This window comes from Muricoccus vinaceus, from assembly GCF_042433125.1.
Taxonomy (GTDB): Bacteria; Pseudomonadota; Alphaproteobacteria; order Acetobacterales; family Acetobacteraceae; genus Roseomonas; species Roseomonas vinacea.
Genome location: NZ_JBHLVZ010000069.1, coordinates 113952 through 171622 on the forward strand (window position 1 = coordinate 113952; position 57671 = coordinate 171622).

Sequence of the window (57671 nt, forward strand, 5' to 3'; positions counted from 1 at the left end):
ACCTCTGGCATGCGTGGGGACCGCGGCTGCGAAGCTGTAGAGCACAGCAACGATCGACGGCTTCAACGGCGGCCCCACCTAAAGGAGGGGTGCGACTACGAATTCGAGAGCGCCTGCCGCCGACGGGGATCAAGCGGCGCTGACATCCGCCGCGTCCTCTCGAAGCAACCACGCGCGGTGAGACTGGCGAACGTGTGTTGACCTCCGAATGCACGCGGCAGCTCGCCGTGGTCTTTCAGAGGGGATAAAGATCCCCGATGGGGTGCATGCCATCCACTCCGCGCCCCACTGATCGATCGCCAAGCGTATGGCAGCATACCCAGCCCAGCGTCGACGGGCATCAGGATCTGCACGGTGCTTGACCACAGGCCACGAAGCGAGAGCCTGTTCACGTTCGCTGTAGCAAGCGAGCCTACCCTGCTGCAGGGATCTCTCCACGCCCAGAGAAGGCTTGGTGGCTGGCAGGCAGGCCGTCTTTTGCTTGATTGACGGCTTGACGTACCCGCAACATACCCTTTGTCGTCTCTCTTTCGAAAGCTGCAATCGCACGGCCACAATGTGGGTGCAGTTCCGGTCCTTGGAGTTTACATGATCCCGCTGACTCAGCCCACTGCTCCAGTCGGTTCGGCTACATTCCATGGACATTCAGACCGAATCCGCGCGAGCGCCAAGATGCAGTCTGCGGTGTCAGACATCACGACGCATCTCTTCCCTGCAATGCGAGATACGCAGTGGTGGGACGAAGGCCAACAGAGTCGCTGTCTTTGGTCAGCAGCGGCAGCCGCTGAATATCTCCGTCGCCGCCGTGTTCGCGCCAAGGCTGTCGTCGGCGCATTCGTAATCACGCTGATGAATGCTGCAGGAGATTCGCAGTGGGGAGAGGGCAGCCTCGGCGTTGGCCTGCCTGATACGAGTACAGGACATCCAGGCCTACACTCACTCGTCGAAATCGCTGACAGAAGCGGTCCATGGCTACTGGATGTAAATATTTGGCAAGGGCACCGGCCTCGCTTCTCAGGTTTGCCAGATGCAGTTGCTGTCAGCCATGATTTCGATCAGCCCCTCCTTTCTTGCCCTGAGTTCAGGATTGTCGGGGTGTTGTCGCGCGACAGTGACCGTCATCGTGTGAACCTCCTCGTCGCCCGCGACCGTCAGGAGACCTGGGCGGGAAACGACGACGATACAGAACCTAGGCGCGCGAGAGTTGCCGCTGACAGGATTGAGGCACGTGTCCGAGCTGCGGTGCAGGCTCAGTCCGGAGGGTAGGCTGATAGCCCGCAACTCGGATGCGACCTTCCTTGAATGGGAAGGCCACGAAGACAATGCGGCCCGCCTCGCGCTCCTCCACATAGGTCGCATCCAGCCATGGACAGGGCCAGTCGCCCTCACTGGGGCGGTCGAGGAAGTCCTGCAGCCGCCTGTCGATCTCGGCACAGAGGCGGGAGACCTGGCTTTTGCTGGCGCGCTCCAACCCCATCACCTGGATCAAGCCCTCGACGGAGCGCGTTGAATGCCGTGCACGTAGGCTACCCCCATCACCGCCACACACCGCTTTCTCCGCCGTTCGGCAGGGCTCCATAAACGCCGGGAAATAGCTCCCGCGCCGGAGCCTCGGAATTCGCAGCTCAAGTGTCAGGGGCCGGATCTACCAGTTCCGCTCGCTCGCGGTACCCGTTCCGCTGCACCAGCCGATCCAGGCCGCGCTCACGAGGTGCCGCCCGGGTAAGGCCGTCAACCTCTGGGTCTAGAACGCGCGGCGGCAAAGCCGATCACCTCCCGTAGGAAGGTCGCGTCCAAGCCTTTCCCCAGGAGTTCGCGAAGGGCAGTCTCGTCATTGGTCATCGTGAGGTCCGAGCTTCGGGTTGTCGGTCTCCAGCAACCAAACCCTTCCGAAAGCCACCGCGATGACCTCCCTCACTCAGGTAGCCGCCTCCTACACCACCGCTTGGGACACGCTCCTGTCCAGACGCTCATGAGGCCGCAGTGAGGTCGTAATACAGTAGGTCTTCATCCAGCGACCAAGGTCACCTCCGGCGCGTAGTCAGCCGGTTGCCGGGGCCGGTCTTCAGAGCTCAATTTTCCAGTAAGCCAGGACATCTCGGACCTGGGCTCGGGGGTAGTGTGGACCGGCGTGTTCGAGGTCGTGCCGGATCCTTGCTATCCGCCGCGCGGCGTCGCTCCGTATGTCGCTGTTCAGGAGAACCACGCCCGGTGGCAGCTTCCCGTCGCCCGGAGCACGCGGCCAGCTCACGGGATAGGCGTCCCAGTCGCCCCAGCGGTCGATGGTGGCGACTGTCTCCACGAGACCCTCGTGGTCGCAGTGCCATCCGTAGAGCGCCCGCGCACAGATCCTCAGCATTGCCTTTACCTCGGGAACGGCGTCCGTGAACGCCTTCAGGGGCGTCGGCAAAAGGACCATGTTGCCGACGCAGGAGAAGAACCGGCGGTCCTGCACCACCAGATTCGCCTCTTGGAACAAGGGGTCGTCGACACCCCAGATGTGGCAGCAGGACCAATTCGGCCGGTCGTCAGATCGCAGGCCCAGCGCGTGCGTCAGGGCCTTGTTGGCATGCAGGTTCCCCTCCTGCTTGTGCTCGCCCTTGTTGAGTTGCGGCGTGGTCCAGTTCTCCTTGTAGAAGAATGCCTTCCGCGCGTGCTCCGGATACCACGTTGGCAGCAGGCGGAAGGTCGCCGGATCCACCCAGCGTGCCGTGCGCTCGATGAGGCTCATAACCTCGCCCAGTTCCATCTCCACCCGGAGAGCATCTAACCCGTCCGGCAACGTCGCCCTCGCCAAGTCTGCCTCTTCACAGCTTTCCCGGGTTGTCAGGTGGCTGGTGCGCGGCCGCAAGCCGTTTTCTTGCCCGGGCGGCCGTCGTCGAGCACCAGTACGAGAAATGCCGCCTGCGGGAGGAAATCCCGAGGGCGGCATGGCTCATACCAATCGCCTTGGTAGATGACTAATTTTGCCCCAAAGCGGCTGTTTGCTGAAGGGGAGTCTAGGTGCAACCTGTGGCGATGCAGTTCGATCCCCGGCCAGCCACCCCCAACGACCTTCATGCAGTGGAAGAGATCGTCCGGCACGCCTATTCCCCTTACGTGAGTCGCATCGGACGGGAGCCGGGGCCGATGCTAGACGACTATGCCGCTCTAATCGCGGCGGGCCGTCTCCATGTCGTCGAACGGAATGGCACCGTGCAGGGCCTGGTCGTGCTTATCCCGCAGCACGGCGCGATGCTGCTGGACAATGTGGCTGTCGCTCCCGCTGCCCAAGGAACGGGGCTTGGCCGCACGCTGCTGCGATATGCCGAGCGGGCTACTAGGGATGCGGGATACGACCGCATCGAACTCTACACCAACGAGGCAATGACGGAGAACATCGCCCTGTATGCCCGTACCGGCTATTCGGAAACGCGTCGGGTTGAGGAAAAGGGATTGAAGCGGGTGTACATGGTTAAGATCCTGCCCTGATCATTGTAAGCGCCACCAGCGCGCTAGCTGGCAGTGTGACTATGCTGCCGCCACGGGCCTGCCTACACGCGAGAGGCCGGGTCCACCCGAAGTGGTCATCCACCAAGGCGCTTGGTATCAGTCGCCATCCTCGTCCAATGAATCGTTCGCGGGGCAGCGACCCCGAGAAACCAGCCTGCAAGTCGGCGGCAGTAGCGCCGAGATGCTGGGCGACACCCTCCAGGACCACGGCCGAAACCGAGACGTAAAGGGTAGCGGTCCAGGTCAGGGCGTAGTGTACGCCGAGGGCCAGGGTCCAGTCAGCGTGCCAAGCGGATACCAGCTTGGTCAGGCATCCCGCGCCCGCGGCGCCGAGGATGTGCCCTCGCCAAGGCGGCGCTGCAGCAGGACGATATCGAGCCAGCGCCCGTGCTTATAGCCCACCGCCTCCAGCGTACCGATGCGGCGGAAGCCCTGCCGCTCGTGAACGCGGATTGATGGAATGTTGGCACTATCGCCGACCACCGCAATCATCTGCCGGAACCCTCGTGCCTCGCAGGCTCCGATCAGGGCGGTCAGCAGGTGGGAGCCCAAACCGCGTCCGGTGGCATCGGAGCGCAGGTAGATCGAGTCCTCCACCGTGTTGCTGTAGGCTGCGCGCGGGCGGTAAGCGCCAGCGTAGGCGTAACCCAGTACCACTCCATCGTCTTCCACCACGACGTAAGGAAAGCCACCCTCCAGAAGGGCGGTTCGGCGGCGCGTCATCTCCACAACGTCAGGCACTCTGGTTTCAAAGGAAGCGGAGCCGTGACGGACATGATGGGCGTAAATCGCGGTGATGGCAGTCATATCAGCCTCGGAGGCAGGCCGGATACCGGTAAGGGTAGAACCAGGGGTCAGCGTCGCGCTCATTCACAATCCGCTCTGGAGGAGCCGGAACCAGCTCCGGCGCCCCGAGAATGCTGCTTCAGAGATCTCCCGGAGCAAAGAAAGTTTTCCAGATACGGCGCATTCGAATAATTTATGCTTATGGACACACCGACGCTTCGCCAGCTCCGGACCTTCTTGGCTGCCGTGGAGCGGGGCAGCATTACTGAAGCGGCACGGTCACTACATTTGACCCAACCCGCGGCCAGCCAGCAGCTCCGTGAGCTAGAGCGCATCCTCGGCGCTCGCCTGCTGGACCGGGCAGAAGGGCGGGTCATGGCAACTGCGGCAGGAAATGCCATCCTTGCCCCCGCTCGGCGGGCTCAAGCGGCGGTCGAGGAGCTCGTTTTCGCGGCGGCAGCTTTCCGCTCAGGCGAGACCGGCAGGGTGCGGCTCGGCACCGGCGCCACCGCCTGTATCCACCTGCTGCCGCCGGTGTTAGCGGCTGCCAAGGCGCGGATGCCAGGCCTGGAGATCCTGGTGGCAATCGGCAACACGCCGGAAGTCTTGCGCCGAGTTGAGGAGGGCGACCTGGACGCGGGCTTCGTGACCATGCCACGCACACTAAGCCGAGCCTTGACCACAGCGACACGGCAGCGCGACGGGCTGGCGGCGCTGGTGCCCGCAGGCACTCCTGGCGAGGGCGCCCTTACGCCCACACAGCTCGCTGCGCTACCGCTGATTCTCTACGAAAGCGGCGGTGATACGCGAGGCGTTGTCGATGCTTGGTTCCGCAAGGCCGGGTTGGCTCCCAGGCCGATCATGGAGCTGGGCAGCGTCGAGGCTATCAAAGTACTGGTTGGCAGTGGATTGGGCGCCTCGGTGTTGCCCTGCCTCGCCCTGGGTAGCAGTACGCCCGGTACGGAGCGGCGACCATTGCGGCCCGAGACGTCTCGCGAGCTCGGCCTCGTGCTGCGCAATGAGAAGGTGCGCGACCGAGGGCTGCGGGTTCTGACGGAAGCCTTGGAAGCTGTTGGCTAACCGGCTTACCTAGACGGCGGTTTCAATGACACCATCCATCTGCCGCAAGGCTCTGCGTGTGCGTTGGGCGCCGCGGCCAGGGCGGTGGCGTCGCCTCATGGCTTCGAACACTGTATCCTTCAGGAAATCAGGTGTTGGTCTTCTTCCTCTGTGACCTATCGCTACGTCTACGACGCTCAATCCGAAAAATCCTGTGGGAGCCAGGCGATGACCTCTCGAACCATTAAAGGTTGTTGCCCCCTCGACTGTCAGGATAGCTGCTCCTGGGTTGCCCAGGTTGAGAATGGCCGTGTCGTGCGGATGGCGGGTGCGCCAGACCACCCCATCACGCGCGGTGTCTTATGCGCCAAGGTCCGGGATTACGAGACACGCCTGGATGCACCCGACCGGTTGCTCCATCCCTTGCTACGTACTGGCCCCAAAGGCAGTGGACTGTTCCAGCGCATCAGCTGGGATGAAGCGCTGTCGCGCATTGCAGAGCGGTATAGCGCAATCATCGCTCATCATGGCGCTGAGGCATTGCTGCCGGTGAACTTCGCCGGTTCACTCGGTGTCGTTCAGCGGCGCGCCCTTATGAGGCTTTTCCACGCGCTTGGCGCGTCACGCTTCCACGGCAGCATCTGCGGACAGTCCGGCAACGCACTTGCGGCGGAAGGCCACGCCCTCGGCTTTGACCCCGAAGAGGTGGCCGACAGCCACCTGGTGTTGCTCTGGGGAACCAACCTGTTGACCACTGCCCCGCACAGTTGGCACTTCATTAAAGCGGCGCGCGAGCGGCATGGCGCTCGCGTGATCTGCATTGATCCACGACGTACCCGCACTGCTGCGGCGTCGGACGAACACCTTTCAATCCGGCCGGGGTCTGATGCTGTGCTGGCGGCTGGCCTCGCCCATGTAGCCCTCCAGGAGGGTTTGGCGGACCTCGACTATGCCAAGGCAGCTGCGAGCGACTTCGATGCCTTTTGTGAACAGGTTGCGCCCTGGACGCCAGAGCGCGTCTCACAGTTGTGTGGGATTGGGCCGAACACGGTGGTCCGGCTCGCTCGCGAACTTACAGAGGCGCGTCCGGCTGTTATCCGGGCAGGTATTGCGCCTCAGCAAACGCAGGATGGGGAAACCTTCGTGCGGCTACTCTCGGCGCTTGCCATCCTGGGCGGGCACCCGACGCGACGCGGGGGAGGGCTGATGATCGAAACGGGTCCCGATTTCCATGAGGCTCGTGCAGCCCGCCCTGATCTGATGCCAAGCCCTACTCGCAGCTTCGACATGGCGCGGCTTGGGGAAACCCTGACCAACGATGCGCTCTCGCCGCCTATCAAGGGCCTGATGATATGGGGCACAAACCCCGTCGTCACCCAGCCTGACACCGGGCGCGTACGCCAGGGCCTCAATCGGGAGGATCTGTTTACGGTTGTCATTGAGCACGTCCCGACCGACACGATGGCATTCGCCGACATTGTCCTGCCGTCCACCATGCAGCTTGAGCATTTCGATGTGCAGGGCGCCTGGGGTCACCACTACATCTCCGTCAACCATCCCGCTGTCACACCTCGAGGCGAGGCGAAGTCACACGGAGAGATACTGCGCCTCCTCGCCAGGAGAATGGGACTTACGGAGCCTGCGCTGCAGGAGAGTGACGAAGCCATTGCTGCGGCGGCGCTCCCTGAGCGGGTAGAACTCGAGGCTCTGAAGGAAAGGGGGTGGATCAAGTGCTCCCCCCTGCGCTCCATGCTTTCTCCTAGAGTGAGCCTGCGCACGAGCGGTGGCGTGCCTCTCCCAGCGGCGGCTCCTTCTCCCGGACACCTTCAGCTTTTGACACCCAAGGGCCATTTCTTTTTGAACACAACCTTCGCAGACATGCGGAGACATCAACAATCGGCCGGACGTCCCACTCTGGAGATGAGCCGTGAGGATGCGGCGCTCCGAGGCTTGGGCGACGGGAGCATGGTTGAAGTACGCAACGATAGGGGATCCGTCTATGCCCATCTCACGGTGGTGGACGGGATGCACCACGGCGTCGTCGCGCTACCAGGCAAGTGGTGGAACATGGCTATGGCTGGTCCTAGGAGCGCCGTAAACGACCTGACTGTTCCCGCTTGGTCTCCTGCTGGGCAGCCAGCCTACAATGAGACCTTCGTGGAGATTCTCTGGAGTTGCCCCCATCAAACCGGACACGGGGCTGGTTGAGACTGGGCACGGATGAACTCACGAGGTGAGCGCATCCGCAAGCCTTTGTGGGGGTGGCTCTCGTTGTAATCCTCGATCCAGCCCAGGAGCTGCTGGAGGACGGTGGCGGCATCGGGCCTGGGATGAATGCGTGCGTAGTCCCGAACCGCGGTGGGGCTACGCCAACTGTAACTTCAGCGATTTTTCTGAACGGAGTGGAACTGTCGACGCATCGACGCCCGCGGCGTCTGGTGCCCAGCAAGGTGGCTTTGGATTGAGCTATCTCCCGGGTGGGATTTCCGAGAGAGTGCGCATCGGCCGTTGATGGGGCATCCGCGGCGGCGGGGGCATCCTCATCACAAGGCGAGGCCTGCAACATCCGAAGTTGTCAGGCGATGCCGCGAGCCTCCAACCAGGACTTTGCCCAATCGCCAAAGGTATCAAGTCTGCTCAGGGCATCCCGAGCCGTATCCTGCATCGTGAGCTTGACGCCATACTGCATCTCATCCTTGGTCGAGAGCAGGTTCTGCAGGTCCTTGAAGCGTGCGTCCGGCAGGTCACGTCCAAGGACGCTGCGTAGGAGTGCTGGCGCGGTCGAGTGGTCTTTCTGGTTGATCTTGCCTTCTGCCTTGATGGTAATGGCGTCTGTGTAGGCGATCACGGCGAGTATCGCGTTGCTCACCACAGGGCTTCGATCCAGGGACGCTTCCTCCAAGGACTGTAGGAGCACATGCGCGGCATGACGGTAGGCTTTTGCCTTCCTCAGCCTGCCACTTGCCTCTGATGCTGGGATGCCGGATCGCGCGTTCTTATCGCTCCGCGTCATGCTTTGCCTTGTCCATTCTACGGGCAAGGCTCTCCAGTTCGGACGGGGTGTCACCCACCACCACCTTTGCCTGGTCCCGGGCACTCTTCCATATGGAGTGCCCATCGCGGATCAGGGCACGCAACTCGTTCACCGTCAGAGCGACCACAGACGGCTTCAAGCCCGTCAGAGATGGCTCTTCAGAAAGCTTCTCGCGGAAGGCGGCTGCCGCACCCTCGTGGCTCTCCCTGTTACGAGCGGCGGAGATAAAGAGGATGTCGAGATCGCTGTCCGGGCGGTCCTCGTGCCGCGCGGCGCTTCCGAATAGCCACACGGCTCTAGGCTTTAAGCCGAGCGCGGCCCGGTTCACGCCATCGATTACCTTGTCTCGGTAGCGACTCTCATCATGGAAGAGGACGTCAAGCATGTGGGCAAGAGGATGTGGTCGGTTCAACGTCAGAAGCCTCGCTCGGCCGCTGCCGTCCTCTTGGACGATCCCCTGCGCAATCAGGTCATCCAACACACGCAGCACAGTTGGCTTCGTGAGAAACGATTCGCGACTGATCCGCCCGGTGGAAATCTGTCCCCCATGCCGGGCGAGAACCCGAAGGATGCGCACGGCCGCCATGCTCGCGAACAGCGTGTCGAGCGGCTGATCGAGGTATGACGCGGCAGCGCTTCGTTGGACCATGTCTGGATGGTAAAGCCAATTATATTTATGTAAAGTCAATTTTACGAAGCGGTGGGGCAGACTGCTCCGTTGCTCGACGTGGCGACGGAGCATGTCTTTCAGCGTCCAATCAGGACCTCACCCTGATTAACTCGAAGCGGTGAATGCCTTTGTGGCCGAGGTGAAAGCCACGACGGGGCTGACGGCCAGCTTGGTGCTAGGGGGCGAGGCGGCAGAGGGCATGATGCCCAAACCTGTAGTGGAGGTCGTCGGAGACCGGGTGACGGAAATCCGATGTCCGATGAGAGGTCGCCCCTACCAGGGAACAGCGAGATCAATCGCGTCTGGTCCGAGGTGCCAGGATCCAGCTGTCCGGCGCCTTGTCCTGATCGTGACCGGTTCAGGCTCTCCCCGGGCGCGACGACGTGCTCGCCACTCTGCCTTGATGATGGAACTGTACATCATCTCCATCCTCGCTGCGGCCGAGGGGCGCTCCGCGTAATCCTCGACGACCTTCTCCCGCCCGGTGATTAGATCTGCCAACCGCACCCGCCAGGCCTCCTCGTCCTCGCAGTGGGCATCATGCCAGTCTCGACGTGCCACAGCGGCCAGGAAGGCTCGCTCCCGCGCCTCTCGGCCCAGGATGCGCCGGACGAGATCCCGCTCCGCTCGACAGGCGTTCTGGTAGGCTGCAATGAGGAGCTTGCTGGCGTCCGCCTGCACAGGCTTCACCGCTTCCATCGTGGCGCTCCGGCGCAGGAGGCGGACGGCCTGTTCCTGGTATCTCAGGACAGCCATCCGTTCTGCAGCCAAGCGCTCCCTGACCGCCCTGTTGACCCCCTTTGCTACGGAGTAGGGTGTCACAGGCATACCATATGAGGAGGGAGCAGTCCTACCGGAGGGGCGGATAAGACCGTCGTCCGAGTCCTCGCTGGCCTCTATCGCCGCCATGTCGAGCGACTTCCAGCGGCGATGCACTGTTGAATGGGAGAGGCCGGAGCGCTCCGCGACAGCCTTCTGTGTGAGCTTGATCCCCTCACGCAGCATCGCGCCAATTGCCGTCGTGATCGCATTGTCGACCTTGGCTGTCCGCCGGGTATTGGACCTGATGGCACCGGCCCGCTGCTTCTCCGTCGTCGATAGCTCTCTCCAGGCATCCAGCGCCTCGCCACCCTTGTCCGCTGCTTCGCCCGTCATGACGCCGTGGTCGACGTTCCTTCCCCCGGTCCAGGCGCGGACACCCGGTCTCCCGTCCAGCGGCCCCAGCCAGCGGGAGTTCATCCATGTGGTGATCGACAACGAGATTGCCTCAATAGCCTGCCGGTCGGCCGGGCTATTCATGGCGATCGCGGTCCGCTCCACGATCTGCAGGATGCGACCTGCGTCACCTGTACAGGCGCGCCGGACAGTCCTGGCCGCGCGGTGGAACAGCCGCGTCCCGCGTGGCTGCTCTCCCTCCTCACCGATTGCAGCCAGGGTGACATGACGGCCGCCCGTGCCTGCCTGCCCGATCCTCGGTCCAAGAAGCGTGACCCTCCTATCCGTGGCGATGTCGAGGAGGGGGAGCAGGAGATCCTTCCCGGACACAGTCTCAAGGCCCATGACTTGGGTGTGGTAGGTCGTGCCGGTCGCTGCTTCCTGATAGGCCATCCAGCCAGTGGGATCTCCGCACGGCAGATCCGGGTCGGCGGCCACCACCTCCGGCGCAGTGTGCCAGGGATTTTTCTGCAGGGCGTTCCCGAACCGGCTGCATGCGCCAAACGCGAGAGTCAGACCTCGCGAGATGCCCTTGCGGAATCGGAGCTGCTTCCCGCACTTCTTCCAGATCGGACGCTCGAACAGCCAGACGATGTGGACGGTGCCCTTCCATGGCGACTGGACCGTCATCAGGGGCATAGGCAGCCCTTTGTTGGCGACCAGGTCCAGGAGAGTGGCCCGCCAGTCCGCGTGGTCGACATCAGCGGTGATCACATTCAGCCAGTGCTTACCGTTAAATGACATCCAGCGATGGGAAAGGGCCTCAGCAAGGGGCAGGAGGCGGGAGAACTCGTGCTCGCTCTCTCCCTTTATCGAGCTGGAGGCCCGCACCTGGTGAGGGAGCTTGGGCAGCAGGAGGAGGGCAAGGTCCCGGAGATGCGGTGCGGCGGCATTGGCGAAGTCCAGGGCGGCGTGCAATTCGTCCTCGCGGCCAATCCACCAGGAGGCAGTCCATTCGGGCAAACCGAATGCTGCGGCGTGCTCCGGCGGCATCAGGGTTACCACCGTTTGCCGCCGACGCACCAACGTAGCTCCCGTACCCGGGGCTTTGCCGTCCTCGCACAGGACTGGAACCTGATGAACACGGGCGTCTGCCGTTGTCCCAAGATCCGGTGTCTCTGCCGCTATGACATCCTCGACCAACAGGGCCATCGACTTCCCGCCTGCGTGTGAATCATGACGCTTGGAAGGCCGTCAGCCACGAAGACGAAGCATCCCAATGTTCCATGATTCGTGGCGGCTTGGCGAACCGCAACAGAAATCGACATGGCTCTATGAATTAGAGCTCGCGTTCCCGGTATCTCGGTATGAAGCATCGGGGTGCGGCCTGACGTTGCTCATGGTCGCGGTAGAGAAGTCGACCTCGCAACTGGCAGTCGCCAGATGGTCGAGGGCTAAACGCCAACGGCAACCGAACTACACGGAGGACATCTGGGGCACGCGGCGTCCTACCATCTTGGCCTGCCCAGCGCAGGCCGCCCTGACCAGATGAAGACGTCATGAGCCAGACCAAGCCTGCGCTTGCGGACCTGACTCGCACCACGCGGCCCACCGGCTTGATGGGCACGACTCCTGCCGCACGCGATCTGCAAGAAGATCGTGTCCGTTCAGTGTCCCAGCGGCTACACCGCCGTTGCTGCCGCCTTCCGCGCCACCCCTGTCTTCTGCGGCTTGACCATCTCAGCCGCCGCGATGACGTCACAGGCCGCAAGCAGCCGGATCGCATAGCTTCGGGACGCGTCCTCCAGGAATGGCATCCGGACCACGAACGTCCAGGCAGCCACCACGCCCGCCATGGCGATCGCTACCGCCGTCGCGGTCCAGAACCGGGTCTCGTCCCCGCCGAGGTTTACGGCGGCGAGCCACAGGTGGGCCGCGAGGACCACGAGGGCGACGAGGATGCCGACTGGCTTCAGCCCGAGCAGGTTACGGCGGAAGCCGTAGTCGATCAGCTCATCCTTCACGAGCGGGTATGCCTTCTCGCCCCGGGTTGCCTCAAGCAGCCAATCGACGGCCGCGCGGTAGTGACTGTCCGCATCGCGCGGTGCCGCCCTCTCCTCGTCCGGAGTGGGGATCCGGAAGCTACGAGCAGCCAGGAAGGTGTGATAGCGAGCCTTCGTCGCGGCGCTGAGCGACGGGTCACGATGGCGGAGGAAGACCTCGGTCAGGCGAGCGCCGTAGCTGGCGACAAGGTCGCGCTCGACGACCCGTCCGCGGTATCGGGCGACCTTGGCCATCAGGAAGGTGAGGCCACATCCTGCCAAGAGGGACACCAGGCCTGACAGAGCCGTCCAGACCCGGGGCTGCCAAACCGCAAGGGTCACCAGGGCGGGCAGGAGGGCAAGCAGTGCTGGTTTCAGGCGAGCCTGCCGCTCATACCGATCGAGGCCAAGTTCGCGCAGTAGGTTCTCCATCAGCGCTCTCCGATATCGGTTGCATGGATCAGTGCGGGGATATCCGCCTCGGGCGGAGTGCATAGCAGCGCCCTGAAGCGGCTCGGCGTCCGGATCAGCAGTACCGACGGCATGAGCCGCGCTACGGCTATCGCCTGCGCGGTCGCGCGATCAAGAGATGATGGACCGGATTCCACGAGGTGGTTGTGCCAAGTGCCGAGGCAGTAAAGGGTGCCGCCGGACCGTTCTTGAAGAGCTTCCAACGCTCCGCGAAGTCCTGACGTGCCGAGGACAAATTCTGCCGCCGATCGGATGCTGTCCTCCGACGCGGGCAGGACATCCACAACGTGGAAGGTGGAGGTCGCCTCGGAATAGCGGCCCACGAGGACGCCTCCTGCTTCGACGCCCGGCCAGCGCCGGATCTCCACGTCGATCAGGGCGGACACCCTCGCGGAGATCCGGATGTCGTGTGGATCGGCTTCGCACGCCTCGGCATGGACGACGGTGGCCGGAGCGACAGAGCGTGTGGTCCAGGCGAGACCTAATCCGTCCTCGGCAACCTTGCCCAGCAGCACACGTCCCCCATCCAGCGGCATGCCGTCCCGGCCGAGGCGCGAGATCGCCTCCCACATTGGGGCAGCGAAGGCCGAAAGCCGCGCATCCGACATCAGCATGGTCGTCGACCCACACCCCATGCCGACCGGCACGCGGGCGAGATCCGCCGAAGCGAGGAAGGCGTCTGCGAGCACCTTGTCCTCCATCGCCGCAGCGTAGGCCTCGGTGACGAGGTCTGCAGTATTCGGGTTCCGGTCTGGCCCCTCCACGGAGACGAGGCCGACCCGGCCACCACCGTAGAGCGTCGTCTCGATGACACGCGGCAGGTCAGCCCCTCCGCGAGAGGCGAGGAACTCGCGCACCGGCAAGGATGCGGTCGCGTTCACCAGCGCGAAGTCACGGCGGAGAGCGGTTGGCCTGATCGTGCCATCCCGGATAGCGGAGACGATGCTTCGCGGGACAGCCTCTGCGGGCTGCGCGAAGGCGGACAGCGTAGCAGCCAGTGCGTCAGCCTTGCCTTCAGGAAGGGGGATCGCCCAGCGCTGCGGGACGAGGCCATGGCGTGCCATGTTGTGGGGATGGAGGAAACCTGGATCGACAACCCGGCCGGGGCTATGGCCGCTCCTGGCGGCGTGGATCGCGATCTTCGAGCCGAGGCTGCCACAGCCGACCAGGGTCCAGGGTGGCAAGCTCCGATCGTCCTCGCCGGACATCCGGCGCAGGAGAGCGGGCGAGACAACGTGGCGATGTGCGGCCGGGCGGACGGCGGTGTCGGGTCCGTCCGGCAGGGCCAGTGGCACCCCGATGCGGACGATGTAGGGGACAAGCTCAAGGTCGCTGCTTTCCCCGGTAATGTGGAAGGGGCGCCGCACGCCGAGGATGACGACGAGCGGGCGACGCACGCTACTCCTCCAGCCCTGTGCACAATGGCCGAACCAAGAGAAGGCGTCGTCCAGCGGCATGCGACAGCCGTACTCCTCGGCGCGTTTGAGCAAGTCGGTCCAGGTCGAGACGGTCTCCGGCTGATACCGGGCGGCGATGACGGGCCTGCCTGCCGCGTCGCAGCCCGGCCAGACGAATAGAGCGAGGGACTGGCCGTGGCGCACGGGATCGGCCCCTGCCTCTTCCGACACCTTTTGAGGGAAGGTCTTGCGGCTGAACTGAACCCGTTCGTTTGCAACTGCGCCCCGGTAGGCGACATCCTCAGCCGATGGCGCTCCGGAGACGAGATAGTCGAATTCAAGCCATGCATGACCGGGCTTCCGCCCAACCATAGCGCGCAGCGCCGCGGCATCCGCGACGATGATGTCGGAGAGCGCGTCCCGGCGAACCGGCTCCCAGCCCTGGACTGGATCGATCAACCGTCCGGTGGCGGCCCTCTCCAGCCAGTCCAGGGTCTGGTTCAGGATCTCTCCAAAGCCACGCGCCGCCAGCAGGTCGCCCAGCAGCCCGTCATAGACGCAGGGCTGCGGGCGTTCGCCTGGGTATCCCGGCTGAACGTGGGCGAGAGAGCGGTCGAAATCCTCCCGAAGCTCGATTCGAGGTGGGCGGAAGGGGTAGTCGGGCGGAAAGGTGAACCTGACGGGCTCGACGGCCAGGACGCCGTTCGGGCTACACCCCACAGCGATCCAGGCGATCGGCAGGCCGGGGCGGAACCGGATGTCCACGACGACACTGCTTCCCGCGTCCATGCAGGGCATGTCCACCCCCTCCACCCCGTCATGTGCCCGGGCGGTCAGAAGGGCGCGGGCGACGGCGGGCGGCAGGGGCCGACCTCCAGCGGGCGGGCTGACCATCGGCCTACCCGTGCCCGAGGGGCTCCCGCCCAATCGCGCCGCCGCCCGTCACGATGGAGGCGGACATCCGCCGCCGGACAGGCCGCAGGCCGTCCCGCGTCACCTCGAACTCCATCACACCAGGGCTCCGCTCTGACGGCTCCTCGCCGACGCAGCGGAAGGTGCCGCCGACCGGTCGAAGGATCGCCTGGTACTCCCGCTTGGCCCGGATGCACGGGGGGTCGTTCGCATCGTCCTTTACCGGGCGGGAACTCGCCACGATCACGGCACCGGCGCGCGCCTGCCCCAGAGCGCTCCGCGCATCGGCGCTGACCTTCGCGTCCTCGCCTTTGCGGCTCCAGCTGTCCCAGGAAAGCGAGTGCCAGGAGCAGTGGTGTGGGGCCTGGAGCAGGTCATAGGCGAGCCAGTCCGCACGATGGGCATGCCGCTGCCAGAGGCTTTCCCAGACAAGGACCTCGGCATCACCGCCGGTCAGGAAGCGGGCACGATCCGGAATGCCGTCACCCGACAGCGAGATGCCGAGGATGGTGCTGGACCGGTTATGGGCGCGCATGTCCTCCAGGGTCTCGTCGTCCGACTTCGGATGCGGGGCGAGCAGCCGGATGTTGAAGGAGGAATCGTACCCTCCATTGATCCGGGAGAAGACCTCGTCGACCTTGATCAGGATGGCTCCGAGGTCGTCGGTCTTACCACCCTCGTCCTCTCCAAGTAGAAGAACCCGGTTCCGATCCCCGGCGTAGCCGTTGTCGCGCCAGAAGCGGACCCGACGGCGCGCCTCCCGGCAGAAGGCCACGCCGTCGGCGCAGATGGAGAAGTGCCTCGACGCGCGCCGGAACACCATCGGCGACGACCAGATCTCGTGGATCAGGATCTTGTCTGACCCCTTCGGGTAGTCGCCAGGCGGCCCGAGGTGGAAGTGCTTCTCGAGCCCCTGACAATGGTCGGCGTGCGGGTGGGTCAACAGGAAGGCCGTGACGTAGGGACGGCCTTCGACATCCCGGGGAAGGCGATCCTTCAGGAGGCGGATGACGTCCGGAGCAGGTGCATCTGGATCGTCGGCCGCTCCGGTGACACGGACGTCGATGAGCAGGTTCGCTCCGCTCTCGAACTTCACAAGGGTCATGTCGCCGTTCTCGACCGGGAAGAAATTAACCTTGGCCGCCATCACAGGCTCCTTGACCCGGCCACTGCGAAAACGTCACGATGACGCGTCCGCCATGCTGGGGATGGCGATAACGTAGTGAGGTCGGTATGGGATTCGCAACAGAAAAGATGGCGGAATCGACATGAGCGATCATACGCCTTCGCCAGATGTCTTCCAGGAGAGGCTGAGGTCGGCTCGGGTCCTTCGCAAGCTAAGCCAGGGTGAACTAGCAACCAGGGCCGGGCTCCCACCTGCATCGATCTCCCACTTCGAGAACGGGGGGCGGAAGCCGTCCTTCGCAAACCTTCGGCGGCTTGCAGGGGTGCTGGAGGTAACGACCGACTACCTCCTGGGTCGGGTAGACAACCCAGAAATGGGACGCGCCGCCGACCCGCTGTACCGGAACTTCGAGCGCCTGAATGATGCCGACCGGCAGCTGGCGGACGACTTCATGAACATGCTGGCGTCTAGAAGACGCGGCGAGCCTGGAGGTCCGCAATGACGCGGCCGAAGGTGGACAGCGATGCCTTCCGTGCGAAAGCGGAACTCCTCCTGAAGAACCTGGGCCGCCACAAGCTACCGGTGGACCCGTTCGCGATCGCCCAGGACGAGGGCATTGTCGTGGAGGCCAAGCCAGATACGGTGGGTGGGGTATCCGGGATGCTCATCAAGTCGGGAGACGACTTCGGCATCCTTTACGCGACCCACATCCGGAGCCAGGGATTCCAGCGGTTCAGCGTTGCCCACGAGCTAGGCCACTACTTTCTCGAAGGACATCCGGAAGCCCTCTTCGCGGGCGACGGCACCCACGTCTCGCGGGCTGGGTTCGCTACCCGGGATCGGTATGAGCTGGAGGCAGACTTCTTTGCCTCCGGCCTGCTGATGCCTGACGGACCGTTCCGCGCGGCCATGCGACGTGTGGGGGACGGACTGGAGGCGATTGAGGAACTGGCGGAGGTCTGCGGCACCTCGCTCACGGCAACTGCGATCCGCTTTGCCCAAACCGTAAGGGAGCCCGCTGCGGTGATCGTCAGCACAGGGCAGCGGGTGGAATACGCCTTCCTGTCGGACACCATGCGGGAGTTCGCCGGGGTTAGCTGGCCAAGGAAGGGTGATGTTCTACCCGAGGACAGCCTGACTGCCCGGTTCAACACCGACCAAGGGGGAGTCGAGGCACGGCGCCGGGACGCGGCTGAGATCGGACTGCGGGTCTGGTTCGGGGCGCGGCGGGCAGTGGACGCGACGGAGGAGGTGGTCGGTCTCGGCGAGTACGGACGGACGTTGACCGTCATTACAACCGACACCTCCGCGGAGGATGAGGACGAGGAGGCAGAGTTGGAGGAGCGTTGGACTCCTCGCTTTTCAAGGTAACCTGACCTGCTGCTGCAATCCCAAGGGCTGGCGCTCGCGGCGGCCGTCAGCCTGGGCGCGGTGATCGGCCCGGTGCAAGTTGGCGGGCGCGTGCTCGAGATGACCTGCTAGCTGCTGGAATGGGTCGGGCCGTCCGGGACTCTGCTCTTCCTGTTCGGGGCAGCCCTACTGCACGTCTCGCTCGTGCTCCCCCTAGTCCAGACAGTATTTAGAAAGCGACCTGAACGGCACGATCCAGCCCTCGTGATGGAGGGCCCTTTCAAGGAAAACTGACGCCGTTCTTGCGGCGCCACTATTTCTTCTGATCGACGTAGAGGTTGTTCAACGCCTTCAAGTCGGCCTCCTCGACCGCGCTCAGGATGGTCTCCTGCCCATCGTGCAGTTCCTGCATGAGCTTGGACAGCAGAGCACTAGAGCTTTTCCACCTTACACGAACGCGTAGCCTGAGTTGGCGAGGTAGTTCCTGCACTCGGCTGGGGTGAAGTTTCCGAGCAGTCGGCCGATGGTGGTCCAGAGCGCCTCTCGGGTTCGGGCGGCAGCCTTTCGGAGCAGCGCCTTCAGCTTGGCAAAGACCTGCTCGATTGGGTTCAGGTCGGGGGAGTAGGGCGGCAGGTAGAGCAAGCTGGCACCGGTGGCGCGGATCGCCTCACGCACACCGGCGACCTTGTGAGCGGCGAGGTTATCGAGAACCACGACGTCGCCCTTGGAGAGACTGGGGGCGAGGAACTGTCCGACATAGGCGAGGAACGCCTCACCGGTCATCGGGCCGTCCAGCACAAGCGGTGCGACAAGGCCGGTGCTGCGCAGGCCCGCGATAAAGGTGGTGATGCGCCAGTGGCCATGCGGCGCGGCATCAACCAAGCGCTCGCCCCGTGGTCCCCAGCCGTAGCGGCGGATCATGTTCGTGGCCGCGCCGGTCTCATCGAGAAAGACGAAGCGCTCAGGGTCCATGTAGCGCTGCCAGACACGCCAGTGGTGTCGATGGGCCGCTACGTCGGGCCGGTCCTGCTCGGCCGCCCTCAGGCTCTTTTTTTATGCGACTGATCGAGCCGCTTCAGCATGGTCCAGATTGTCATCAGCGAGACCGGCGCCACGCCGCGCTCGATCAGGGCTGCCCGGATCTCGGCCAAGGTGATCCCCTTCCGGCTGGCCGTCAGCTCCCGCAGGAACTCTTCCTGCCCGGCCAGCAACGGCTTGCGGTAGCCGCCGATCTTGGCCGGGGCCGTGCTGCCGGTCTGGCGCAGCCTCCGCACCAGCTTGATCGCCGCCGACGCGCTGACGGCGAAGCGGGCCGCCGCCTCTCGCGCCGAGGCGCCCTCCTCGACAGCCCGAACCAGGCGCTTGCGCAGGTCCTGTGACAGAGGTGCCGTCATCACCAGCCTCGCTGCTTCATCAACAGCGTCGAATCAGAACCCACGAGTCCGTGCAAGCCTGAAGTGCTCTAGATGCTCGAGCCAAATCGGTGCAGGTCGAGCACGAGAGAGACAGATTTCCATACGGGTGATAGGCAACACGGAGCCCTCTCGGCGCGGTGAAAAGCGTGATGCTGCCCCTGCTTCATGCAGCATCCCGCCACCTGAATGCCCGCTTCCAAAGGCATGTAGCCGACGTTGATGTGAGCTCCGAAGCGAGCTTGCTCGAAGATAAGAGCCACCCGAGCTATCAGGCTTGGTGGCGTGGACCGCAGCTTAGTAGCCTCGAGGCCTGATTCCGAAGGCAAACGGACATAGGATGTGCTCACCAAAAGAATGCACTGAGCAACCAGTCAATTTCCTCATCCTCATAACCTGTGGATTGAAGCCGAAGCAGTATGTCGCCGCCAGACCAACCGCTCTTGCGCATCTCGTAGACCGAAAGGCCTCCATCCGGCGGCTCATAACGGTCGCCCATCAAAATCTGCAGGTAAGCTTCACGCGCTCCCAGCGATCTCAGATGATCGGCAGCAGGGCGACTAAACAACGCGCGCCATACTTCCTCGCTCACAACACAGTCTCCACACCAAGCGTGGCCCAAGCTCTCAGGTGAATTCAAGCATCGCGGCCGGTGGCCGAGAGTGGGATAGGGATTTCGCTGACGCGGTAGAAGCGGCCTTCCGTCAGAACCCATCCCAAACTGGATGCGTCGACGACCAATTCGGTTGTCGTAATCGGGCCATCGGGCAGCCTCGGATGCCCTCTGCCCCAACCGGCCAAGCACAGCGCAGAACGAACAACGTACCGTGGCCCTGACAGCAGAGGTGCTAGAGCAAGCTCCTCATGTGTTGGACCCTGTCCATTCGCAATGCGTCGAACGTTCTCGGCAAGAGCACCGCTTCGTTCAGCGGCGGAAACCATCCGCGTACGTTGTGCCGCACTGATCGTACCAGCCACACGGAATGGCATAGACTTCATCCTTCATAATTCAGGGCCTAATCGGTCTACCGGACCGACCGGTCGAGCTAGGTCGTCACTGCTGCACCAGGTTACTCCGCAGGTGGACCTAGCGCCGATCTTCGCGGCCAAATATGCCGAGAGACCTCTACTGGTTTCGTCGGCGTGCCATCTGGAACAGGAGAGCCGCGTTGAGTTCGGCGATCTGCAACGAGATCCTCTGGCCTGACGAAGAATACTTGCCGCCCGCTGACGCGGTAATCGGCTATCATCCGCATAATCAGCGCGGTCTTTGTACAGCGCATGCGGTGCACCGCTTCATCAAGCTGCTCACCGACGTATTCGGGGACATCTGCTCGTACTCGGGCTGACCACTGCACCGGGTTTCCATCCGCCGGGACACGGATATCGGGAGCAATAGGGCTCCGCCTTGAGTGCTGCTGTTCTGGGTGGCCGAGCAGCAGACTGCGATAAAACTTGGGCCGGTTAGGCCCGAGTGAGCCGCTCATCAGAGGAGACCTTCTGATCGACCACATTGGAGACGGTCATTTTGTGGGTATGGGCGGCAGGGTAGGAGGTGACGTCTGGTGCAAACAGGACGACCGCCGCCATACCTGGTCTCCTCACTGGGCTGGTGGAGCCTTGTTGCAAACTGCCAGAGCGCTGTGGAGGCATGCATCACCATCAATGCGCTCTCCTCTTCCGAACCTGCTCCAAGTACGCGCCGAGATGTGCTGTGATAAAATGGCCGACTTCCTCCGGATCGCGCCGGGGCGTAGGCAGGCCCAGGTGCCGTGACATCTTGCACGCAGAGATCCATTCTCCAGCCTGATGGCGTTCCGGGCCAGTGAGAAGGGTTGCCTCGCTGATAACGAGATCGGAGAGAATCAGGAGTGAATACGCAACACGGGACTCTTCGGTCGGCAACTGTTCAATTACGATGTGACGTCCAAGCGTGTACCGGCGCCCCGAAGCTGTTCGGGCGGAGTGGTTCTGCTCGTCCAAGTACACAACCGGTGAACTCCTGGTCCAGGACAGACCCCCCGTCCCCCAGTGATGCAGGCAATACCCAAACAGAACCACCGTATTTTCATCAAGGCGGGCAAGGGCCCATGGGTCCATCTCAGCGTGCCAACGATCATGACATGACATGGGGATCCATCCGACTGGGCAGAAAGCACAGCTCGCTGTGAGACAGACGAAGCAGGAAAGCGAGGTGCCCTGCCTTCTGTGACTCTACGATGGAACTTTGACCTCCCAATCGGCCTCGGCATGCACGCTGGTAGGTCTCGACCGGATTTGGGACTGCTTCCAACAATGGCTTGCTGCGGGTCGACATCAAGCCTCTCACACTTCTGCGCCTGATCCCGGATTAACCTGACAGGTTTCTCTCAGCCTTGCTTGAACGCGTGTGGCTACCGCTTCCGCGAAAACGGCATGACGTGTCGCTGCTGCGGCAGCCCGCTCCCTAGGTCTGACAACTTGGTTGGCGGCATTACTAGCTTCGCGAACTTCGGTGCCCAAGGGGTTGAGGATACCTACTCGGCGATGGAGATCGAACACGGCGAACGCGGGGAGCGATCCAGTACCGGCGACAAAGAGATCCGAGACCCAGCGACGCATCAGCGGCGCGTGCATTGCCAAAACCAAGTGACCGCTCAGTGCCTCTGCGAGTTCCCTGGCGACAACTTCAGGCGAGAGGCCTCCGCCGGGCCTGCGATGGGCGTCAGCGCTGTTGCCCTCAATGAAGGTTCCTGAACCGGTCGGAGCCGCCCACTCCGCTCTCGGGGCAACGAGCCACGAGAGCGTCGGTCGACCATCAAGATAAGCCACGGCGACTTCCTGAGCATACGATGGTTCACCGATGAGGGAGCCGCCATCAAGTTCCAGGACCGCAGTAGAGCCATTTTGGGGGACACCACTCACTGCTTCCCAGCAAGCCCCTGGTGCCCGAGCGGCCGAAGCCAAGCGGCCCCGTTTTGGTACGACGCCCTCTTCGTGTCGCGGCATGTATGAGGCTCCCAATTCGAGTCGCGAGACGACGTTAGCTGACCATTATCGCATTATCAACCGGCGCACCGGTGTTAAAAACCGGCCGACCGGTTGTGTGTGTTGACAGGATTGCGTGTCGTTTAGTGCTCGGTTCTTTTAAGGAATCGAGACTAGATCAACCGCGCCGAGGGGGGCGGTGCATATGCTCCACTCGCCTCGCATTCTCGTGGCCGCACGTGTTCTTGCGGGGTTGAGTCAGCAGCAACTTGCTGAGGCAGCGGGGGTCGCACTCAGTGTCCTTCAAGCCATCGAGCAAGGACGCTCCGACCCCAAAAATTCTACGCTTATTGCGATCCAAGATGCCCTGATCGGATATGGCGTCCGGCTGACAATGGGTGCCGATGGGAGCGTAGGCGTGAACTTGCTGGAGGAGATCTCCAGGGGCGAACGGAGGGGCACGGCTCAGCATTTTACGAATGCGGAGTCTCCGGGCGAGAATCCTCGACCAACCGACGACGCGAGACCGGCGGCGAAATCAGGGACAAAGGGCAAGGCCCGCGAAACAAAGTAGACCGACGAAACGGAACTTCAGGGAAGGCGGCTCTCAAGGCGAGTTGGGTTCTTTTGCCTGTCTAATTAGAGAAGCTCGGCTCCAGGAGTGGACCCAGATCACAGTAGGTCTCGTCTAGCGGGATAGCCGCCCACGTGCAGGGAGCTTTGACCGCTCAACGCTTGCTGAAGAAGCTCGCTAAGGGAACGCTGCACATCGTCCAACCTTTCCCGTCACCCTTCCCTGTTCTGGCGTTCCGCAGCGGATGGCCTGGTGGACGATGGTGCACACGGCCGGACAGAGATGACGGTGTCAAATGCTCCGCGGCGGCTGATCTGTGCTTACGCAGCAACGTGTCGGGGATAGTTGCGGCGACGAGAGATCCTTCTCTCGTGGACCATGCTGACCGGCCTAACCTATCGGTAGCGCACGACCGATAGCCGGACGTGAGGGTGGTTTCCAACGGGTGGTGAGCATGGCGTTGATCGACCCAGCTGAGGAAGGGGTACTCGACAACAGGGAGGAGGCACTACTCTCGACGCTTCCAGAGATAGAGGCCCAGATCATCCGCCGCCTGGCAGGAATAGCGCGGGCCCGAGGTCACGTAAGCCACGTCGAGATTGCTGCCGCCTTTCCGCAAGACCGCCTTCTGTCGGACACCCTTGAATATGCGCTCCCCATCCTGTCCTTGATGGGCATCGAGGTCGCGGAGGACGCTGAGACGGAAGTAGAAGAGGATGCCCCCTGTGAAGTGGCGGTGGCCGTAGCCGAAAATGACGACGCAGGCCTTGGGAACCTCGAGGCTGTCGGAAGTACGGCCGATCCGGTTCGAATGTACCTCCAGGATGTGAGTCCCGTCATGCTGTTAAGCCGTGAGGGCGAGATCGCGATCGCTAAGAGGATTGAGGTCGGGCGTGCCATGATGATCAGTGGCCTGTGCGAGGCACCCCTGGCCCTTGCCTCCATTGTTGGTTGGCACGACGCGCTTCTGGAAAAGCGCATGCTGCTGCGTGACCTGCTAGACCTAACGGCCACCGAGCGGGCCACCACCGCCTCGGATTCACCTGACGATCTCTCCCTTGAGCCGCTGACTGAGGATGTCCTCTACCAATGCGATGAAGACGATGACGACGAAGTAGGCCAGAGCTCCGTCACAGCCCTTGAGCACAAGCTGTTACCCGACGCCCTCATAGCTCTCCAGAAGATCAGGGCGACCTGGGGCTCCCTACAGGAATTACAGGAGCGCCGCATGGCTACCCATCGGAGAGGTGGATCTCTGGCTCCGGACGATGAGGCAGAGTTCAGCCGCGTCCGTGCCAATCTTGTACGGCTGGTTGCTGAAATCCGCCTTCACAGGGCCCGGGTCACGGAACTCGTTGAAGGTATCCGCGTCCTGGGTAAGCAACTTACCAGCGCAGAGGGAAGGCTGCTCCGTGTCGCCGAGATCGCTGGAGTAACGCGTGCTGACTTCCTCGAACTCTATCGCCGATATGGCGTCTCACCGCATTGGATATCCGCACAGGCAGCTCGCGGGAGGGGAGCTGGATGGCAGGCGCTAGCCACGCGCTATGCAGATGACGCAGAGACTGCCCGTGCTGGAGTGGCCGCATTTGCGAGTAGAGCGGGAATGCCGATTGAGGAGTTCCGCAGGATCCAGGTCCTGGTGTCGCGGGGCGAGGGTGACATGAATCGCGCCAAGCAGGAGATGGTGCAAGCCAACCTGCGCCTCGTGATCTCCATCGCCAAAAAGTACACCAACCGCGGCCTACAGTTCCTGGACCTCATTCAGGAGGGCAACATCGGGCTGATGAGGGCCGTAGACAAGTTCGACTACCGGCGTGGCTTCAAGTTTGGAACTTACGGGGGGTGGTGGATCCGCCAAGGCATCACCCGAGCTATTGCGGACCAGGCGCGAACCATTCGCGTACCCGTCAACATGATCGACACCGTCAAGAGAGTTGGACGGGCGGCACAACAACTGCTGCTCGAGCTCGGCCGGGAACCAACCCCGGCGGAGATCGCGACCAAAACGGGCATCTCTGAGGCGCGAGTGGTCAAGGCACAGAGGATTGCCAGCGAGCCCATCTCACTTGAAACCCCTGTAGGTGACGAGGAGGGGACCCCCCTCGGTGATCTCCTCAGGGACGAGAATGCAGTCCTGCCACTCGATGTGGTCGTCCAGTCGAAGTTGCGTGACGCCACGGCCAAGGTCCTGTCAGACCTGAGTGCCCGGGAGGAAAGAGTGCTGCGGATGCGGTATGGCATCGGTATGAACAGCGACTACACGCTTGAGGAAGTAGGGCAGCAGTTCAGCGTCAGTCGTGAGCGGATCCGACAGATCGAGGCCAGGGCACTACAGAAAATGATGCATCCAGTTCGAGCCCGACACCTACGCAGCTTCCTGAACGGCGCGTAGGAGGGATGCCTCCATCAGCCAAGACGTACCAAGTACCAGCTCGGTTTCATTGCGTGGCATTCATACCGAGCAGCTGCATGACCTCGCAAAATCTGCTCGCCATGTCGCGAAATACGTAGCTGCATCCGCGGTGCTGGCATCTTATCGGGCGAGGTCTGCTAGTCCTGCTCGGGCAGTCCTGTCGAGATGATACAAGGAGGTTAGTAGCTCGACGGCTCCTATTACTTGTAGGTGTTCCTCTTCGCTAAAAATGTGTACGCGAAATGACCTGGGGTGGTTGGGTCGACTTCGAGACATAGATCGTCCGGGCGGCCTGGGCTGACCATGTCGGGCCGATGTCTCGCACCAGCACCCAAAGTATCGTGCCGCCTTCTCCAGCGTGTTCCCTGGTCTCGCCGCGGCGACGGCTGGGACGCCGTGGCAGACATCGAGGTGTTCGTCTTCGCGGTCGAGGCCGAATTGGAGGATGAGCCCGAATGAACGGAGTCTGCTCTAGAAGGTGATCCAGACCGTGCGGGAGCGTCTCTCCTGCCGTTCCTGCGAGACCATCACCCAGCCGCCTGCGCCGTTCCACCCCATTGCCCGGGGCCGAACCTGCTGGCCATGGTCCTGGAGGCCAAGTACGGCCAGCACCTGCCGCTGAACCGGCAGAGCGAGACCTATGCCCGCGAGGGGGTGGAGCTGAGCGTCTCCACCCTGGCCGACTGGGTCGGCACCGCAGCCGCCGTGCTCTCCCCTCTCCACACCCTCATCGCGGCCCATGTCCTGGCCGCCGAGCGCCTGCACGGGGACGACACCACCGTGCCCCTGTTCGCCCGCGGCAAGACGATCACGGCCCGGCTCTGGACCCATGTCCGCGACGACCGGACCTTTGCCGGACTAGCCCCGCCCGCGGCTCTGTTCCAGTTCTCCCGCGACCGCGCGGCCGAGCACCCGAGACGGCATTTGGCCGCCTGCTCAGGGATCCTGCAGGCCGACGCCTATGCCGGGCTCGGCGAGCTCTACCGCCCCGATCGCAAGCCAGGGCCAATGACCGAGGCCGCCTGTTGGGCGCACGTCCGCAGGAAGGCCTTCGAGTTGGCCGAGGTCGCCTGCGCCTCGCTCGCAGCCCAGGCCGTGCGCCGCATCGACCGCGTGTTTGAGGCCGAGCGCGAGGTGAATGGGCGTCCAGCCGCGGAGCGCCTGGCTCATCGCACCGCCGTCGTAACCCCGATGGTCGCCGACCTCCACGCCTGGATGCTCGAGACCAGGGGCAGGCCGTCGCGCCACAACAACCTCGCCAAGGCGCTGGACCACGCCCTCAAGTGCTGGGACGCGTTCACCGGGTTCGTCGCCGATGGCCGGGTTTGCTTGACCGATAACGCTGCCGAGCGGGCGCTGCGCGGCGTTGCCCTCGGTCGAAAGGCATGGCTGTTCGCGTGCAGTGATCGAGGTGGCGAGCGGGCTGCCGCCATGTACTCCCTCATCGCCACCGCCAAGCTCAACGACGTCGACCCGCGCGCCTGGCTCGCCGATGTCCTGACCAGGATTGCCGACCATCCCATATCGAGGCTGGATGAGCTGCTGCCCTGGAACTGGGCCAGGGAGATAGAGCGACGAAAGGCGGCGGCATGACCACCAACAGCATTGCGCGGCTCAAGATCACCCTTGATGAGGTCAAGCCTGCGGTCCTACGCCGGGTCGAGGTTCCACTGTCAATCCGGCTGGATCGCTTACACCTTGTGCTCCAGGCCGCCATGGGCTGGACCAACAGCCATCTCTACGAGATCCGTGCCCGCGATGTGGGCTGGGGCATTCCCGACCCGGACTGGGGTGGAGGTCCCCTCGATGCCCGCAAGGCACGCCTCCTGGACGTCATTGAGGACACCGGCGCGAAGGCCCTTCGGTACCTCTACGACTTCGGGGATGGTTGGGAGCACACGGTTAAGATCGAGCACATCACGGAGGCCGTGCCCGGCCTGACATACCCGCTCTTGATCGACGCCGCGGGGCGCTGCCCACCCGAGGATGTTGGCGGGCCCTGGGGCTATGCCGAGTTCCTCGAGGCCGTCGCCGATCCGCAGCACGAAAACCACGCCGAGATGATCGAATGGGCTGGCGGGCCGTTCGATCCCAACACGATCGACATCGATGATCATGCCAAGGCTATCGCAGCCCTGGCCAAGGCATGGTCGCGTAAGCCAGTTGTCAAACGCAAACCTGCAATCTGACCCGCGGCCCTAGCCGGATCGGTATTGGCAACCTCCTGGTCTTGCCACCTCAAAGGTCGGCTGATCCATAGAGGCCTTAGAAGGAAGGGGAGGTTCCCAACGGCTGAGCCTACTGCTACGAGGGCCGCACACAACCTGAGGTCAGTCAAAGCTAGCGAACTAGCACGCCACCCGTTGCTGGTGCCTTGAACTGCAAGGAACCGGATAGTATAATTGATGCCAATGGCCCTCTGTCGGAATCGGTAGACGAACGCGACTCAGACTATTTGGGTGCCCTGGGGGAAACCCTGGGAGTAGAACTGCTCAAAGTCGGGGAAGGCTTAACTGCTAATCCCGAGCCAAGCCCAGAAAACTGGGAAGGTGTAGAGACTGGACGGGCAGCACCTAATCCGCTTTTGCGGCACGGTGAAGGGACAGTCCAGACCACGAACCCTTAGGGGGCGGCGAAAGCCGAAGTGGTACGAAAATCGCGCGCCTTAACAGGCATCCCGGTTCGAGTCCGGGGAGGGCCACCAAGCTGTTTCTAGTCTTCACTCCTTTCCTGTCTTGGGCTTACCTGCTGCGGGTGCTACCGCGGCCAGGATTTTATCCAGCACGTAAAAAAGGCCTGGCCTTGAAAGTGCTTCACTATCTGAACTCACTAACCGCCCTAAATCGTCCCACTGCCCATTACGACTAGCCATCTCTGTGGGATCTAAAAAGGCCGCTAGTATTCCACGCTCCTCTGAACTCAAGATCTCAACAGGCATACTCTGTTTCGACGTCAAGACTGGATGCGCGGTGTACCGTATCATTTGGTCAGGTGTAAGCGATCGCATAATGGTAATCTGTTTTCGCAAGTTGCGTAATGATGTGCGCATGGCTAGTACTATAACTCGGGCGCCCTCCGGCTGAATGCGCTCTAAAAGCATATCTGGTAGATCGTCCTCTACTCTCTGGGGTTGCCTCCGGTTACGTGCCTCGTCGAGGGCAACCTCGTAAGCGCGCCATATGGCGATCACCTCACGGTACAGACCACCAGCTTCCGTTTTGTTGTAGAAGGTCTGTTCAGCCAGCCGCAAACTAGGGTGCATGGTTCGAAGAGTCCGAACCACGCCAGCGACAGAAAGGTCGCCACGCTTCTCAACCACAGCTCGGCATGCACCATCAATTTTTCTCAAGTTGTCCTGCGTCTTCAGCCGAATGCCAGGTGAATCTAAAAGCCTTTCGAATGACTGGCGACGCACCTCCTCGGCACGGTCGGAAATTGCACTCATGACGGCGATCCTAGGCGCGGTACTTGTTCTAGCTGGCGAGAAGACCCATTGAACCCGTCCGAAAATACGTCAATTTTGAAGGCCTCACCAATCAGTTCATCTACCTCACCTCCGATCCCCAAACCTTCAAATGTTTCTTGATCCTCAAAAAGTTTTTGCACCGCAGACCTACCCCAGCGTCTATAGAGACCCGCAACGATTGTACCAGCAGCCAAATCAGCCTCCTCCTCTGACATCAACGCAAGGGCCGGTGACCGCCTGTTCCTGACCAAAAGCTTCATTATCATTTCCCTCCGCTCACGACGAAGTCCATCCGTGCGGATGGATGGAAACCATTTTGCCGCATAGCAAAGTTCATCCACAACCTCGAGACGCGGCACAGCACCCCATTTGAAATCTGGAATTTCCTCGAAGAGCAATGCAGGAACTCCATCCGCCTTTTCAACTATCTGCCGACGTGCGAGCAGCCGAACTTTTTGCCACATCTGAACGTGTGCATTCAGACTCTCAATAAGTTCGCCCATGACGTCGCCTTCGGCTTTTAGCTCCTGCCGAACGATGTGGATGTTTCGCTCAGTGCTGGGATTAGCTAAGCCACCTGCGCGGCGTTCCTGCGCGTAAGACACCTCCTGCTGGTCAATCACCTGACGCATCTCATGATATCTTTTGGCGCACTCATGTGTTCTGACCGACACCTCATTGACCTTCAAGCGCAAGCCTTCCATAAATGGAGTACCCGTAATGAAAAAGCGGCATCGAATACAATCCGGTGCGTTACCTACCGTCAAGGGAACGGGCCCGTAGGTTTTTTGGATTTCCTTCCGCTTGAATTCAGTTCTATCTACTATTCTGCCGCCCTCGTCACACCGGGTGCGTCCGTTGGGGCAGAAGCCACAATCCATGTGGGACATCTGACCAACACGCTTACCGTCGATATCGCGTCGAGATTTCTCCAGAGACGGGACTGCGTCTAAACCGCCAACTGAATTCCGATGTACTTCTTCTACAGTTCTCGTTGTCAAAAACTGCTGGAAGTCCTTCTGTTTTCCACGCATTGCATCTGCATATGCTTCGTTCAAGGTGTCGCTAACGTGCGCAGCGTTAGGCTTTATGTAGTAAATAGTTTGGAGAATGCTGCCATGATCCGCAACAATCGTCTGGAGTATCCATGGCTCGACGCCTGCCATAGCAAGCCGAGTAAGACCTCCGTGCCGCAGGCCATGCAGCGTATACGGGCTCGATTGAGGAGAATTCCCTATCCAGCTCGAGATCAGAGCTGGCGTATCGGCATAGACCTCGCGCTGCCTGCGTTCCAGCTCAGCTAGCAACTCGTACCAGAACATCCGTAACTGCTGGGAGCTCGGCGGCGATGACTTGAAATTGGACGAATTGCCAGCAGGATATCGAAAAAGATAGAAAGCATCGGGCCGCCTTTTTGCAGCACTTGCAGCCATCCTCTCAAATACAGAGTTGCGGACCTGGGTGTATTGCAATGGGCCGCTTACTGGGTTATAGCGCTCCTGCCAAGTACGCATCTTCAGAATGAGTTCGATAACCGCCTCATTGTGCCATTGAATCACATATCCACTTCTTTCATCGAACAAGGTCCGTCGATCGCTACCTTTGCTACTGTTGATAAAAAACCCGCAGAGTGTCCGGCTTGAGAAATTATCCTCAATTTTTCGGAGCGTTCCTCGCTTTGGCTGGCGCACTCCATGTTGAAGCCAGTAGCCTCCATTCGGCCCGTCATTTTTTACCCATTCACCCGAAGACAAATCAAACCTTTCAGCATCCCCCTCACCAGAATCCAACCGCCTAACCTGCACTTGGCGTATGGGCAGCTTTGTCAGAACAGCAATGGCATATGGAAGTACTGGACAATAAACGGTAGTTTCTTTTCCTGTTTGTGCGTCTGTTGCAGTGATCCAATCGACCGATCGTGTTTTCGGCCAAGCCATGTCATTTTCGAATAAAATTTGATCAATTTTCTCGAAGTACTCCGTAGGGAGCGCAAGCTGAACTGTCTCACCTGGTTTCTCGTGATCTGCTCGAAGATGAGAGTAACTCAAATCATAATTTTTCTGCGAGATCGGATTAACGTATTTTGGGTCAAGCTTGACGGAGTCTTCCTCGGCCCCTTCTAATCGAAATCTTTGATCTTCGGTCAGCAGCCATGCGAAGAACGAAGCCAAGGAGGAAATAATTGAATGCTGCGTTGCCGGACTATTCCCCCGACCAGCAATCCAAACTGACAGTGAAGTTCTAGGCACGTCTTGGTTAAAGAAAGCTTGAACGTCGGAAACGTGGGGATGCTGCGCAAAGTAGAGCAGCAGGTGGTTTAGAGCACCTTCATAGGCTGCGACCGAGCCTAGAGTTTTATCGTCAAGGAATAATGCTAACAGCCGCTTCCATTCTTGAGCGATAGCGTCGCCGCCGACGCCGACGCCGTCATGAGCCTTCCTGCTTAAATAGGCCCGCTTAGTTCCGATCTGCGAACCAAGGGCAGCATGAACGCCCTGAACTGATTGTCGCAAGCGGTCATGCACTTGAAGCTTCCAGTGGCCGTGGCTGTCGCCCGCAATGTAAAGTGCGCAAAATTCGGCCAAAACATCTGCCCCTGGACTACAATGCCGCCCCTCTACGGTCGACATCCAGAGACGCTGCAAGATCGGATGAACAACTTGCGAAACCGGCTGAACAGGCATTTTGCTCATTATCGAGCCAGCCCACGCATCATAGTTCGGAAGTTTGCCGGAGAGGACGAAGCCTTTTCCAAAACCAGAGAGAGGCGCCAGAAGGACCTCTCTTTCAACTAGGTGCAACACAGTTCGGTTGAAATTCGATTGGCGATCACGGCGCGATACCAAGATCTCCAAAGCAGTTTTGGTCTGCTCCTGACCTGAACTTGCGTCCTCACATCCATCAAGGTTCCCACTTGGCGCCGTTGTGATATCCTCCAAGCTGAGTGGCCGCCTGATTGTCCACGCATGTGCGTCAGTTCCAACCGTGAACATTCCAGTAGTCGTTAGTCCGATCGCAATGCGAACCGACGGTGCAGGTAGTGGTAGATGAGCGCTCAAAATAAATCCCCCTCATAACCTTGGCCGTTAGCTTGGAAATACCTTTGCGTGCGTGTCAGCCGAATGCCCTCAGGCAAACTGTCTCTGTTCCTGGCCCAGGCTGCGGTCAGTTCGGCGCTTACTTCAAGGGCCGGTGGCAAACCGTAGCGGGAACTGCTCGTTGGGTGGCGGTGCCTTAATCCCTCTTGGAGGAGCTTATTTTTGATGCCCAACTTGCGGAGAGTATACGCATACAAGTGGCGCAGCCCATGGGAAGTGGTACCAAACTCGTGTCCATAGGAGAGCCCAACCCGTTTCACAGCTCTTTCGAGGTGTGTTTCATAAGACTCGATACTCGCCGGAGCTCCAATCCATCGATACCCATCAGCACGATTGCGCGCCTCGCGACTTGAAACGAAAAGAAAAGGATGTGGGGGAAGGCCAAGTGACGCTCTCCTCTCCATCAACTGAGCTCTATAACCAAGGTAGTGGCGGTATAACTCAAAAAACAGCATTGATGCCATTGGGTCTGACCAGAAAAACAACGCGAAATGATCCTTGGTCGCCACTTTGGCGTTTTTCCAACCAATTCGATAAGATCCTGTCCCGAGATTCCGGGGTGGAAGTCCATATCGCTCTTTCAAAACGTTATGACGTTGCGTCCGCTGCGGTTTGCCATCAACGTCATCTTGGAACGCCACGCCGAATGAAGGATGGTATAAGGCTACAGACGCATGACCGGGCCGCGATGGGTCTTCAACTACATCGGTTTCCCAGAGATGGTGCGGTTCATGCTCCCGAGCTCCCCCATAAGCTTGCAGTAAAAAAATCATCATCGCACCAATGTTGTAATTACCCCATCCACTCTTTTCTGGACCTCCGCGCCGAAAGCCCTCCCAGAGTACTGTTTCAACGAATTGAGCAGGGAAGCTAATTGCAGGGCTAGCTGTCCGGCCTCGCGGGATGTTGGAGACTACTGTTGTAGATGATGGCCTCTCGCCACTATGCATGGAGGATCGCAAAGAGACATTATTCTTCCGGGCCGAGTTGAATATCGTGTTCAGTTCTTGGTTCACAACAGTCACCTCTTTAGGCTTTTCGACATCCTGAACCATTGAGGAGATGAACTGATCCACGGCGCCAAGAATACGTCTTACCTGATCAACTGGCTGCTGCTTCCAGTATAAACCCAAGGGATCCTGAACACCGTCACAGGTGCCGTTGATCAAGGCACGAGAGAAATCAGCGAAAATGCGGGTTTTGTCGGAGGGCTTTAATGATTTCAGCTCAAGAGATCGCTTTGCCACAACAAAATCCCAAAAGATTCCCACTGAGCGTGCCATCTCCTCCTGCCAAGCATCAGACTTGTTCCAACGATTGAGCATGTAATCGTACAAAGGCCAGTAGGGGCCAGACCGATCCTGGGCATCGCAAAGCACCAACAGCCGGACAGTCCAGCCAAGGGGAAGTGAGAGGGAGCGACCGTCAACAGGGACACGGAGAACGGTGTGGTGCCTTCCGGTGATGCTGAAAACTGACATGGGACCTCTGGACAACAAGTAAATATGGTAAAATGTTTGCCCCTGAAATTGCAAGCTTCCTTAGTCTCTCCTAGACTTCTGTCTGGGCGAAGGCAGCATCTGGCTGTAGAGTTCGATTGGAAATAGGGTTAACTGGTAAGGTTGCTTTGCCCCAAAGAAGACGCGACGGACTCAAAATCCGTTTCCGGCAACGGAGTGTCGGTTCGAGCCCGACCACCCGCACCACGGCCGCTTTCCCGTCCTGCCGCAGGCGCCGAGGGCCCGTTTGAACATTCCTGCCCTGCTGGACGTCCTCACCGGGCTGGCGGCCGTGCTCCTTGCGCTGTTCGGCTGCGCCGGGATCGGGGATCCGCTCCTTGGCCCCGTTCTGGCGCCCGGCGGGGCACGAAACCGCCTGGGCCTCGCCGCCGCCATCGGCATCTCCGTCTTCCTGGCCCTGTGCGGGGTCATGGAACTGTTCTCAGTGGCCAGTCCGGCCGCCGGCGGGGCCTTCCTGGCCGTTGGCTGCCTTCTCTGGGTTCGCCGCCACGCGGTGCCCGCGCTGCGGCGGCGGGCGCCGTTCCCGGCGGGTCCGGGCTCGCCCCTTGCTGCCTTGTCCGCGGCAAAGCCTCCCGTCTCGCCCACCGTCTCGCCCGCTGCATGGGCCGTCCTGCTGGCCGCCGCCCTGGCCTGCCTCCTGCTCGTGGCCAACAGCGCCCACTGGCACTTCGGCAACCGCGACGACGCCCAGGGCTACCTGGTCCTCTACACCCGCATCGTCGAACTCGGCGCGATGGGCGCCGACCCCTTCCTTTACCGGCGCTTCGAGGCCGGACTGGGCGGCGGCACATACCTCTACCTGCTGCACGCCTGGCCGATGGGCATCGAGGGCATCCGCGTGATGGATATCGGCCTGGGGCTGTTCCTGCTGGCCGCCCTGATGGCTCCGGGCCTGTGGGAGGCCCAGGAGGCGGACCGGCGCCGCGGCTGGCCCGCGGCCATCGGGGCCACCGCTCTGCTCCTGGCCGTGGCCTTCGCACCCGGCGTGAACATGACGCCCGAGATCATCGCCATGGGCATGTTCCTCGCCCTGCTCCGCCTGGCGGTGCGGCTGGCCGAAGGCACCGGCGGGTGGCGCCGCGCACCGCTTCTCGGCCTGCTGGTCTTCGCCCTGGCCTGCGTGAAGACCACGTTCCTGATCCCCGCCGCCGCTGTTGTCGGCGTGACCTACCTCGTGCTCCTGCTGCGCGAGCGGAGCGCGAGGAACCTTGTCGAGCCCATCGCCGCCGCCCTGTTCTGCCTCGCCCTCATGGCGCCCTGGATGCTGGTTTCCTTTCGCGCCGTCGGCACGGCCTTCTTTCCCGTGCTCGGGATCGGCAAGCTTTCGCCGGCGGAGGTCGCCGGCTTCGCCTCCCCGTCCGACTTCCTGAAGTCTTCCGTCCGCATCGGCCTCATCATGGCGCTGCCGCTCTGGATGGGCCTGCGCTCCCTGCGGCGCGGCCTGCCCGCCCCGGCCCTGGCCGCTGCCCTGCTGCCCTTCGCCTGCACGGCCGTCTTCATCCTGTTGCAGGCGAAGTACACGGTGGCTGGCTACCGCTACGGCTATGCCGGGGCCTGCGCGGTGTTCCTGTTCTACCTGACCGCCTGGCTGCGCGAACCCGGCGGGCGGGCGGAGCGCCGCGTGGTCGCGCCCCTCCTTCTCGCGGTCGGCCTGAACGTCTCGGTCTACTTCATCGTCGCCCCCGGCTACGCGGCGGACACCTTCCACGGCGGCTTCCTTTACCGCGCCCTCGTGGGCGTCCCGCCCGACCAGACGGAGGAAGCCCTCCGGGACCGGCGGGAGGCGCTGCGCCGGATGCAGGCGGCCGTGCCCGCGGGGGCGCCGCTGCTCGTGCGGGTGGACCTACCCTATGTGCTGGATTTCCGCCGCAACACGATCCTCGCCATGGACTGGCCAGGCCTGATCGGTCCGGGGCAAGGCCCGCCCGCCATCGATTCCCCGACCAACTGGCGCGCCTATCTCCGCGCTTCCGGCGTCCGGTTTCTCGCCTATTCCTACGGCGACCGCGCCGGCACCGCGGCTTCGGGGATGGAACAGCAGCTCGCGCGCTCCGAGAGCCTCTGGCAGAGAACCCTGCTGAGCCGGACCCTGGGCGTGCAGGCCGTGCTGGCCGTGCTCCAGGAAACGGAAGCCATCCTCCACGACGACGGCGTGCGCTGCGTGATCGACCTCGGCCCGCCTGGATGAGCCACCCGCGCCCATCACTTTCGCCGGGCATTCCGGAGCACGCCTGGACCCGGCCCTGCGGGCATGGCCATTTGGGTGGGTGAAACCCAACGGATGCCCGGCGCCTTCCTGCCTCCGCCATGCCGTACACGGCCCATACCACCCACCCCACCGGCCCTGGCGCGCCTCTCCGTGCCGGCGGGCAAACCTCGGGGCGGGACACCAGGCAACAAGGACGCCGATGACCCGTCCATGCTGAGCTTTCTCGAGGATGGCGGGCGTTTGGGCGCGCTGATCCGCGCCCATGACTGGCGTGCGACGGGCTTCGGCCCGCCCGAGGTCTGGCCGCAGTCGCTGAAAACCCTGGTGGGCGTGATGCTGGGCTCCCGCCAGCCCATGTTCGTGGCCTGGGGCCCGCGGCAGCTCACCCTCTACAACGACGGCTATGCGGAAATCCTGGGCGCGAAGCACCCGGCCGCGCTGGGCCAACCCTTTCTGGAGGTCTGGGCGGAGATCGCCGGGGACCTCCGCCCCATCGTCGAGCAGGCCTATGCCGGGCAATCCGTCCACATGGACGACATCCGCCTGCTCATGCAGCGCAACGGCTACCCGGAGGAGACGCATTTCGCCTTCTCCTACACGCCCATCCGGGGAGTGGGCGGCGTCGTGGAGGGCTTCTTCTGCCCCTGCATGGAGACCACCCGCCAGGTCATCTCCGTCCGCGCCTTGCGCGACAGCGAAGCCCTGGCCCACCAGATCTTCGACAGCGTCACCGACCACGCCATCATGGTCACCGATCTTGTCGGCCAGGTTACGCACTGGAACGAGGGCGCGCGCCGCATCTTCGGCTGGACCGAGGACGAGATGCTCGGCCATTCCGCCGACCGTATCCTGACGCCCGAGGATCGGGCGGAGGACCGCCTGGCCGCCGAGCGGCGCGAGGCGCTGCAAGCCGGCCATTCCCCCAATGAGCGCTGGCACTGCCGCGCCACCGGCGAGCGCTTCTGGGCCACCGGGGAGGTGACGCCGCTGCGCGACGACGCCGGCACCCTGGTCGGCTTCGTGAAGGTGCTGCGCGACCGCACCGCCCAGCGCGAGGCCGAGCGCGCGCTTGCGCTCAGCGAGCAGCGGTTGCGGGAGGGCGCGGAGGCTGTGCCCGGGTTTGTCTGGACCACCGACAGCACGGGCGCGATCACCTACACCAGCCGACGCTGGCACGAATATTCGGGCGCCACCCCCGCGCAGACGCTGGGCGGCGACTGGGCGGCCCTCATCCATCCGGAGGACAAGGCCGCCGCGGCCACCCGCTGGAACGTCAGCGTCGTGGAAGGCACGCCCTACGAGGCCGAGTTCCGGCTTCGCCGCGCCGACGGCGCCTACCGCTGGTGGCTTGCCCGCGCCCAGCCCGTCCGCGCCGAGGACGGTTCCATCCACCGCTGGATCGGCGTTTCCTCCGACATCCAGGAGATCGTGGAGGCGCGCGAAACCCTCGCCCGCTCCCGCGAGGATCTGGAGGCGAGGGTCGCCGAGCGCACGCGCGAGCGCGACCGCATGTGGCGGCTTTCCACGGACATCATGCTTGTCGCCGATTTCAGCGCGCGGATCATGTCGGTGAACCCGGCCTGGACGGGCATTCTGGGCTGGGCGGAGGATGAGCTGATCGGCGCCGACTTCCTGAGCCTTGTCCACCCCGACGACATCGAGGCCACGCAGGCCGAGGTGAGCCGGCTGGCCGCCGGCGTCACCACGCTGCGCTTCGAGAACCGCTATCGCCGCAAGGACGGGACCTTTCGCTGGCTGTCCTGGACGGCGGTGCCGGACGAGGGCTTCATCCACGCCGTCGGCCGCGACATCCAGGCGGAGAAGGAGGCGGCCGAGGCGCTGCGCACCACCGAGGCCGCCCTGCGCCAGGCGCAGAAGATGGAGGCGGTCGGGCAACTCACCGGCGGGCTCGCGCACGACTTCAACAACCTGCTGACCGGCGTGATCGGCAGCCTGGACCTGATGCAGCGCCGCATCGCCGCCGGCCGCTCTGCCGAGGCCGGGCGCTACGTCGCGGCCGCCATTGCCTCGGCCAACCGCGCCGCCGCCCTCACCCACCGCCTTCTCGCCTTCTCCCGACGCCAGCCGCTGGCCCCTCGCCCGGTGGATGCGAACGGGCTCGTCACATCCATGGAGGACCTGCTCCGCCGCACCATCGGCGAGAGCATCCGGCTGCGCATCCACACGGCCGAGAACCTGTGGCAAACCCTATGCGACCCGCACCAGCTCGAAAGCGCGCTGCTCAACCTTTCCATCAACGCCCGCGACGCCATGCCCGAAGGCGGGCGCCTGTGCATCGAGACACGCAACATGCCGATGCGCGGGGGCACCGCCGGACCGGAAGGCGAGATCCCGCCGGGCGACTACATCGGCATTCTCGTCTCCGACACCGGCACCGGCATGGACGCCGAGACGGTCGAGCGCGCCTTCGAGCCCTTCTACACCACCAAGCCCATCGGCCAGGGCACCGGCCTGGGCCTCTCCATGGTCTACGGCTTCGCCCGCCAGTCCGGCGGCCACGCCCGGATCGAGTCCACGCCGGGGCGGGGCACCACCATCACCCTTCTCCTGCCACGCTCCGAGGAGGAGGGCGCCGGCGGCGGGGGCGGGGCCACGGCCCCGGCCTTGCCCCGCCCGGAGGAGCGCAGCGAGGTCGTGCTGGTGGTCGAGGACGAGCCGGTGGTGCGCGACCTCGTGGTCGAGGTCCTGTCCGGCCTGGGCTACCGCGCGCTCCAGGCGGTGGATGGCCCCACCGGGCTGAGCATTCTCGAATCCCGCGCCCGCATCGATCTGCTGGTGACCGACGTGGGCCTGCCCGGCCTGAACGGACGCCAGCTGGCCGATGCCGCCCGCCGCCACCGTCCGGGCCTGCGCGTGCTTTTCATGACCGGCTATGCCGGCAACGCGGAGATCGAGGGCAGCTTCCTGGAACCGGGCATGGAGCTGATCACCAAGCCCTTCGACATCGACGCACTGGCCGGACGCATCCGCGCCATGCTTGCCTGATGCCGTGCCGCCGGCAGCCCACCGGCCGCGCGGGCACCCTGCCATCACCCGAAGGGAACCGACGATGGACCAGATGACGCGAACCGCGCTTCCAGGCCGCCGGCGCCTGCTCGCATCGGGTTTGGCCCTGCCGGCGCTCGCCCTCGCGCCACGCCGCGCGGCGGCCCAGCCCGGCCCGCCGCTCACCGTCGCCTCCAAGCTCGACACCGAGGGCGCGCTGCTCGGGCAGATGATGGCGGCCACCCTCGAGGCCCGCGGCGTTCCCGTGCGTGCCCGCCTTCAGCTCGGCCCCACCCGCATCCTCCGCCAGGCGATCCTGGCGGGGGAGGTGGACCTTTACCCGGAATACACGGGCAACGGCGCCTTCTTCTTCCAGCAGGAGGACGACCCCGCCTGGAAGCGCGCCGACACCGCCTTTGAGCGCGTGAGAACGCTGGACGCCGAGCGCAACGGCATCGCCTGGCTCCGCCCCGCGCCGGCCAACAACAGCTGGGCCATCGCGGTGCGCGGCAACCTGCCGCTGCGCACGCTGGAGGACCTCCCCGGCCATCTGGCGGCGGGCGGCGCCTTCAAGCTCGCGGCCTCCGCCGAATTCGTGGAAAGCCCGGCCGCCCTGCCCGCCTTCCAGCGCGCCTACGGCTTCACCCTTTCGCCCCAGCAACTGCTTGTGCTGCCCGGCGGCGACACGGCGGTGACGATGCGCGCCGCCGCCGAGGGGCTGAGCGGGGTCAACGCCGCCATGGTCTACGGCACGGACGGCGCCATCTCCGCGCTGTCCCTCCGCGTGCTGGAGGACACCAGGGGCGCCCAGATCGTTTACCAGCCCGCCCCCTGCGCGCGGGGCGAGGCCGCACGCCGCCTGCCGCGGCTGGAGGAATGGCTGGGGCCCGTTTTCGCGACCCTGACGCTGGAGCGCCTGCAGGCCCTGAACGCCGCCGTGGTGGTGGAAGGGCGCCCGCTGCGCGACGTGGCGCGCGAGCACCTGCGCGGCACCGGGCAGCCCGGCTGATGCGCGCGGGCGAGCCGGCCCCCGGGCCGCCCGGGCCCGCCCTCCCGGCGCTCGCGCCCCTCGCCCTTGCCGCCGGGCTCGCGCCCCTGCTGCTGGGCTGGATCGCCGTCGCCCCCAACAGGCTGCTGTCCCCCCGCCCGGCGGCGCTGGCGGAAACCGGCCCCGTGCTGCTGGCCTGGGCCCTGTTCCACGCGGCCCTCCTCGCCCTGCTTCTCGCGGCCTGGCGGCCCCGCCCGAACTGGCTGCCCGAGGGCGCGGCGGTTCTCGCCATCCTCGCCCTCGCGGCCACGGTGGGCCTGGGCACCGCGGCCGGCCTGCCGCCGGGCGCCGCCGCCGCCCGCGCCGCCCCCGCCGCCGGCGCCTGGGTCGCCCTGCTGGCCCTGGCCCTGGCCACCGCGGCCGCTTCGGCCCTGCGGGGCGGCACCCCGGCCATCCCCCTGCTGGCCGCCCTGCTGGGCATCGGTGCCCTCGGCGCGGCGGGGCTGCTCGATTCCCTTTCCCTTGTGCGGGAAGCCCAGGGGCGCGCGGCGGATCTCCGCGCCGCCCTGGCCGGGCACCTGGCCCTGTCCGCCGCGGCCCTGCTGCTGGCGCTGCTGGCCGCCCTGCCACTCGCCGCCCTGTCCCTGTCCCGACCCCGGCTGGAAGCCGCCTTCCTGGGCGCCGCCTCCGGCATCCAGGTGATCCCCTCCATCGCCCTCTTCGGCCTGCTCATCGCCCCTCTCGCGGCGCTGGCCTCCGCCTTTCCCGGCCTGCGCGCGGCGGGGCTGGGCGGCATCGGCCCTGCCCCGGCGGTGATCGGCATCGCCGCCTATCTCGTTCTCCCCCTCGGCCGCGGCGTCCTGTCCGGGCTGCGCGTCGCCTCCGCCGATCTGGTGGAGGCCGCCCGCGGCCAGGGCCTCTCGCCCGGCCAGGCCCTCTGGCAGCTCCGCCTGCCGCTGGGCGCCGGCGTCATGCTGGGGGCGCTGCGCCTGGCCGCCGTGCAGGCCATCGGCCTCGCCACCCTGGCCGCCCTGGTGGGCGGCGGCGGCCTCGGCGCGGTGGTGTTCCAGGGCATCGGCCAGCTCGCCTCGGACCTGATCCTGCTGGGCGTGCTGCCCATCCTGGCGCTGTCGCTCGCCGCCGATGCCGGCATCGCCCTTCTCGCCCGCGTCGCGCCGGGTGGCTCGTGATCGCCTTCGAAGGCGTGTCCCACCGCTTCGGCGCCGTGCAGGCTTTGGAGGACGTCACCTTCGCCGTTCCCACGGGCACCCTCTGCGTCGTGCTGGGCGAAAGCGGCTCGGGCAAGTCCACCCTGCTCCGCACCGTCAACCGCCTGGTCGAGCCCGCCGCCGGGCGCGTGCTGCTGGGCGGGAAGGATGTCGCGGGCGCCGATCCCCAGGCGCTGCGCCGCGGCATCGGCTACGTCATCCAGTCCGTGGGCCTGTTCCCCCACCGCAGCGTGGCCGGGAACATCGCCACGGTGCCCCGCCTGCTCGGCTGGGACCGCGCCCGGACGGAGGCCCGCACGGACGCCCTGCTGGAGATGGTCGGCCTCGACCCCGCCACCTTCCGCGACCGGCGCCCCGCCACCCTGTCCGGCGGCCAGGCCCAGCGCGTCGGCCTCGCCCGTGCCCTGGCCGCCGACCCGCCCGTGCTGCTGATGGACGAGCCCTTCTCCGCCCTCGATCCCGGCACCCGCCGCGGCCTGCAGGCGGCGCTGCGCCGGATCCACGCCGGAACCGGCAAGACCATCCTGCTGGTCACGCACGACCTGGAGGAAGCCCTGGCCCTGGCCGGGCGCATCGCCGTGATGGCCCAGGGCCGCCTCGCGGCCGAGGGAACCCCCGCCGCCGTGCTGGGGCCAGGCGCGCCCGAGCCGCTCCGCCGCATGATCCGCCCGGGCACCCTGGCGCTGCACCGCCTGGCCGCGCTGCCGGCCGCCGGGGCCGCCGCCGAGGGTCCGGCGCCCGGCGCCCCCGCCCTGCCCCCCGGCGCCACCCTCGCCGACGCCCTGCTCCTCATGCTCGACCGCGGCGCCGACCGCCTGTCGTTCGCGGGCAACCCCGGGCGGCACCTGGGCATGGCGGCCATCCTCCGCGCCGCCGCGCCATGAGGCGCCGTGCCACCCTCCTCGCCCTGGAAGCCCTGGCCTTTCTCGCTGCCCTATGGGCCGCGCCGCGCGCCGGAGCGCTCTGGCACGCCCTGTTTCCGGAGGTCGCCCGACCCACCTACCTGCAGGATCCCTGGTTCGCCCTGCTCGGCTCGCACCTCGCGCTCTCGCTGGGCGCCGTGGCGATCGCGGCGGCGATCGGCCTTCCCGCGGGCATCGTGGCCACGCGCCCCGGCGGGCGGCGGCTGCGCCCGGTGCTGGACGCCGCCTTCTCCCTGGCCCAGGGCCTGCCGCCCGTCGCGGCCATCGCCCTGGCCCTTCCCCTGCTCGGCTTCGGCACGGCGCCCACCCTCCTGGCCCTGGTGCTCTACGCCGCGCTCCCCTTCCTCCGCGCGGCCGTGTCCGGCCTGGAAGCCGTCCCCCCCGCCGCGCTGGACGCCGCCGCGGGCCTCGGCATGTCCCCCTGGCAGCGCCTTTGGGAAGTGGAGCTGCCCCTCGCCCGGCCCGTGCTGCTGTCCGGCCTCCGCCTCGCCGTCACGCTCTCGGTCGCAACGACGGCAGTGGGCGCGGTGGCCGGGGCGCCCTGCCTGGGCACGCCCATCGTCACCGGGCTGGCCAACGCCAATCCCTCCTATGTCCTCCAGGGCGCCCTCTTCACCGCCTGGCTGGCCCTCCTGCTGGACCGCGCGCTGGCCCTGCTCGCCGCCCCCCTCGCGCCCGGGGAAGCGCCCTGATCCCGGGCCCTGGACTTCCCACCCCATTCCGGTCCATCACGCGCGCCGACCACCCAGAGACCTCGCCCTCCCCCGGCGCCCCCGGCGGCGAGGCGCGCGCCCCACCAGGAACCGCCCCATGGCCGCCGAAACCACTCCCACCTTCGACCGGGTGGCCGACATCATCGCGGAAAACAGCGAGGTGGCCCGCGACAGCATCACGCCGGACAGCCACGTCACCGAGGACCTCGGCATCGACAGCCTGGACTTCCTCGACATCGTCTTCGCGATCGACAAGGCCTTCGGCATCAAGGTGCCCGTGGAGAAGTGGACGCAGGAGGTGAATGCCGGCGAGAAGCCCGCGGACCACTACTTCGTCATAAAGAACCTCGCGACCCGCATCGACGAGCTGGTCGCCGCCAAGGCGGGCTGAGGCGCCCATGCGCCTCGAATACTTCCAGATGATCGACCGCGTGGTGTCGCTGGACGGCGACGCCATCGTGGTGGAAAGCCGCGTGCCCGAGGCCTCGCCGGTGTTCGAGGGCCATTTCCCCGGCCATCCCCTGGTTCCCGGCGTGCTGCTGGTGGAAACCATGGCGCAGGCCAGCGGCTGGCTCATCCTGGGCCGCAACAACTTCGCCCGCATGCCCTTCCTGATGACGGTGAAGGAGGCGAAGTTCCGCTCCTTCGTGGGCCCCGACGCACCGCTCGACGTGTCCGCCCGCATCTCCCACGAGGGCTCCGGCTACACCGTGACCGAGGCCCGCCTGACCAGCGGCGGCAAGCGCATCGCCGAGGCCGAGATCCTGCTGCGCACCATGGACTTCCCCAACCCCGAGCTGGAGGCGGCGATGCGCGCCACCGCCGCCCGGATCGGCCTGCCGGGTTACGCGGCATGACGCGCCAGGACGTGGTGATCACCGGCATCGGCCTCGTCACCGCCCTCGGCGAGGGCCCCGACGCGCATTGGGACGCCCTCTCCGCCGGCACCTCGCCGGTGGTGGACAACACCACCTACGCCCCCTGGCCCGTCCACCCCCTGCCGCCGCTCACCCTCGACCGGCAGATCCCCAAGAAGGGCGACCAGCGCCAGATGGAGCCCTGGCAGCGCCTGGGCACCTATGCCGCGGGCCTGGCCATCGACGACGCCGACGCCCGCGCCCTGGTGGACGACATGCACCTCATCGTCGCCGCCGGCGGCGGCGAGCGCGACCTGGCGCTGGACGAGCAGGTGAACGCCGAGCTGGCCGAGGCGAATGACGGCGCCCGCCTGAACGAGCTGCTGGCCACCGGCCTCCGACCCACCCTCTTCCTTGCCCAGCTTTCCAACCTGCTGGCCGGCAACATCTCCATCGTCCACGGCGTCACCGGCTCGTCCCGCACCTTCATGGGCGAGGAGAGCGCGGCCGCCGACGCGCTCCGCATCGCCCATGCCCGCCTCGCCGAAGGCCGCGGCGGCATCGCCCTGGTCGGCGGCGCCATGACCGCCCAGCGCTGGGACCTGCTGCTGCTCTACCGCGGCGAGGACGGCCTCTGGCAGGGCCCGCACAAGTCGCTCTCCGAACGCGAGCGGCCGGGCATGGTGCTCGGCGGCATGGCCGGCTTCCTGGTGCTGGAAACCGCCGAGCACGCCCGCGCCCGCGGCGCCCGGATCCTCGCGCGCCTCGATGCCGTGGCCAGCAACGCCGCCCGCCGCGCCGCGCCGGGAGAGGCTGCCGCCTCCGCGCAGTCGCTCCTGTCCCAGGTCGCGCCCGGAGGCGTGGATGCCGTCATCTCCGGCGCCACCGGCGCACCCGCTGCCTGGAAGGAGGAGGAGAGCTTCCTTCAAGGCGTCGGCGCACCGGTCCGCCGGCCGGGGAGCCTGATCGGCCACGGGGTGGAAGGCGCCTTCCCCGCCCATGTCGGCCTCGCCGCCCTCGCGCTCCACCGTGGCGGCTTCTTCGCCCCCATGGACCCCGCCGACGCGCCGATGGACCCCGAGGACGCTCCCTCCCGCATCCTCGTCACCGGCTTCGGCCAGTGGCGCGGCGAAGCCCTCGCCACCGTCTCCCGCGCGGAATTCTGAAGCCATGCGCGACCATCTCGGCCGCCCCCTCGTCGCCGTCACCGGCATCGGCGCCGTCACCTCGCTGGGCTTCGGCGTGGCCGAGAGCTGGTCGCGCCTGCTCGCCGGCCAGTCCGGCATCCGCCGCATCACCCGCTTCCCGACCGACCACCTCCGCACCACCATCGCCGGCTGCGTGGACCTCCCGGAGGAGCGCGGCCAGCCCTTCACCAGCCCCATACGCGTCGAGCACATGGCCGCCTTCGTTATCGAGGAGGCCATCACCGAGGCGGGCATCGGTGCCAGGGGCCGCTTTCCCGGCCCCCTCTTCCTCGGCATGCCGCCGGTCGAGGTGGAGTGGCCCGCCCGCTTCGACCTCGCCCGCAAGGGGCACGATCCCTCCTATCCCGGCATGACCGCCACCGCCGCGGGGCGGCACGACATCTACGAGACCTTTCTTTATGGCGGCATCGGCGAGCGTCTGGCCGCGCGCTTCGGCACGCGGGGCGCACCGATCTCGCTGACCACCGCCTGCGCCACCGGAGCCTCCGCCATCCAGCTCGGCCTGGAAGCCATCCAGCGGGGCGAGTGCGACGCCTGCATCGCGCTCGGCGCCGACGGCTCCGTGCATGCCGAGGCCCTGATCCGCTTCTCGCTCCTCTCGGCGCTGTCCACCCGCAACGACACGCCGGAAAAGGCCTCCCGCCCCTTCGAGAAGTCGCGCGACGGCTTCGTCATGGCCGAGGGCGCGGCGGCCCTGATCCTGGAGGATTACGACGCGGCGAAGGCGCGTGGCGCCACGATCATCGGCCTCGTCTCCGGCGCGGGGGAGCGCGCGGACAACTTCCACCGCACGCGCTCCAACCCCGATGGCCGCGCCATCGTCGGCGCCATGCGCAACGCGCTGGCCGATGCCGGGCTGGAACCGGGGCAGATCTCCTACGTCAACGGCCACGGCACCGGCACGCCCGAGAACGACAAGATGGAGAACTTCGGCATGCGCGCCGTGTTCGGCGACAACGCGCCGCCCATCTCCTCCAACAAGAGCATGATCGGCCACACGCTTTCCGCCGCCGGCGCGCTGGAAGCGGCCTTCTCCCTGCTCGCCATCCGCGACGGGCGCCTGCCGCCCACCATCAACCACGACGAGCCCGACCCGAACATCACGCTCGACGTGGTGCCCAACGTCGCGCGCGACGCGACGGTGCGGCACGTGTTGTCCAATTCCTTCGGCTTCGGCGGCCAGAACGTCTGCCTGGTCCTTTCGGCGGAACCCACCTGATGCGCGCCCTCCGCCTGCATGGCGACCGCGACCTCCGCCTCGAAAACATCCCCGAGCCCCCGCCGCCCGGGCCGGGCGAGGTGCGGCTGCGCATGCGCGCCGTGGCGCTGAACCACATCGATGTCTGGGGCTGGCGCGGCATGGCCTTCACCCAGCGCAAGCTGCCGATCTGCGTCGGCGCGGAAGCCGTCGGCGAGGTCGTGGCCCTCGGCGAGGGCGTCGAGGGCTGGAAGACCGGCGACCGCGTCGCGCCCTATGGCGCCCAGACCTGCGGCCACTGCCAGGCCTGCGTGGAAGGCCGCGACAACCTCTGCGAGAACGTCTCGGGCGTGATGGGCTTCCATCTCGACGGCTTCGCCCAGGAATACGTGAACCAGAAGGCCCGCCTTCTCGTGCGCGTGCCGGACGCGGTGCCCGACAACGACGCCGCCTGCGCCGCCATCACCTTCTCCACGGTCGAGCACATGCTGTTCGACAACGCGAAGCTGCAGCCGGGCGAGACCATCCTGATCCAGGCCGCGGGATCGGGCATCGGCACGGTGGCCATCAAGGAGGCCAAGGCGCTGGGCTGCACCGTCATCGCCACCGCCGGCGACGACGAGAAGTGCGCCAAGGCCGCGGCACTCGGGGCCGACCACGTGGTGAACTACAGCGAGAAGAACTTCGCCTCCTTCGCGCGGCGCGTCACGGGCAAGCGCGGCGTGGACGTGGTGTTCGAGCATGTCGGCGCCACCACCTGGGCGGGATCGCTGCTGGCGCTCAGGATGGGCGGGCGCCTCGTCACCTGCGGCAGCACCTCGGGCGTCTCGGCCGAGACGAACCTGATGATGATCTTCCAGCGCCAGCTTCGCATCTTCGGCTCCTTCGGCGCCTCCATGCGCAACGTGGCGGACGGTTTGGCCAAGATGGCCGGCGGCATGTCCCCCGTGCTGGACCGCGTGATCCCGCTGGAGAACTTCGCCGAAGGGCTGGACCGGCTGGAAAGCCGCCGCGTCTTCGGCAAGATCGTGGTCACCATTTGACCATGGCAGGGAAGGGCGGCGGCCCGGCCGATGCCGCGCTGTCGGCCCTCACACGGCTCGGCTTCTCCGTGCCGCGCGCGCTGGGCCCGGATCTCGCGCCCCGCATCGGCGCCGCCGTCGCGCGCCGCCTCGGCCCCTTCACCGGCGCGCACCGCATCGCGATGGACAACATCGCCGCCGCCTTTCCCGAGAAGGACGCCGATTGGCACCGCCGCATCGCGGATGAGGCCTGGGACAACCTCGGCCGTGTCGCCTGCGAGTACGTCCACATCGACCGCATCTGGGACCTCACCGAGCCCCGGGACCCCAACGGCCGCATCGAGGTGGACGACGCCACCTATGCCCGCTTCACCGAGCTGCGCGAGAGCGGCGGCCCCGTGCTGATCTTCGCCGCCCACCTCGCGAACTGGGAGCTGCCGGCCGTGGCCGCCGCCCGCCATGGGCTGGACGCCGCCGTGCTCTACCGCACGCCGAACAGCCGCGCGGTGGCCCGGGAAATCCTGGCGCTGCGGCAGAGCGCCATGGGTGAGCTGATCCCCGCCGGCCTCATGGCCCCCACCAAGCTCGCCAAGGCGCTCCAGCGGGGCGCTGTGGTCGGCATGGTGGTGGACCAGCGCTTCGCCCGCGGCCCGCGCATCGACTTCCTGGGCCGCCCCGCCCAGGCCAACCCGCTGCTGGCCAACCTGGCCCGCCGCTTCGACTGCCCCGTGCGCGGGGCGCGGGCCATCCGGCTGGAGGGCGGCCGCTTCCGCCTGGAACTGACCGATCCCCTGCCGATGCCGCGCGACGCGGAAGGTCTGATCGACGTGCCCGCCGCCACCCAGGCGATCAACGACGTGATCGCCGGCTGGGTGCGCGAACACCCGGGGCAGTGGCTGTGGATGCACCGCCGCTGGCGGTGAGCCGGCCTCAGCGCAGCAGCGTGTTTCGCAGGAAGTCCTTCACAGCCGCCTTCACCGCCGCCTCCCCGGCCGCGTCGTGCCCCACATGGGCCCCCCGCGCAACGCAGGCGGCGGTGCGCAGCACATAGGGCTCGCTGGTCCCGGCCACGCGCACCACGCCGCCCTCGCCTTCCTCCAGCGCGCAGTTGCGCGTGCTCTGCGCCGTGGGCACCGGCACGAGCGGCGCCGAGAGCGGGCTGTCGAAGCCGTGCTGCCCGTTGGGGTACTCCGCCAGCGTCGCGTCCGCGCCCGCTTCCCGCAGGCGCCGCACGAAGTCGCGGCAGGGCGCCACCGGCACGTAGTCGTCGGCGGTGCCGTGGTGCAGGCGGATCGGCACGGGCGAGACCTGCGTGTCCCCCTCGTAGCGGACGTTGCAGGGCGTGTAGAGGCCGATATGCGCCGCGAAGCGGCGCTCACCTCCATACATCCGCCGGAAGCGCTCGCTGGCCGAATACACCGCGGCGACCGCCCCCTTGGAAAAGCCCATCACCGCGATGCGGTCGGCGCGGAGGCGCGGGTGCTCCGACAGGCGGTCCAGCGCGCGATAGGCATCCACCATCATCGCCAGCGAATTGAGCTGGTCCTGGTCCTCCACCGTGCTCACGATGCCCCGGCCCGAGAAGCTGTCCAGGATGAAGGCGGCCACGCCGACCGAATTCAGCTCCCGCGCCCAGAGATCGGCCGAGCCCGAGATGCCGCCCGAGCCGTGCACCATCACCACCGCGGGCACGCGCCCGGTGGCCCCCGGCGGCAGGCGCAGTTCCCCGGCCAGCCAAGCCTCGCGCCCCGGCGCGCCGCCGCGCAGGAACTCCTCCCCCGTCAGCGTGGTGCTGCGGATCGGGATCGCCTCGATCCGGCTGGGCGGCCGCTGCGGCGGCTGGGTTTGCGCATGGCCGGGGACCGAGAGGACCAGCGCGCCCCCAATCAGGGCACCGAGCCAGGCAAGCGGGCGTCGTGTCATGGATTCGTTCCTCATGGCACAATGCTCCGCCCGGCCGGACATGGCGGTCAACCGCCCCGGAGCATCCCGATGATCCCCGAGAAGTCCGTGCCCGCCCCGCCTTCCTCCACGAAACGGCGGTACAGCTCCAGCGCCCGTGCCCCCATCGGCGTCGCCGCCCCCGTCTCCCCCGCCGCCTGCTGCGCGAGGCCCAGGTCCTTCAGCATCAGCGCCGCCGCGAAGCCGGGCTTGTAGTCCCGGTTCGCCGGGCTGCCCGGCACTGGCCCGGGCACCGGGCAGTAGGTGGTCAGCGACCAGCACTGCCCCGAGGACTTGGACGCCACCTCGAACAGCGCCTCGTGCGAGAGGCCGAGCTTCTCGGCGAGCACGAAGGCCTCGCAGGTGCCGATCATGCTGACCGCCAGCAGCATGTTGTTGCAGGCCTTGGCCGCCTGCCCCGCGCCGGCCGCCCCGCAATGCACCACCGTACGGCCCATGGCGCGCAGCACCGGCTCCGCCCGCGCGAAGCCCTCCTCCGGCCCGCCGACCATGAAGGTCAGCGTGCCCGCTTCCGCGCCCATCACCCCGCCCGAAACCGGTGCGTCCAGGAAGGGCCGTCCCGCCGCGCCCGCGACCTCGCGCGCGGTCGCGACATCGATGGTGGAGCAGTCGATCAGCACGGCCTCCGGCCCGGCCGCAGCGGCCAGGCCGCCCGCGCCCAGCCAGGCCTCGCGCACGTGCTGGCCGGCCGGAAGCATGGTGAGCACGAACTCCGCTCCCCCTGCCGCATCGGCGCCGGAAGCGGCCGGGGCGGCGCCCTCCGCCCGGGCCATGGCCTCCGCCGAGAGATCGAAGACGGCAACCTCATGCCCGGCCCTGGCGAGGTTGCGGGCCATGGGCGCCCCCATGTTTCCCAATCCGACGAAGCCGATCCTGGCCACGGTTCCTCCTGATCCTGTTGGAAGGGAGGCTAGGCCACGGCCCTTCGGCCGGCAAATCCAAGGCGGCCGTCGCTCAGGCCGCCTCCATCTCCACGCCGCCGAGGGAAGCCGGCAGCGTGATCGGGGCGGCGAAGGCCAGCCCTATCCCCTCCGCTCCCCGGTTGGACACCACCTTGCAGGGCAAGCGAAGCCCTCGTCCCGGCAGGCGCAGCTCCGCCGCCGTTCCCGCGTGGCAGGTGGCGCCCACCAGCACCCGCGCGCCCTGCTCCGACAGATCGACCACCTGGCCCGCATGGACCTCGCCGGCGATCAGCAGCTCGCAAGGCTCATCCACCGTCCGGCGGTGATGGGTCCGCCGCTCCGCCTCGGCCACCGAGGTGCGGACCGAATGCACCATGCTGCTGCGCGAGTGGCTGGCCCTCTCCGCCAGCCCGCCGGCCTCGGCGCGGAGGCGCCGGGCCTTTCCACTGGCTTCCGCCGCGATCTGCAGCACCCCCGCCATCACCTCGGTCACCGATTGCGCCGCCGTCGCCGCCTCGGCGACCGAACGGCTGATCTCGCGCGTCGCGTCGCTCTGCTGCTCCATGGCGGCGGCGATCGCGGCGGAAACCTCGTCGATCTGGCCAACCTTGCCGCTGATGCGCGCCACCGCGCCCACCGTGTCCGTGGTGGCCTGCTGGATCTGCGCGATCTGCCGGGCGATCTCCTCCGTGGCCTTCTCGGTCTGTCCCGCCAGCTTCTTCACCTCGCCGGCGACCACCGCGAAGCTCCGGCCGGATTCACCGGCTCGTGCCGCCTCGATCGTGGCGTTGAGCGCCAGGAGATGGGTCTGGCTGGCGATGTCCGCGATCAGGGAGGTGATCTGCCCGACCTGCTCCACCTCGCTGCGCAAATGGCGGATGGCCTGTTGCGCGGCGTCGCTTTCCTCCACCGCCGCCCGCGTCGTGTCGCTCGCCTCGTTCACCCGCTCCGTGATGCCGCCGATGGACACCGCCAGTTCCTCTGCGGCGGCGGCCATGGTCTGGGCGCTCGCCAGCGCATCCCCCGCGGCGCGCACCGCGGTTTCGGCGTGCACGCCCACGGAATCCGCCGCGTCGGCCATGCCGGTGGCCTCGCCGGCCATTTCCACCGTCGTTGCCGTCACCTCGTCGCTGGAACGATGGGCCGCGGCCTCTACCTCGTCGGCCATCTCCCGCAGCGCCGCGACGCGCTCAAGCGCGGCGTCGCGTTCGCGCTGCGCCCTGACCTCCTCGGCATAGGCCAGCTTGGCCCGCAGGCTGCGGAGGAAGCCGGTGACGGAGCGCAGCTCCGGCACCGCGGAATCCTCGATCGCTTCCCGCAGGTCGCCGCGCGCGAGCGCGCCGAACTGCACGTCGATCCGCCGAAAGGCGCGCCGCATCCGGGCCACCGTCGTGACGGCATGGGCCGTCACCAGCAGCGCGACACCGAACAGGGCGCCCGCCCGCATCTCCCATCCCACGCCATAGGCCCCGGCCACCAGGCTGGCTGCGACGGCAGCTCCAACGAAGCCGAGATCAATCGCGATCCCGGCCGCGATGCCTCGTGTCGCCGCAAGGCAGCGCGCGGCTGGCCCGCTGCGGACGATCGCGCCGCCCATGACGCGGAGCCCTCGGCCACGCCCCTCCCGGATGGCCGCGTAGGCGGCCTCCGCCGCCGCGACCTCGGCCTTGTCGGGGCGGGTGCGGATGGAGATGAAGCCTTGCAGCACGCCGCCTTCCATCACCGGCGTCACATTGGCCCGCACCCAGTAGAAGGCGCCGTCCTTGGCCCGGTTCTTCACCAATCCTTCCCAAGGCTTGCCCGCCCGGACCGTGCGCCACAGATCGTGAAAGGCGGCCTGCGGCATGTGCGGGTGGCGGACGAGGTTGTGCGGCGCGCCGATCAGCTCCTCGCGCGTGAAGCCGCTGACCTGCACGAAGGCGTCGTTGGCAAAGGTGATCCGCCCGCTTGTGTCCGTTTGCGACACCAGCAGGGCAGCCTCGGGAAGTGGCACCTCCTTGGTGGTGATCGGTCCGTTGTCACGCATTGTCGCTGCCCTCCGGCCAGGCTCGGCTCGTCAGGCGGCATTTTGGCACGATGTCGTTATGAATTCCTGAAAGGCGGCGCTCAGGCCCGCGCCTAAACCGGCACCTCGCCCGGCGGCTTGAGCGCCGTCAGCACGAAGGAGGAGCGGGTTTCCTTCACCCCGGGCATGCGCAGCAGGGCGCGCATGGCGAAGTCGGCGTAGGATTCGAAATCCGCGGCGAGGATATGCAGAAGGTAGTCCATCTCCCCGCTCATGGCATAGGCCGCCAGCACCTCCGGTCGGGCCGATAGGGCGCGCTGGAAGCCCTCCACCACATCCTCCGCATGGCTGGACAGGGCCACCATCACGAAGGCCTGCAAAGGCAGGCCCACGCGGCCGGGATCGATCACGGCGGCATAACGCCCGATCACCCCCTCCTCCTCCAGCCGCCGCAGGCGCCGCTGGCAAGGGGTGGGCGAAAGCCCGACCTGCTCGGCCAGCGTCACCACCGGCAAGCGCCCGTCCCGCTGGAGCGCGCGCAGGATGCGCCGATCCACGGCATCGAGAACCGGAGTGCTTTTCGCCATCCTAACCCCCCAGCACAGTGGCTTATCCCTCAATCTGCCCGGCCACCCGGTGCGATTTGCCGCCTTTCACCGGAGTAGCCGTCCTATCCTGGATGCAACAAGGGAGTTCACGCCATGGAAGCCACGATCCAACCGGTTCCGGACAGCACCCCGGGCATCCTCGGCACCGCCGCCCTGCCCCAGGGCCTGCGCGGCGACTACGACCGTGCCCGCCCCGATGGCACCCTGCCGGAGGGCACCATGGAGCGATCCGGAGAGGACCATGCCACCTGGCGCACGCTGGTCGCCCGCCAGCGGGCCATCTTTCCCGGGCGGGCCGCCTCCGCCTGGCTGGAAGGGCTGGACCGCCTTCGCTGCGACAGCGCCGTGCCCACGCTCCACGATGCCTCCGCCATTCTTCGGGCCGCCACCGGCTGGGAGCTCGTCCCCTGCCCGGGCCTGCTGCCGGACGCGCAGTTCTTCGCGCTGCTCGCCCGCCGCCGCTTTCCCGTCACGGAATGGATCCGCCGCCCCGAGGAACTGGACTACATCGTGGAGCCCGACATCTTCCACGACTTCCTCGGCCATGTGCCGCTCCTGACCAATCCCGACTACGCCAGCTTCCTCGAAGCCTATGGCCGTCTCGGGCTCGACGCCGAGGCCCGCGGCCAGCTCGCGCCGCTCGCCCGCTTCTACTGGTTCATGGTGGAATTCGGCCTGATCGCCGAGCGCGACGGGCTGCGCGCCTATGGCGCGGGCATCCTGTCCTCCCGCACCGAAACTCTGCATGCCCTCGCGCCGCAGGACCGTCCGGGTGCGCCGCAACGCCTGCGCTTCAACATGGCCCGCGTGCTCCGTAGCGCCTACCGGATCGACGACGTGCAGCCCGCCTATTTCGTCATCCGCGACTTCGCCGAGCTTTATGCCGCCATTGAGCAGGCCCCTGCCCTGCTGGAGGACGCCTTGGCCGCCGCCTCCATCCCACCCGGTGCCATCACGCCTGGCGACGTGCCGTGGGGGGCTCAGAACCTCGTCAGGTGACCGCGCGCCCCCGCTTCGTCCAGGGCGCGCTGCGCGTCCCGCAGCGCGGCCCGCCGGAGCGTCGCGGCCTGCAGGCCGGCCAGTTCCTCCACCGCACGCTCGGCCGCCCGTGCCGCGGCCAGGGCGACGCCTGCCTGCTCCGCCCGCAGCCCCGCCTGCCTGGCCGCCGCCGCCGCCGCGTCGCGCTGCGCCACGCCGCGCGGAAGCCAGGCCGCGTAGCCGCCCCCGTGCCGCCCTTCCTCCAGCAGGGCCCGCGCGGCGGCCAGCGCCGTCCGCTCTGCGGCTTCGCACCGGGCCAGGTCCTCAGCCAGGTGCCGGCGGGCGGCCATCGTCTCCGCCCCGCGCAGCCGTGCCAGCACCGCGAGGGGATTCGGCCTCATGCTTCGGGCCCCATAGCCAGCGCCAGCGCCGCGAAGGCTCCGGCCACGCTGCCGGCCTCCTCCTTGCCCTGGCGCAACACCTCCTCGATCGCCGGGGCGACTCGCATCGCTTCGTCGACCGCCGGGTCGCTGCCGGCCCGGTAGGCGCCCAGCCGCACCATGTCCGCCATGTCCCGGTGCAGCGCGAGGATCCGCCGCGCCCGGAACAGGATGGCCCGCTCCGGCGGCTCCAGACAGCCGGGCACGGTGCGGGAGAGGCTGCGCAGCACGTCCACCGCCGGGTAGCGTCCACCTTCCCCGATCCGCCGGTCCAGCACCACGTGACCGTCCAGGATGCCGCGCACGGCATCGGCCACGGGCTCGTCGTGGTCGTCCCCCTCCACCAGCACGGTGAACAGCCCGGTGATCGAACCGGCACAGTCCTCGGCGCCGGGTCCTGCCCGCTCCAGCAAGCGTGGCAACTCGGCGAAGACGCTCGGTGGATAGCCCCGTGTCGCCGGCGGCTCCCCGGCGGAAAGTCCAATCTCGCGCAGCGCCATGGCGAAACGCGTCACGCTGTCCATCAACAGCAACACGCGCTTGCCTTGGTCCCGGAAGTGCTCCGCCACCGCCATGGCCGCCAGCGCCGCATCCCGCCGCATCAGCGGTGCCTGGTCGGAGGTCGCGCAGACCACCACGCTGCGCGCCAGCCCCGCCGCGCCCAGGTCGTCCTCCACGAATTCGCGCAGCTCCCGCCCGCGCTCACCCACCAGCCCGATCACCGCCACGTCGCAATCCGCATGGCGCGCCAGCATGGCCATCAGGCTGGACTTGCCCACGCCCGAGGCCGCGAAAAGCCCCAGCCGCTGCCCGCGCCGTGCGGTGGCGAAGGCGTCCAGCGCGCGCACGCCCAGGTCCAGCCGTGGCCCGAGCCGCGCCCGTGTGCCGGCCTCCGGCGGCTGCGCGCGCAGCCGCCGGAGGCCGGGGCCCTGCGGCAGCGGGCCGCGCCCATCCACCGGCCGCCCGCGGGGGTCCACAACCCGCCCCAGCCAGGTCTCGCTGGGGTAAACCGCGAGAGAGCCGGCATCCTCCACGCGCGCGCCGACCGCCATCCCCTCGAGTCCCTGCCCTCCCACCGCCAGCGCCACGCCATCCCGCACGGACACAACCTCGGCGTGCATACCCGGCCCGACCCCAATGCGAACATCGATGCAACCACCGATAGGCGGTTGCGGGAACAGACCGGCAACTTCCAAGGAGAGCCCGTGGACCGCCCGAACCTGACCGTGGCGGCTCAGAACACTGACATTGCTCATCAAATTTGGAGCATGCCTCAACCCGGAGATCGCCTTTCCAGGGGAGCAGAGCATTTTTTTATCCTCAGTCTCGTATCTTAATACACCTTGATGATGAAAATACCCCTTCACCACTCGCGCATAAGTTGTCTAAATGCATTCGGAACGAGAGAGGAACGAACAATGCGCGTTCTGCTGGTGGAAGACGACCTGACCACGTCGCGCGGGGTCACCCTCATGCTCAAAACCCAGGGCATGATCGTGGATGCCGCCGACACCGGGGAGGAGGCGCTCGAGCTCGCCCGGCTCTACGACTACGACATCGTGATCCTCGACCTCATGCTGCCGGACATGGAAGGCTACGAGGTGGTGCGCCGCCTGCGTGCCGCACGCAGCAACACCCCTGTGCTGATCCTGTCCGGCCTGTCCCGGCCAGGAGCGAAGGTGAAGGGCTTCGGCCTCGGCGCGGACGACTTCATCGTGAAGCCCTTCGACAGCCAGGAGCTGATCGCCCGCATCCAGGCCATCGTCCGCCGCACCAAGGGCTTCGCCCAGCCCAGCATCACCGTTGGCCGACTGACCCTGGACCTCAGCGCGCGGGAGGCCACCGTCGCCGGCCGGCCGGTTCACCTGACGGGCAAGGAATACGCGATCCTGGAGCTCCTCACCCTCCGGAAAGGCATGGTGATGACCAAGGAAGCCTTCCTGAACCACCTTTATGGCGGAATGGACGAACCAGAGGTGAAGATCATCGACGTCTTCATCTGCAAGCTCCGCAAGAAGCTGGCGCAAGCTGGATGCGACGAACTGATCGGCACCGTATGGGGCCGCGGCTACGTGCTCCGCGATCCCGCCTCCTCGCCGATGCGCTCGCTCAACGCGGCCGATGCGGGCGGCGGGAATGCCACCGGCTCCCTGGCGCGCACGGCGGCCTGAGCGAGGGAAAGCGCCCTTCGTCCGCCCCGCATGGCACGGGCAGTCTCCTCCTTACGAGCGAGGAGCGCCCGTGCGCCCCTTCACGCCGCAGCCGGAGAGCGCGGCACATACGGCACCCGCCCGGGCGTCGAGCCCGCTGTTCAGGCCGCTGCCGCCCGCCCCGCGAGCGAATAGACGCCTCGCTCTCCCTGCATGGTCGCGAAGCGATCAGTCAGCCCTAACACCGTTTCCGCGCCGCCGAGATAAAGCATCCCGTCCGGTGCCAGCCGATCCGCCAACGCCGAGAGCACCCGCGTCTTTGTTGGCGCATCGAAGTAGATGAGCACGTTGCGGCAGAAGATGACGTCGAACGTGCCGAGGGGCCGCAGGTCACCCAGGAGGTTGCCCGTCTCGAACCGGGCCAGCGCCCGCATGGCGGCGGAGATGCGCCACTGTGTGCCCTCCTGCCGGAAATGCTTCACCAGCATCTGCACGGGAAGCCCGCGCTGGACCTCGAACTGCGAGTAAAGCCCTTCCCGCGCCCGGCGCACCACCTCCTGGCTGAGATCCGTCCCGACCACCTCGATGCGCGACGCCAGTCCAAGGGCCTCGGCCACCATGCAGACGGAATACCCCTCCTGCCCCGTGGAGCAGGCGGCGGACAGCACGCGCAACCGCTGGGCTCCGCCGCGGGCCGCCGCCATCCGGGGCAGCACGCGGCGCAGGTGCTCGAAGGGCTTGCCATCGCGGAAGAAAAAGGACTCGTTGGTGGTCAGTGCCTCCGTCACGGCGGTCGCCAGGCGCTCGCTCCCCGGCGCGCGCAACCTGGCCGCCAGAGCGTCCAGCCCGGCCAGCCCGTGCTCGCGCATCAGCCCTCCGAGACGCGTGTCCAACATGTAGGCCTTGTCGGCCCCCAGCACGATTCCGGCACGCGAGCGGACCAGCCCCGCAATCGTCTCGAAGGCTGCTCCGCTCACGACGCCATTCTCCCTGTCTCCGCGCCCGCCCCGGCCAGGATGGCCGAAACCCTGGCGCCCAACCGCTCCGGCGGCAGCAACTCCCGTGCGAGGCCCGCCCGCGCCACTGCGCCTGGCATGCCCCAAACCACCGAGGACGCCTCGTCCTGCGCCATTACCGTCCCGCCCGCGGCGGAAAGGCTCCGGCAACCGGACAGTCCGTCCTGGCCCATGCCGGTCAGGATCACCGCCAGCACCCGTCCCTCGCAAGCACGCTCGGCGCTGCGCAGCATCGGGTCCACAGCGGGGCGGCAGAAGTGCTCGGGCGGGTCGTCGCGCAGGCGCGCCACCAGCCCGTCCCCGCCCCGCTCCACCAGAAGGTGCCGGTCTCCCGGCGCCAGATAGGCATGGCCCGCCTGCAGCAACTCGCCTTCCTTCGCTTCCGTAACGCGCAGCACGCCCAATCGATCCAGGTGGTCGGCCAGCATGGCGGTAAAGCCCGCGGGCATGTGCTGCACGATCACCAGCGGCACCGAAGGCAAGACAGACAGGCCCCGCACGAACGCAGCCAGCGCCTGCGGCCCCCCGGTGGAGGAGCCCACCGCCACCAGCGAGGGCCGCCGCGCCGACTGTGGCCTTGCCGGCCGAACCGGCTCGGCCGGGGCGGACGCGGCAGACACCGGTGGGCGTGGCCCGACGATCCCTCCCACATGCTGCGGCATGGGCGCAGAGGGGGCCGGAGCCTGCTGCGCCGCGGCCGGTGGCGGAAGCGATGCCTGGCGCATTCGCGCCCAACCCTTCACCTTTTCCAGCAGTTCGGCCCGGAACACCGGGTCCGCTGCCCCGCCACGACCCGCCCCGGGCTTGGGGATGTAGTCGCAGGCCCCGGCCCGCAGCGCCGCCATGGCCGCGGCCGCGCCCCGCTGCGTCAGCGCGCTCGCCACGATCACCGCCAAGCGCGGCGCCGCGCGCATCATCAGCGGCAAGGCCGTCATGCCGTCCATCACCGGCATCTCGAGGTCGAGCAGCACCACGTCCGGCCGGGCGGAGGGCAGCGCGTCCAGCGCTTGCCGCCCGTCCGCAACGCGCGCCACCACCTCGATCGCGGAGTCCGCACCCAGCAGCCGCGCGAGGAGGCCGCGCACCGTCGCGCTGTCGTCACAGATCATCACCCGCACAGGGCGGGCGTCGTGCGCGGCGGCCACGCCCGTCAGGGCGCCCGGCATTCCGCCCGGAGATGCCCCGCTCACGCCACCTCGCCTGGCAGCAGCCCGAGCACCTCGAGCTTGCCCGCAAGGATCGCCTCGTCGAAGGGCTTCATGATGTATTCCTGCGCGCCACCCTCCAGCGCCGTCACGATGCGCGAGAAG

46 protein-coding genes and 2 pseudogenes (1 of these 48 only partly in view) are annotated in these 57671 nt (G+C 66.0%); 24 read left to right on the plus strand and 24 right to left on the minus strand.

Annotated elements, in window-relative coordinates; genetic code table 11:
• Nucleotides 1-1189 precede the first annotated feature (1189 nt).
• On the minus strand, nt 1190-1579 hold the full coding sequence (locus ACFFIC_RS19560; protein WP_456306952.1) for a transposase: 390 nt from the start codon (nt 1577-1579) through the stop codon (nt 1190-1192).
• Between the two features lie 486 nt (nt 1580-2065).
• A complete protein-coding gene (locus tag ACFFIC_RS19565) occupies nt 2066-2851 on the minus strand; it encodes a hypothetical protein (protein ID WP_377053444.1) in 786 nt (261 codons plus the stop codon).
• A 167-nt stretch (nt 2852-3018) separates the two neighbouring features.
• On the opposite strand from ACFFIC_RS19565, the gene ACFFIC_RS19570 reads away from it, so the two are divergent.
• Nucleotides 3019-3471 carry a GNAT family N-acetyltransferase gene (locus tag ACFFIC_RS19570; RefSeq protein ID WP_377053446.1) on the plus strand — a complete coding sequence of 151 codons (453 nt, stop codon included), beginning with the start codon at nt 3019-3021 and terminating at the stop codon, nt 3469-3471.
• 327 nt (nt 3472-3798) lie between these two features.
• Here the strand turns inward: ACFFIC_RS19570 and ACFFIC_RS19575 are convergent, their stop codons facing one another.
• A complete protein-coding gene (locus ACFFIC_RS19575) occupies nt 3799-4362 on the minus strand; it encodes a GNAT family N-acetyltransferase (protein ID WP_377053448.1) in 564 nt (187 codons plus the stop codon).
• 117 nt (nt 4363-4479) lie between these two features.
• On the opposite strand from ACFFIC_RS19575, the gene ACFFIC_RS19580 reads away from it, so the two are divergent.
• Both ACFFIC_RS19580 and ACFFIC_RS19585 read left to right on the plus strand, forming a co-directional pair.
• Nucleotides 4480-5358 carry a LysR family transcriptional regulator gene (locus ACFFIC_RS19580; RefSeq protein ID WP_377053450.1) on the plus strand — a complete coding sequence of 293 codons (879 nt, stop codon included), beginning with the start codon at nt 4480-4482 and terminating at the stop codon, nt 5356-5358.
• 207 nt (nt 5359-5565) lie between these two features.
• Nucleotides 5566-7545, plus strand: a complete 1980-nt coding sequence (locus tag ACFFIC_RS19585) for a molybdopterin-containing oxidoreductase family protein (RefSeq protein ID WP_377053452.1) — start codon at nt 5566-5568, stop codon at nt 7543-7545.
• Here ACFFIC_RS19585 and ACFFIC_RS19590 read toward each other — a convergent pair.
• The 7 genes and pseudogenes from ACFFIC_RS19590 to ACFFIC_RS19620 all read right to left on the minus strand — a co-directional run.
• Nucleotides 7521-7697, minus strand: a pseudogene (locus ACFFIC_RS19590) (integrase core domain-containing protein); the annotation flags it as partial. The gene ACFFIC_RS19585 and the pseudogene ACFFIC_RS19590 sit on opposite strands and share 25 nt — an antisense overlap.
• 215 nt (nt 7698-7912) lie before the next feature.
• Nucleotides 7913-8206 (minus strand): hypothetical protein, encoded by a 294-nt coding sequence (locus tag ACFFIC_RS19595; RefSeq protein WP_377053454.1) that lies wholly within the window; start codon nt 8204-8206, stop codon nt 7913-7915.
• Nucleotides 8207-8333: 127 nt separating this feature from the next.
• The gene (locus ACFFIC_RS19600; RefSeq protein ID WP_377053456.1) at nt 8334-9020 is read right to left on the minus strand and encodes a MarR family transcriptional regulator; all 687 of its coding nucleotides are present in this window, start codon (nt 9018-9020) and stop codon (nt 8334-8336) included.
• Nucleotides 9021-9314: 294 nt separating this feature from the next.
• Complete coding sequence (locus ACFFIC_RS19605) at nt 9315-11408, minus strand: hypothetical protein (protein ID WP_377053458.1); 2094 nt, start codon at nt 11406-11408, stop codon at nt 9315-9317.
• Nucleotides 11409-11878: 470 nt separating this feature from the next.
• Nucleotides 11879-12670, minus strand: coding sequence for a hypothetical protein (locus tag ACFFIC_RS19610; protein ID WP_377053460.1), 792 nt, complete (start codon nt 12668-12670; stop codon nt 11879-11881).
• A complete protein-coding gene (locus tag ACFFIC_RS19615; protein ID WP_377053462.1) occupies nt 12670-15000 on the minus strand; it encodes a hypothetical protein in 2331 nt (776 codons plus the stop codon). Before ACFFIC_RS19615 ends, ACFFIC_RS19610 begins: the two co-directional genes overlap by 1 nt.
• A 4-nt stretch (nt 15001-15004) precedes the next feature.
• The gene (locus ACFFIC_RS19620) at nt 15005-16165 is read right to left on the minus strand and encodes a ComEC/Rec2 family competence protein (RefSeq protein WP_377053464.1); all 1161 of its coding nucleotides are present in this window, start codon (nt 16163-16165) and stop codon (nt 15005-15007) included.
• A 121-nt stretch (nt 16166-16286) separates the two neighbouring features.
• Here ACFFIC_RS19620 and ACFFIC_RS19625 point away from each other — a divergent pair, with 121 nt between their 5' ends.
• Nucleotides 16287-16646 (plus strand): helix-turn-helix domain-containing protein, encoded by a 360-nt coding sequence (locus ACFFIC_RS19625; RefSeq protein WP_377053466.1) that lies wholly within the window; start codon nt 16287-16289, stop codon nt 16644-16646.
• Nucleotides 16643-17515 (plus strand): ImmA/IrrE family metallo-endopeptidase, encoded by an 873-nt coding sequence (locus tag ACFFIC_RS19630; protein ID WP_377053468.1) that lies wholly within the window; start codon nt 16643-16645, stop codon nt 17513-17515. The genes ACFFIC_RS19625 and ACFFIC_RS19630 overlap by 4 nt, the downstream gene beginning before the upstream one ends.
• A gap of 426 nt (nt 17516-17941) precedes the next feature.
• Here the strand turns inward: ACFFIC_RS19630 and ACFFIC_RS19635 are convergent.
• Together ACFFIC_RS19635 and ACFFIC_RS19640 are read right to left on the minus strand one after the other, a co-directional pair.
• A protein-coding gene (locus tag ACFFIC_RS19635; RefSeq protein WP_377053665.1) for an IS630 family transposase occupies nt 17942-18888 on the minus strand; the annotation gives its coding sequence in 2 pieces (ribosomal slippage) (nt 17942-18547 and nt 18550-18888; 945 coding nt in all).
• A gap of 364 nt (nt 18889-19252) precedes the next feature.
• Nucleotides 19253-19498 carry a hypothetical protein gene (locus ACFFIC_RS19640; RefSeq protein WP_377053470.1) on the minus strand — a complete coding sequence of 82 codons (246 nt, stop codon included), beginning with the start codon at nt 19496-19498 and terminating at the stop codon, nt 19253-19255.
• Nucleotides 19499-20075: 577 nt separating this feature from the next.
• On the opposite strand from ACFFIC_RS19640, the gene ACFFIC_RS19645 reads away from it, so the two are divergent.
• The 5 genes and pseudogenes from ACFFIC_RS19645 (at nt 20076) to ACFFIC_RS19665 (ending at nt 27052) form a co-directional block, all read left to right on the plus strand.
• Nucleotides 20076-20255 carry a hypothetical protein gene (locus tag ACFFIC_RS19645; protein WP_377053472.1) on the plus strand — a complete coding sequence of 60 codons (180 nt, stop codon included), beginning with the start codon at nt 20076-20078 and terminating at the stop codon, nt 20253-20255.
• A 1823-nt stretch (nt 20256-22078) separates the two neighbouring features.
• Complete coding sequence (locus tag ACFFIC_RS19650) at nt 22079-22447, plus strand: helix-turn-helix domain-containing protein (protein WP_377053474.1); 369 nt, start codon at nt 22079-22081, stop codon at nt 22445-22447.
• 454 nt (nt 22448-22901) lie between these two features.
• Nucleotides 22902-24842, plus strand: a complete 1941-nt coding sequence (gene rpoD / locus ACFFIC_RS19655) for an RNA polymerase sigma factor RpoD (RefSeq protein WP_377053476.1) — start codon at nt 22902-22904, stop codon at nt 24840-24842.
• A gap of 496 nt (nt 24843-25338) precedes the next feature.
• Nucleotides 25339-26456: pseudogene (gene tnpC, locus ACFFIC_RS19660) on the plus strand (IS66 family transposase); the annotation flags it as partial.
• On the plus strand, nt 26453-27052 hold the full coding sequence (locus ACFFIC_RS19665; RefSeq protein ID WP_377053478.1) for a plasmid pRiA4b ORF-3 family protein: 600 nt from the start codon (nt 26453-26455) through the stop codon (nt 27050-27052). The pseudogene tnpC and the gene ACFFIC_RS19665, both read left to right, overlap by 4 nt.
• A 530-nt stretch (nt 27053-27582) precedes the next feature.
• Here the strand turns inward: ACFFIC_RS19665 and gmtX are convergent.
• The 3 genes from gmtX to ACFFIC_RS19680 form a co-directional block, all read right to left on the minus strand.
• Nucleotides 27583-28308: a gamma-mobile-trio protein GmtX gene (gmtX, locus tag ACFFIC_RS19670; RefSeq protein WP_377053480.1), complete on the minus strand. Its 726-nt coding sequence runs from the start codon at nt 28306-28308 to the stop codon at nt 27583-27585.
• Nucleotides 28305-31268, minus strand: coding sequence for a VPA1269 family protein (locus ACFFIC_RS19675; protein WP_377053482.1), 2964 nt, complete (start codon nt 31266-31268; stop codon nt 28305-28307). Before ACFFIC_RS19675 ends, gmtX begins: the two co-directional genes overlap by 4 nt.
• A gap of 116 nt (nt 31269-31384) precedes the next feature.
• Nucleotides 31385-32710, minus strand: coding sequence for a hypothetical protein (locus ACFFIC_RS19680; protein WP_377053484.1), 1326 nt, complete (start codon nt 32708-32710; stop codon nt 31385-31387).
• Nucleotides 32711-33173: 463 nt separating this feature from the next.
• Here ACFFIC_RS19680 and ACFFIC_RS19685 point away from each other — a divergent pair, with 463 nt between their 5' ends.
• From ACFFIC_RS19685 to ACFFIC_RS19740, 12 genes are all read left to right on the plus strand, one after another.
• Nucleotides 33174-35135 (plus strand): hypothetical protein, encoded by a 1962-nt coding sequence (locus tag ACFFIC_RS19685; RefSeq protein WP_377053486.1) that lies wholly within the window; start codon nt 33174-33176, stop codon nt 35133-35135.
• A 231-nt stretch (nt 35136-35366) separates the two neighbouring features.
• Entirely contained in the window at nt 35367-38162 is a 2796-nt protein-coding gene (locus ACFFIC_RS19690) for a hybrid sensor histidine kinase/response regulator (protein ID WP_377053488.1), read from the plus strand.
• A 64-nt stretch (nt 38163-38226) separates the two neighbouring features.
• Nucleotides 38227-39171: a glycine betaine ABC transporter substrate-binding protein OsmF gene (gene osmF / locus ACFFIC_RS19695; RefSeq protein ID WP_377053490.1), complete on the plus strand. Its 945-nt coding sequence runs from the start codon at nt 38227-38229 to the stop codon at nt 39169-39171.
• Entirely contained in the window at nt 39171-40340 is a 1170-nt protein-coding gene (locus ACFFIC_RS19700; protein ID WP_377053492.1) for an ABC transporter permease subunit, read from the plus strand. Before osmF ends, ACFFIC_RS19700 begins: the two co-directional genes overlap by 1 nt.
• Nucleotides 40337-41263, plus strand: coding sequence for an ATP-binding cassette domain-containing protein (locus ACFFIC_RS19705; RefSeq protein ID WP_377053494.1), 927 nt, complete (start codon nt 40337-40339; stop codon nt 41261-41263). The genes ACFFIC_RS19700 and ACFFIC_RS19705 overlap by 4 nt, the downstream gene beginning before the upstream one ends.
• Nucleotides 41260-41994, plus strand: coding sequence for an ABC transporter permease subunit (locus ACFFIC_RS19710; RefSeq protein WP_377053496.1), 735 nt, complete (start codon nt 41260-41262; stop codon nt 41992-41994). Before ACFFIC_RS19705 ends, ACFFIC_RS19710 begins: the two co-directional genes overlap by 4 nt.
• A gap of 118 nt (nt 41995-42112) precedes the next feature.
• Entirely contained in the window at nt 42113-42406 is a 294-nt protein-coding gene (locus ACFFIC_RS19715; protein WP_377053498.1) for an acyl carrier protein, read from the plus strand.
• A 7-nt stretch (nt 42407-42413) separates the two neighbouring features.
• The gene (locus ACFFIC_RS19720; protein WP_377053500.1) at nt 42414-42872 is read left to right on the plus strand and encodes a 3-hydroxyacyl-ACP dehydratase FabZ family protein; all 459 of its coding nucleotides are present in this window, start codon (nt 42414-42416) and stop codon (nt 42870-42872) included.
• Nucleotides 42869-44038 carry a beta-ketoacyl-ACP synthase gene (locus ACFFIC_RS19725; RefSeq protein ID WP_377053502.1) on the plus strand — a complete coding sequence of 390 codons (1170 nt, stop codon included), beginning with the start codon at nt 42869-42871 and terminating at the stop codon, nt 44036-44038. Before ACFFIC_RS19720 ends, ACFFIC_RS19725 begins: the two co-directional genes overlap by 4 nt.
• A 4-nt stretch (nt 44039-44042) precedes the next feature.
• Complete coding sequence (locus ACFFIC_RS19730) at nt 44043-45299, plus strand: beta-ketoacyl-ACP synthase (protein WP_377053504.1); 1257 nt, start codon at nt 44043-44045, stop codon at nt 45297-45299.
• On the plus strand, nt 45299-46321 hold the full coding sequence (locus tag ACFFIC_RS19735; RefSeq protein ID WP_377053506.1) for a zinc-binding dehydrogenase: 1023 nt from the start codon (nt 45299-45301) through the stop codon (nt 46319-46321). Before ACFFIC_RS19730 ends, ACFFIC_RS19735 begins: the two co-directional genes overlap by 1 nt.
• 2 nt (nt 46322-46323) lie before the next feature.
• Nucleotides 46324-47223 carry a lipid A biosynthesis lauroyl acyltransferase gene (locus tag ACFFIC_RS19740; RefSeq protein ID WP_377053508.1) on the plus strand — a complete coding sequence of 300 codons (900 nt, stop codon included), beginning with the start codon at nt 46324-46326 and terminating at the stop codon, nt 47221-47223.
• A 7-nt stretch (nt 47224-47230) separates the two neighbouring features.
• Here the strand turns inward: ACFFIC_RS19740 and ACFFIC_RS19745 are convergent, their stop codons facing one another.
• From ACFFIC_RS19745 to ACFFIC_RS19760, 4 genes are all read right to left on the minus strand, one after another.
• Nucleotides 47231-48223 carry a dienelactone hydrolase family protein gene (locus ACFFIC_RS19745; protein WP_377053510.1) on the minus strand — a complete coding sequence of 331 codons (993 nt, stop codon included), beginning with the start codon at nt 48221-48223 and terminating at the stop codon, nt 47231-47233.
• A 47-nt stretch (nt 48224-48270) separates the two neighbouring features.
• Complete coding sequence (gene mmsB / locus ACFFIC_RS19750) at nt 48271-49143, minus strand: 3-hydroxyisobutyrate dehydrogenase (RefSeq protein ID WP_377053512.1); 873 nt, start codon at nt 49141-49143, stop codon at nt 48271-48273.
• A gap of 73 nt (nt 49144-49216) precedes the next feature.
• Nucleotides 49217-51190, minus strand: coding sequence for a methyl-accepting chemotaxis protein (locus ACFFIC_RS19755; RefSeq protein ID WP_377053514.1), 1974 nt, complete (start codon nt 51188-51190; stop codon nt 49217-49219).
• 92 nt (nt 51191-51282) lie between these two features.
• Nucleotides 51283-51756 (minus strand): Lrp/AsnC family transcriptional regulator, encoded by a 474-nt coding sequence (locus ACFFIC_RS19760; RefSeq protein WP_377053516.1) that lies wholly within the window; start codon nt 51754-51756, stop codon nt 51283-51285.
• Nucleotides 51757-51870: 114 nt separating this feature from the next.
• Between ACFFIC_RS19760 and phhA the strand changes: the two genes are divergently transcribed.
• Nucleotides 51871-52776, plus strand: coding sequence for a phenylalanine 4-monooxygenase (phhA, locus tag ACFFIC_RS19765; protein ID WP_377053518.1), 906 nt, complete (start codon nt 51871-51873; stop codon nt 52774-52776).
• On the opposite strand, the gene ACFFIC_RS19770 is transcribed toward phhA, so the two are convergent.
• Nucleotides 52758-53156, minus strand: a complete 399-nt coding sequence (locus ACFFIC_RS19770) for a hypothetical protein (protein WP_377053520.1) — start codon at nt 53154-53156, stop codon at nt 52758-52760. The two genes, phhA and ACFFIC_RS19770, sit on opposite strands and share 19 nt — an antisense overlap.
• Entirely contained in the window at nt 53153-54451 is a 1299-nt protein-coding gene (locus ACFFIC_RS19775; RefSeq protein ID WP_377053522.1) for a FliI/YscN family ATPase, read from the minus strand. The genes ACFFIC_RS19770 and ACFFIC_RS19775 overlap by 4 nt, the downstream gene beginning before the upstream one ends.
• A gap of 162 nt (nt 54452-54613) precedes the next feature.
• Between ACFFIC_RS19775 and ctrA the strand changes: the two genes are divergently transcribed.
• A complete protein-coding gene (gene ctrA, locus ACFFIC_RS19780; RefSeq protein WP_377053524.1) occupies nt 54614-55366 on the plus strand; it encodes a response regulator transcription factor CtrA in 753 nt (250 codons plus the stop codon).
• A 140-nt stretch (nt 55367-55506) separates the two neighbouring features.
• Here ctrA and ACFFIC_RS19785 read toward each other — a convergent pair whose 3' ends face one another.
• The 3 genes in view from ACFFIC_RS19785 to ACFFIC_RS19795 are tightly spaced (each overlapping or abutting the next) and all read right to left on the minus strand, a layout consistent with a single transcriptional unit that may run on beyond the window.
• Complete coding sequence (locus ACFFIC_RS19785) at nt 55507-56322, minus strand: CheR family methyltransferase (protein WP_377053526.1); 816 nt, start codon at nt 56320-56322, stop codon at nt 55507-55509.
• Nucleotides 56319-57551, minus strand: coding sequence for a chemotaxis-specific protein-glutamate methyltransferase CheB (gene cheB, locus ACFFIC_RS19790; RefSeq protein ID WP_377053528.1), 1233 nt, complete (start codon nt 57549-57551; stop codon nt 56319-56321). The genes ACFFIC_RS19785 and cheB overlap by 4 nt, the downstream gene beginning before the upstream one ends.
• Nucleotides 57548-57671 carry the final stretch of a response regulator gene (locus ACFFIC_RS19795; RefSeq protein ID WP_377053530.1) on the minus strand. It continues 257 nt past the right edge of the window, so the window shows 124 of its 381 coding nt (coding positions 258-381); the start codon falls outside the window, past its right edge; its stop codon occupies nt 57548-57550. Before ACFFIC_RS19795 ends, cheB begins: the two co-directional genes overlap by 4 nt.

Excerpts from the sequence above, each read along its gene's own strand:
- ACFFIC_RS19560 (WP_456306952.1), bottom strand. The coding sequence starts at position 1,579 with ATGGAGCCCTGCCGAACGGCGGAGAAAGCGGTGTGTGGCGGTGATGGG.
- ACFFIC_RS19570 (WP_377053446.1), top strand. The coding sequence starts at position 3,019 with ATGCAGTTCGATCCCCGGCCAGCCACCCCCAACGACCTTCATGCAGTG.
- ACFFIC_RS19575 (WP_377053448.1), bottom strand. The coding sequence starts at position 4,362 with ATGAGCGCGACGCTGACCCCTGGTTCTACCCTTACCGGTATCCGGCCT.
- ACFFIC_RS19580 (WP_377053450.1), top strand. The coding sequence starts at position 4,480 with ATGGACACACCGACGCTTCGCCAGCTCCGGACCTTCTTGGCTGCCGTG.
- ACFFIC_RS19585 (WP_377053452.1), top strand. The coding sequence starts at position 5,566 with ATGACCTCTCGAACCATTAAAGGTTGTTGCCCCCTCGACTGTCAGGAT.
- ACFFIC_RS19600 (WP_377053456.1), bottom strand. The coding sequence starts at position 9,020 with ATGGTCCAACGAAGCGCTGCCGCGTCATACCTCGATCAGCCGCTCGAC.
- ACFFIC_RS19605 (WP_377053458.1), bottom strand. The coding sequence starts at position 11,408 with ATGGCCCTGTTGGTCGAGGATGTCATAGCGGCAGAGACACCGGATCTT.
- ACFFIC_RS19610 (WP_377053460.1), bottom strand. The coding sequence starts at position 12,670 with ATGGAGAACCTACTGCGCGAACTTGGCCTCGATCGGTATGAGCGGCAG.
- ACFFIC_RS19615 (WP_377053462.1), bottom strand. The coding sequence starts at position 15,000 with ATGGTCAGCCCGCCCGCTGGAGGTCGGCCCCTGCCGCCCGCCGTCGCC.
- ACFFIC_RS19620 (WP_377053464.1), bottom strand. The coding sequence starts at position 16,165 with ATGGCGGCCAAGGTTAATTTCTTCCCGGTCGAGAACGGCGACATGACC.
- ACFFIC_RS19625 (WP_377053466.1), top strand. The coding sequence starts at position 16,287 with ATGAGCGATCATACGCCTTCGCCAGATGTCTTCCAGGAGAGGCTGAGG.
- ACFFIC_RS19630 (WP_377053468.1), top strand. The coding sequence starts at position 16,643 with ATGACGCGGCCGAAGGTGGACAGCGATGCCTTCCGTGCGAAAGCGGAA.
- ACFFIC_RS19650 (WP_377053474.1), top strand. The coding sequence starts at position 22,079 with ATGCTCCACTCGCCTCGCATTCTCGTGGCCGCACGTGTTCTTGCGGGG.
- rpoD (WP_377053476.1), top strand. The coding sequence starts at position 22,902 with ATGGCGTTGATCGACCCAGCTGAGGAAGGGGTACTCGACAACAGGGAG.
- ACFFIC_RS19665 (WP_377053478.1), top strand. The coding sequence starts at position 26,453 with ATGACCACCAACAGCATTGCGCGGCTCAAGATCACCCTTGATGAGGTC.
- gmtX (WP_377053480.1), bottom strand. The coding sequence starts at position 28,308 with ATGAGTGCAATTTCCGACCGTGCCGAGGAGGTGCGTCGCCAGTCATTC.
- ACFFIC_RS19680 (WP_377053484.1), bottom strand. The coding sequence starts at position 32,710 with ATGGCACGCTCAGTGGGAATCTTTTGGGATTTTGTTGTGGCAAAGCGA.
- ACFFIC_RS19690 (WP_377053488.1), top strand. The coding sequence starts at position 35,367 with ATGCTGAGCTTTCTCGAGGATGGCGGGCGTTTGGGCGCGCTGATCCGC.
- osmF (WP_377053490.1), top strand. The coding sequence starts at position 38,227 with ATGGACCAGATGACGCGAACCGCGCTTCCAGGCCGCCGGCGCCTGCTC.
- ACFFIC_RS19700 (WP_377053492.1), top strand. The coding sequence starts at position 39,171 with ATGCGCGCGGGCGAGCCGGCCCCCGGGCCGCCCGGGCCCGCCCTCCCG.
- ACFFIC_RS19710 (WP_377053496.1), top strand. The coding sequence starts at position 41,260 with ATGAGGCGCCGTGCCACCCTCCTCGCCCTGGAAGCCCTGGCCTTTCTC.
- ACFFIC_RS19715 (WP_377053498.1), top strand. The coding sequence starts at position 42,113 with ATGGCCGCCGAAACCACTCCCACCTTCGACCGGGTGGCCGACATCATC.
- ACFFIC_RS19720 (WP_377053500.1), top strand. The coding sequence starts at position 42,414 with ATGCGCCTCGAATACTTCCAGATGATCGACCGCGTGGTGTCGCTGGAC.
- ACFFIC_RS19725 (WP_377053502.1), top strand. The coding sequence starts at position 42,869 with ATGACGCGCCAGGACGTGGTGATCACCGGCATCGGCCTCGTCACCGCC.
- ACFFIC_RS19730 (WP_377053504.1), top strand. The coding sequence starts at position 44,043 with ATGCGCGACCATCTCGGCCGCCCCCTCGTCGCCGTCACCGGCATCGGC.
- ACFFIC_RS19735 (WP_377053506.1), top strand. The coding sequence starts at position 45,299 with ATGCGCGCCCTCCGCCTGCATGGCGACCGCGACCTCCGCCTCGAAAAC.
- ACFFIC_RS19740 (WP_377053508.1), top strand. The coding sequence starts at position 46,324 with ATGGCAGGGAAGGGCGGCGGCCCGGCCGATGCCGCGCTGTCGGCCCTC.
- ACFFIC_RS19745 (WP_377053510.1), bottom strand. The coding sequence starts at position 48,223 with ATGACACGACGCCCGCTTGCCTGGCTCGGTGCCCTGATTGGGGGCGCG.
- ACFFIC_RS19755 (WP_377053514.1), bottom strand. The coding sequence starts at position 51,190 with ATGCGTGACAACGGACCGATCACCACCAAGGAGGTGCCACTTCCCGAG.
- ACFFIC_RS19760 (WP_377053516.1), bottom strand. The coding sequence starts at position 51,756 with ATGGCGAAAAGCACTCCGGTTCTCGATGCCGTGGATCGGCGCATCCTG.
- phhA (WP_377053518.1), top strand. The coding sequence starts at position 51,871 with ATGGAAGCCACGATCCAACCGGTTCCGGACAGCACCCCGGGCATCCTC.
- ACFFIC_RS19770 (WP_377053520.1), bottom strand. The coding sequence starts at position 53,156 with ATGAGGCCGAATCCCCTCGCGGTGCTGGCACGGCTGCGCGGGGCGGAG.
- ACFFIC_RS19775 (WP_377053522.1), bottom strand. The coding sequence starts at position 54,451 with ATGAGCAATGTCAGTGTTCTGAGCCGCCACGGTCAGGTTCGGGCGGTC.
- ctrA (WP_377053524.1), top strand. The coding sequence starts at position 54,614 with ATGCGCGTTCTGCTGGTGGAAGACGACCTGACCACGTCGCGCGGGGTC.